The sequence below is a fragment of the Natribacillus halophilus genome (assembly GCF_900100185.1).
Classification (GTDB): domain Bacteria; phylum Bacillota; class Bacilli; order Bacillales; family Marinococcaceae; genus Natribacillus; species Natribacillus halophilus.
The window spans coordinates 1-49,286 of the sequence record NZ_FNEN01000017.1 but is presented as its reverse complement, the minus strand read 5'-3'; the positions used below and the strand labels follow the sequence as shown (position 1 = coordinate 49,286).

Genomic DNA, 49,286 nt, shown 5'->3' with positions numbered 1-49,286 from the left:
GTGCGTTTTTTCTTGGAATGCATCAACGGAAGAAAGACCAATTGTAACTGTTCATCATCATCTAGTGTTTCCTGATGGTAAACCTTATATGACAGTCTACGAAAAATATCATCCCCGTCATAATCCTTCATATAAATAGCGTTGGCACGGTATTGGATGGATCCGTGGTCAAGATGTTCATCGGCTTTCGTTATATCAGCGCCATAAATGACATACGTATAGATGTTTCGCCCTGTTTTCTCATATAAGGCTGTATCATACAATTTGAACCGTTTGAGATCGTTTATGCTGAAGGTTGTTTGAAACTCAAGGTGCAGGTAAGTGCCATCTTGTAATAAAAACACGAAATCCATGCGGCGTTCGTTGACGTCAATCACCGGTAAATCCGTTGGTTCCACACGAAGAATGGGGGCGGTATAGATCCCATAAAAGTTCAACGCTTTTTGGCCAAATTGTTCCGTCATAGCCTTAAAAATAATATCATAATTCTGTTCGGAGATCTTTTTCTTTGGCATGCCCTCACCTAACCTTACTTCCATTATACCATGGATATTAATTGTTGTGTCAGACTTATTCGTTGTGATTTTCTATCCTCTGAATGTCGCTCCATTCTCCAAGTTCCCAAATCCAGCCATGAGATTCATCATGCTATTCTTTAGGGCTGTAGTTCCTAATTTATTTAAGGTCGTCGAAGGCGAAATACGCCCGTATTGGATCGACATGACAACACGCATAAGATCGGGGCTCCCGCAGGATCGTGAGAAGCGATGGGTTCGTGGTAAACTTCGCATGCGGCTGATGACTCTTTGAGCTTTTTTCACCCAGCCGCCCTCACATGCACACCACGAACCCAAACAGCTGTCAAAGGCGGCGGATATGGCTAGCAATCTGATTTTTTATCCACTTTCACAGAAGACCAAATCCGCCATATTCAATCCATTTTTTCATGTGTGATAAGGGACTCCGCAATGACTGGTACATTCTCCTGCAAAAGGTGGTAAAAAAGACCGCACAAGTGGTAAAAATCGTCCGCCGTACTCAGCGAACGTATTCGTTCTGGGGACAGGAATAATCCGTTTGGTTCGCTGTCTCTTGTAACTCATTTCGGACCTGTGCAATAAATGCTGCTACATTGGAAAGTAGACCTGCCTGTCCCGTAAAACTTTCAATGTTTGCCTCATACTCCTCCTAGGAAATCAGTTGCTTCCGATAGTCGGCATATCGCTGGCTTCCTTCGATATAAAGGTATCCCGATTTTAACCCCCACATGATCTGAGAGAATACGCAAACTTCAAAATGTCGACGGTTTATTTGATCAGGAAATGATTTTCGTTTTTGATTAGGAGGAATGATCCATCTCCACCAGAGATCTGGTATCCAAGATAAATCAATCAAGGGAATGTCTTCTTTTTTCCAAGGCCCTTTTTCTCTTCATGGACGGTTGGAATCCACTCTGCTCTTGAGATGCTGAATTAAGAAATCAATGGCTTATTCGATTAATGTATCTTGTCTGGTGGTTTTCAGTGACATGGAACGAAGAATGCGAAAAAGGTGAGCCCGATACCTTCTATAGTGATAAAGAAAGGGACGATAATTTTCGCCTGCGTAAGCGAGGTGTTCTTCGCATGTATGTAATAACTCCGTTCCCCGATCTCCGAGAACTTCTTCCATCGATTTTAGCTTTTCTTCGGAATCACCTTCAGTTTGATAGGCAGTGAGAACATTTCAAAGGGTTTCGATCAGTTCATCCGTGCCCTTTTTGTTGGTCCTGATACGTTTTCAGTGCCTTTTTCCTTTTCTTATGAATGCTCATCATACGCATAACAACAAACATTTCTCCCAATATAGACCGTCGTTTCTTCAGCGTCGTCAATCTCAGCCGTGGCTCCTTCCATTCCATCCATATGATCGGCATCTAATGTGACTTCGGTTCCCGGTTCAAGCGTTTCCTCCCCGGCGTCTTCGATTTCTTCATGAACCACCCATTCATGATTTTCCACTCTTTCTCCGCCATTGGTTGGTGTATAAGAAACAATGTAGGCGGTCGTATCATAAGCCCCAACGATGGTCGTCTCGGCACCTTCCATTTCTTCCAGATGGCCACCTTCCACCATTGCTTGGCTTCCCTCTTCAAAAGTTGGATTCTCTTCTTTCTCTAAATTATCCGGGACTTCACCGGAGGTGGAATGATCCATGTCTTCGTGCATGTCATCGTCCATATCCATGCCATCCATATCATTGTGATCGGGCCGTCATCACCCTATTATTTTAATTCTGAATTATTTAATTAAAAGACCCGTTGCCCTTCCAATAGAACGTATCCTTCTCCCTGTTCCATTTAAAATATAAGTATTGGTGGAGACGACGGGAGTTTATTAAAGTGACAGTTTATAGTTTTAAAAACAAGCTAAAACATTGATATGTAAGTGTTTTATGTTTCTTGAAAAAATGCCTACGGATTATATTTTTAAGTACTTGTTCTAAATTTGTTCCAACATAGTCCACCGATTATCGGTTCATGAATTGGCTGCTTATGAACCCTAAAACAAGAACCCTATCCTTATATGATCATAGAGATTTTGGTTTTAACTACTTCATTAGCACGCATTTGCAATCAAATCACCAGAACCATTGATCGAGTATCCAATTCGTGATCAACCTGTACTCGTAGGGTAAGGTATCACTCAAAAAAGAGGAAGAGAGCAAGAAGAGGTGCTTTTTCACTTATTTTCGTAGGTTAATGATTCATAATGGACAGTATCTTTCACGCTCAGCTCATCCCCTCTTCGCACCCGAACATTCACATCATTCGCTTCATAACATCCATCAACTCTTCAATCGTTTCTTCTTTATTGCCTTTTTCGATCGCATTAACGACACAATGGTGTGTATGATCTTCCATTAACCCAACACTGACCTTTTTCATCGCTGATTGAATGGCCGAGATTTGGTGGAGAATATCAACACAGTATTTATCCTCATCAATCATTTTTTGCACGCCCCGCACTTGCCCCTCAATGCGCTTCAAACGATTGAGTAATTCTTGCTTGTTCGGCTGAACGGTACGTTTTTCATGTGTCGACATACGTATGTCCTCCTTTCTTCCACATTTGTTTTTTTGGATAGGGGTTGTGCATGCATGCACAACCCCATTTCTTTTAGGCTATATCATACCCTTGATCTTCAATCTCTTCCGTAATGGTTCCTAAATCTACTTTATCAGAATCAAAGGTGACGTCTACTCTTGCTTCATTTAAATGCACCTTCACATTGTCGACGCCATTGAGGTTTCCGACATTCCCTTCAATGGAACTCACGCAATGGCCACAAGACATCCCTTTAACATTTAACGTCGTTTCTTGCATGATGGTTGCTCCTTTCTTGATAATAATTTGTGTGTTCAATAAGTGCTTACAACTACATATCAATCCCCCCTTTACTTGATTTCGATAAAGGTAATGAATCTTTTCATCATGACGCACGTTTTTCAAGATCGCATCTTTTGAATCAATGATTTTATCTCAAATGCATTGCGCTCGAAGCCTGTAAAGACCAGTGGTTTTTTCATTTTTCCCAGCAGTGATTTTTTGTTGAAAACAAAACCTGGTACAACTTTTGATCCAGTTTGTTTTTTTAAATCATCTTCTTTTTCGGGTGCTATGCTTACGTCATACTCCGTGTAAGCCACATTTTGTTCGTTCAAGTACGCTTTACTTTCCTTGCAATCCGAGCAAAGAGGATGGGTATACAGTTCGAGTTCATACATTGATAATCCTCCTCTTATTCGTCTACTTGAAGGATAAACGGAAATGTGAGAACACCGGCATCTTTATATTTAAATTCTGCCCAAACTTTATACAGCCCTGGATGAGCAAAATGGGTTTCGAAGGTGGTTTTATAATCAGAAGTCGGGTGAACATGAATAAATGTCTCTGCATCTTCATCAAGAATAACCACATGGCCGAGCGCCCCTAAATAGGGCTCTGGCTCTTCGCCATGCAAATAAAAGTCCAGCGTCGTTGTATCATTGGTGCTCAAACCATCGGTTTCCAGGGTGACTGTCTTCCCATCGATGTCTTGGGTCCGATCTTTACTCGCTGAGAGGGAAGCCGAGGGGGTGACTTGATCCCCCTCACCTACCTGAAGATCATTAGGTTGGGCAACATAGTTTTGGACCTTCGGAACAATATCGACAAAAGCTTGGTAACTGCCACCCTTAAGTTCTTTCGACGCAGCATAGACCCCGTTTTCCACGCGTTTCGGATGGAGGTGAATGAAGGATTCCAGATCATTGGAGACGATGATCAAATGCATCTCTTTTTCGTGGTTTTTTTCTAGTTCAGGTACTGCTCCGTACACATCCTCCAGTTGAACGCGAACCTCACCATCGTTATAAGAAACGTTGGTATGAATTTCAGAATCTCCTTCCATGTTGTCATGCTGATGATCCATTTATTCGCCCTCCTCATTTTGCGCGAAAGAAACTTCATGGCTTTCCATTCTTTCTTCACCACTTCCGTGATCTTCATGCATATCATTGCTCTCTAACGGATTCTCACCAGTGATGACTGTGTAACCGCCTATAACAACCGCCACATACACCACCCCCGCGAGCGCCCAGTGTTTAACTTTCATGTTCGCTCCTCCTTTATCGGCTTAACTTCAAACGTTGCAAACGTAAGGCATTCGAGACGACGGACACCGAACTGAAAGCCATCGCAGCTCCGGCTACCCATGGGGCAAGCAGACCGGCTGCAGCAATCGGGATGGATGCCGTATTGTAAAAGAAGGCAAAGAACAGATTCTGCTTAATATTACGGTACGTTTTTGTACTGAGCTGAACACTATCAGCCACACTGTGCAAGTCGCCACGCATCAGTGTAATATCGGCGGCTTCAATCGCCACATCCGTCCCTGTTCCGATCGCCATCCCGATATCGGCAACGGCGAGTGCCGGTGCATCGTTAATGCCATCGCCAACCATTGCCACTTTTTTGCCTTGGCTTTGGATCTTTTTAATTTCTTCAGCTTTTTGTTCCGGGATCACTTCCGCAATCACACGGTCAATCCCGACTTGTTGGCCAATCGCTTCAGCCGTTTGCTGGTTGTCTCCGGTTAGCATCGCCACTTCCAACCCAAGGTCATGCATCCGTTTAATCGCATCTTTGGATGTTTCTTTCACCGTATCAGCAACCGCAATCATCCCGGCATATTGGCCGCCAATGGCTATGAGCATTGCTGTCTTTCCTTTTTTCTCAAAGGCGGACATCTCATCACCGGCAGATCCAATCGTGACCGATGATGTTTGCATGAGTTTGCGTGTCCCGATCAGGACTTCGTCTCCGTCGACAAAGGCACGGACGCCAAACCCCGGCAACGCTTCGAAATCATCAGCCTCTCTCAAAGCGATGCCTTTTTCCTCAATCCCTTTCACCATCGCTTCTGCGAGGGGGTGTTCCGAGTTTTTCTCTACCCCACCGACGATGGCAAGCACTGTTTCTTCATTGTAATCAGGCGCAACGACAACATCTGTCAATGCAGGTTCGCCCTTGGTCACCGTGCCCGTTTTGTCAAGCACGATCGTTTGGATCCCACGTGTGCTTTCCAAGTGCTCACCGCCCTTAAAGAGCACACCATTCTCAGCCGAACGACCTGTTCCCGCCATAATGGACGTTGGTGTTGCTAATCCAAGCGCACAGGGGCAAGCGATGACAAGGATTGTAATGAGGGGCACTAACGCTGAACGTAAATCCCCGGGGTTGATCACGAAATACCAAACAAGAAACGTCGCAATGGCAACCAATACAACGACGGGCACAAAGATTCCTGACACTTTATCAACCGTCCGTTGCACATTCGCCTTGCTTCCTTGCGCTTCTTCCACCACTTTCACAATTTGGGAGAGCGCTGTATCTTTCCCGACTTTCGTAGCTTCGATTTTGAGAAGCCCATTTTTATTGATCGTTGATCCGATGACCTCGTCCCCTTGTTTCTTGTCAATTGGAATGCTTTCGCCGGTGATCATCGATTCGTCCATGGCCGATTGTCCTTCATAAATCTTTCCGTCCACCGGCACTTTCTCTCCAGGGCGCACCATAACCGTGTCTCCCACAAGCACTTCTTCAATGGCGACTTCCATTTCCTCGCCATTACGAATGATGCGTGCCGTTTTGGCTTGCAAACCGAGCAACTTTTCAATCGCTTTGCTCGTGCGTCCTTTGGCGCGTACTTCAAACAGTTTCCCGAGAACCACGAGCGTAATAATGACGGCTGCCGTCTCAAAGTAAAGTTCCGGCATCCCTTGTTGGCCAGTGACGTACCATTCCCAGCCCAAAAAGAGACTGTAGAAAAAGGCCGCCGTCGTCCCAAGCGCAATCAATACGTCCATGTTTGCACTTTTGTTTTTCAAGGCCTTGTAGGAACCACTATAAAACTGGGCGCCAACAAAGAACTGTACAGGGGCCGCCAGAGCTAGCTGCACCCATGGATTCATGAACATATCTGGCATATAGAGGAAGGACGTAAACTCAAAGTGGGCCACCATCGTCCAAAGCAAAGGCAACGTTAAGATCGCCGCAAAAACAAATTTACCGGTTTGTTTGCGTATTTCATCGTCTTTTCTACTCACCGTTTCTTCCCTTGACTGTTGCGGTTTGAGGGTATATCCCAATTTGCGGATCCCTTCCATCATATCTCTGACGGTAACTTGACCTTCGTCGTATTCGACAGAGACATTCTCCATAGCAAAGTTAACTGTTGCCGAAGAGACCCCATCCATTTTCGAGAGCTTTTTTTCAATTTTTGTCGCACAAGCCGCACAGGTCATACCTGTAATATCAAAGGTTTGTTTTTCATGAATGACTTGATAACCAAGTTTATCTATTTTCGCTTCAAAATCTTGGACATCCGTTTGATCGGGATCATAAACAACATTGGTTTTTTCCATCGCAAAATTCACATTTGCTTCGTTAACCCCGTCGATTTTGGAAAGACCTTTCTCAATTTTGGTGGCACAAGCCGCACAGGTCATGCCCGCGATTTGAAGGGATGCTTCTTTTTGTTCCAATTTCCCCATCTCCTTTTCCCGTTAGAAAAGCTCTGATTGAAATCCCTTGCGTGCGTATGAATAAAGAAGAGGTTGCTTATACGGACGCTGGACACCGATGCTCTTCACGAGTGCTTTCCCAAGCGTTGGTGTCATACCACGGTACCAATACCCTAAAGGGTATAAAACAACAATGGGGCCATATTTGCATTGCCCATTACACAATGTTTTTGTCGTGTGGATCGTATCCGTCAAGCTTTGATCATGGATGTCTCTTCTTATCGCCTCGGTAATTGCTTCGGCACCGTTCCTTATGCAAGACTTTCCATTGCAAAGCAACAGATGGTGGCCAACGCCATGTAAATCCATCCACTCCCACCTCCCGTTAAGGCGATTGAACAACATACAAATCATCATAATAGCTTCTGAAAAGAATATACCATACCCCTATACGGTATGTAAAGTATAATTTTTTTTCTTCATCCAAACATAGATATACGTTCGGACACCTTCTTGGATGTATTTTTTCATGCATTGTAATGTAAGTTCCGATATACAAGTCATAAAAGGCATGATAATAACGAACCCTATATTGACAGGGTATCATAAGCGTGTTTTAATTATACCCATACGGGGTATGTTATATTTGTGAGGAGGAGATAAAATGTCCAAAAAAGATCATCGCGAGCATGACCATCATGCTCACCACAAAGAAGATGAAGAAGATCATCACGGCCATAATCATCATGACCATCACGAGCATCATGGCCATGATCATCACAATCACCATGAACACCATGACCATGACGATCATGACGATCACGGCGGCCATGGGGGGCACTCCGGGCATGGTCACCACGGACATGGCGATCATGGAGATATGATGGCCGACTTTAAAAAACGCTTTTTCGTCACGATTATACTGGCTATACCTATTATCATATTGTCCGATATGATCCAGATGTTCTTTAACTATACGGTTGCTTTCCCTGGCGATACGGCGGTTGAACTCATCCTGGCATCCATTGTTTTCTTCTACGGGGGTTGGCCATTTTTAACAGGGCTTGTGAGTGAGATCAAAGATAAAGCCCCGGGGATGATGACCCTCATCGGCTTTGCCATCGCCGTGGCTTATGTCTACAGTGCTGCTACGGTCTTTGGCCTTGAAGGGATGGACTTCTTCTGGGAGCTGGCCACACTGATTGCCATCATGCTTCTTGGACACTGGATTGAGATGAAATCCGTGATGAAAGCGTCCGATTCGCTTGAATCCCTTGTAGAACTCATGCCTCAAGAAGCCAATAAGCTCGATGAGAACGATCAAGTCACAACCGTCGCTGTTTCTGAACTTAAAAAGGGCGACCGCCTTCTGATTAAGCCCGGCGAGAAAATACCGGCGGACGGTCATATTTCACATGGAAAATCATCGATCAATGAATCGATGCTTACCGGGGAATCGGAGCCTGTTGAAAAAAGCAAAGGGGACGAAGTCATTGGCGGGGCGATCAACACCTCTGGATCTTTGACGATCGAAGTCTCCAAAACAAGCGATGAAGGCTATTTATCACAAGTGGTGCAACTGGTCAAAGAAGCACAGGAAAGCAAATCAAAAACCCAAATGCTTTCGGACCGCGCCGCCAGTCTTCTGTTCTACGTCGCTGTGGTTGCCGGCATCGTTACCTTCAGCACTTGGATGGCCCTTGGTGTCGATACAAACTTCGCGGTCACTCGGATGGTCACCGTGCTTGTTATTTCTTGTCCGCACGCCCTCGGTCTCGCGATTCCGTTAGTAGCCGCCCGTTCCACGGGCATTTCGGCTCAAAAAGGGTTATTCATTCGTAACCGCATCGGATTTGAAAGCGCCCGACGAGTCGACACAATGATTTTTGACAAGACCGGAACGTTAACGCACGGGGAATTCGGCGTAACGGACATCATCCCGGCCGAAAACAATATAACCGAGGAGGAGTTGCTGAGGCTTGCAGCCTCATTGGAGTCGCAATCAGAGCACCCGATTGCTGCCGGCGTTGTCGCGAAAGGAAAAGAAGAGAACATCGATATCCCCCAACCGGAAGCCTTTGATTCGATGACCGGGTCGGGCATTACCGGAAACGTTGACGGCAAAACCATTTCGGTCGTGAGTCCGGGGTACCTACAAAGGGAAGGCATCCCCTACGATGAAGAACGCTTTTCCGAACTCGCGGAAACAGGCAAAACCGTTGTTTTTGTCCTGCAAGAGCAAACCTTACTTGGAGCGATTGCCCTCGCTGATGTCGTGAAAGAATCCGCCAAAGAAGCCGTTGATCGTTTGCACGAAATGGGCATCGAAACCGTCATGCTCACCGGAGACAACGAAAAAGTGGCGCACGAAGTGGCCAAACAGATTGGCATTGATCAAGTCATTGCCGAAGTACTTCCGCATGAAAAGGCAGAAAAAGTGAAGGAATTGAAGAAAGACGGGAAACGTGTCGGCATGACCGGGGATGGCATTAATGATGCGCCCGCGCTCGCTAATGCTGATCTCGGCGTTGCCGTTGGCGCAGGCACAGACGTTGCCATGGAGACGGCCGATGTTGTGCTCGTCAACAGCGATCCACTCGATGTCGTATCCATTGTCGATTTGTCTAGGCTCACTTACCGAAAGATGATTCAAAACCTTTGGTGGGCGGCTGGCTACAACATTGTCGCGATTCCACTCGCGGCAGGTGTGCTCGCTGCATGGGGATTTGTGCTTGACCCCGCCGTAGGTGCGGTCCTTATGTCCCTCAGCACCGTTATTGTAGCGATCAATGCCCAGACGCTCAAAATGAAGTAATCACGTCTGGCATTACTTCACCAGGTAGAATATACCACCAAACATTTAGAAACCCCTTGCTATAACAGTGAGGGGTTTCTCTATCTATGCTTTTATTTTGTTATCGTTCTTACAGATTAAATTTAAGGACACGTATCCCTCATTCGCCCATTTTCTTTTATGCTTTCTTATGCTTTAGCCAATGATGATACATTAACCCGAATAACGCATGCGAGTCTTCATGAAGGACACCAAAAAACCCTTGACTCTGTATCATGGTACAGACTTTATCTTAATAACCGAGGAGGGAAAGGCTATGGACGGCCTAACAATAAGTCAAATAGCAAAAGGCTCAAACGTTAATATTGAAACAGTGAGGTACTACGAAAAACGGGGGCTTATTTCCGTGCCTCCTCGGTCAGAATCTGGCTACAGGATGTTTTCGAAAGAGGTGATACAGGACATTCAATTTATAAAGCGTGCCCAAGATATTGGATTTACGCTTGAAGAAATTAAAAAGCTGCTATTAGCTTCTCATAACGAAAACTTTCGTTCAGAAGATATGTACCAATTTGCAAATCATAAAATCCAAGAAATTGACTCGAAAATAAACAAGCTTATTCACATGAAATCATTATTAGAAGAGTTAGCAGCAAAGTGCCCAGGCTCAGGTGTTCCGAAAGACCAATGTCCAATCATTACAAACCTATCTAAAGGAGAGATTAAAGATGGCTAAAAAGTTAGTTGAAGTATTTACGGCCGGTTGCTCGATCTGTGAAAGGACTGTCAAACAAGTAAAAGACCTTACGCAATACAGTTCTGAGCATGACGTTGTTGTATATGACTTAAATAAGCAGTGTGATACGAACGAATGCGAAGATAAAGCTAAAGAGTACGGGGTGCAATCGGTTCCATCAGTGACCATTAACGGGAAATTAATGGATTGCTGCAGCCATAGAGGGGTTAATTTCGATACCCTACAAGCAGAAATATTAGGTCATTAATTCATCGGAAGCAAGATTATTCGTTATTTCAAGTACGAGAGGGCGCTATCCTTAATTTAAGAGTTGCGTCTTTTTTCTTCTGGTCAGGGCCTTTGAGCTTTGCATGAACTTATTTGATCTACAAAATAACAGATAACCTAATCGGTACGATAACCACACAGCTTAATTATCTAAGAAAGGAAGACCACAATTAGGTCTTCCTTTCATGTTTTCTTATTCTGTTGTTTCTTCTTCATTAGAACCCATGAAATTATGACAAGCATCCATCATCGCTTGTCCTTCTGGAGAATTCATCGCTTCCATCATTTGATTCATGTCCTCTTCGTTCACATACCATTCATCATACCGCCACCGTTTATCATACTCTCGTCGTCCATCATCCCATTCATCATGCCATCGTTACTATGATCGCCAGATGCAGATGTCACACCGATCGATCCTGCAACCAAAACAACAGCAATAGAAACAATAGCAAGTGATGGAATGAGTATACGTTTTTTTGTATTCATGCGTTAATCCCTCCTTCTTTTTATACTCAACTATACCCCAAAAATGTGGAGAAACTATGGAGAAGAAAAACTAAGGAGGAAAAATCGTTATACTCCTGGATAACGCGCCTCTTCTTTTTTCGAGAACATCTCCTAATTGATCATTATATGATGATCTTCCTCGTGTTGCGGGGGTTGCTGCATTTCCATATTCGAAAAGGGGTAGGTCCAGAATGTGAGTAGCATTATCAAACACGTTACAACTAGAAGCAAATAATCATATTTTTGAACGATGATTGGCAATGTTTCCTGAAGGACATGGCGCATACAAAACATCGTGGTACCAATTAACAATAACAAACTGATCAATAGGAGGACTGCCCCCTCTGAAATCGTGAGCATTTCTACGATCATTGCTCCCATCCTCCCTGCCATGAGATCTGAAAAAAGTCCTTCAATACTTGCTAATACATGTAAGCGTATACCGAGAATAAATCCGGTAATCCCAGCAAAGGTTATGCTGCCCAAGGTCGAATATAACAAATGTCCATGAAAAACGATTCCAAAGAAAAACCCTAATGACAAGCCAAATGCCATAGCCAAAGCCATGGTCATCGTCATATTGACCATGTGATTACCTTTGTATCTGGTAAAAAAATAAATAAAATAAATGAAACCCAGGCTAATAGAAAAGAAACTAATAAAATACATATACCCCGTAACCATTTCATCCATCCTTCTTGTCTTTTATCACTATTTTATGGGAAAAGTAACAACATATGAATAGCAATTAAATGCATTAGGGGGGTATTGTATATTAAATAATATAGATCCTTTATTTCCGATATTAGAGAAACTTCCAGCCAGTCAGTTAAATTAAATAAATTGTAATTATACAGTAATAGAAACTCCATATTTTCTACAAACTTTCTTGTTATTTTGATGTAAGAATTCAAAATTAGGGAGGAAGTTTACATGTCAAATGGAAAAACTAGAATGCTATTTTTATCTTCATCGCTTGTAACAGCCGTTATGTTTACGCCGATGTGGAGTGAAAACGTCTCCGCATATGCCCCAGACGAGGATGATCCTAACGCACAAGATTATACCGAGGAGGACATGGATAATTCCCAACCCTATCTCCTGAAACATGACCAAGGTAGTGACGTGGAACAATTACAGTCTGACTTAGGTGATCGAGGGTACAATGTTCAAGTCGATGGGATATTTGGTCCTGAGACAGAAAATGCTGTCAAAGCGTATCAAAGTGATCAAGGCCTTGATAGAGATGGCGTAGCAGGCTCAAATACATATCAGGCATTAGCATCGGACGAAACACTGGACGAAGAACCCGACACAGCAACGGATGAAGCACCGGACACTTCAAGGAATGGTGAACTGTCAAATGAAAATTTAGAAAACCAAGATTCATCCGCCTCAGAAATTGCGGCAACAGCTGAGAGTGTCTTAGGAACGCCTTATGTTTGGGGCGGAACAACACCTGATGGATTTGATAGCAGTGGCTTTATCAACTACGTGTTTGATCAAAATGGCATCGATGTTTCTCGAACTCATGCAGAGATGTGGGAAAACGACGGGGAACACGTAACCTCGATGAGCATTGGGGATGTCGTGTTTTTTGAAGGTACGTATGATACGACAGGAGCTTCACATAGTGGCATCTATATCGGGGATAACCAAATGATTCACGCAGGGAGTGAAGGGGTTGTTCAAGCGGACATCACCAGTGATTATTGGCAAGATCACTTTATCGGGTTCAAAACCATGCAATAACGCTTATAAGGATAATCTGTTGATATGATTTGTTCATACCAACAGCTTTTTTTGATCAACTGTCTTTGTTCCTCTAATAGCATCAGAACGGAGATTTAGGCAATATTGAATCGCAAAGGGGTGATAAACATAAGCGAGTGTTCAAAGCTTGTACAACTCCGGACAACAACACGAGAGAGACATTTGTCGAGGTGATTGAAGATCCATAGCGTCCTTTGCAGATCGGCTCCCATGCAGCCATTTTCCACTATTCATTCAAAGCGGTTTCCAGTGTTTCAATATTTTTCCTCATTATGCTGAAATAGTCTTCATTATTCTCCGTGTCTTCTTCTGAAATGGATTCCAAGTTTCGAAGCACCATGCTTTCTGCGCCGATTTCCTCCTGAATCACTTCGGTGACGGAACTGCTCACGTTATTTTCAAAAACGACGTAGCCGATATCTTTTTCTTCCGCGATTTCGACGATTTCGGCAAGTTCTGATTGGGACGGCTCTTCATTAGGGGAAAGACCTAGAGTTAGCAATAGGTAAGCGTTTGATGTTATCTCCGGCTTTTCCCCTGCTCCACATGGAGCATGCAGGATTTCCCCGCACTCCACGCTCCATCTAACGACATATACTAGATGATAAGTTCCTCGTTACCTTCACACAAGAGAAAAACTATTGCCCAAACAGAAAACTCTTGCCTGAAAGCTCGCACTGTGTAAAATCACACATTCCTACCCGATCGGTGCGATGCACGCTTGGAAAACCATCGTTCCATTCGCTAGACTTGGGGCTGTTCCTCCACTCCCATTACAGGAGATTCTTCGGTCATACCCCTACCCTCACAAAGATAAATGCTTTTCAACATATGTCTTATAGCAAACGTTTCGAGTGACAGCTCTTGTTCCAACGTTCCTTGCTTTCCAAGTCCCTTACAACGTAGCTATCGATACTGGACATAGGTGCTTCCTTTAAGCCTGTGAGCTGGATACCTCCGTCGTTTGGTATAGCGTGTCTCAGAGAGCGCATTTTTACTCCACGCCACTCACGTCATCGTTGGATGACTCATAAGTTTCCCTATGATCAATCTCTAGACCCTTACATTCGGAAGTTTGTCAGTTCTTTTCAGTAAGAACATTCTCACCATATCCAGTTTTTCAGCCGCGCGGCATATCCGTCGGCATACCTTCTCATTGAAAGTGGCTCCAGCCTTCGTTCTGCCGAATCACCTGTGCTTCACACCCTAAGACCTGTCAGTCTTAACGCATGCAGGATCTGTTGACGGGATGGTTTCGGGAAACATGGTTCCGTCATTCCCATCCTCCGTTGTAAAGTTGGAATTTACGTTAATTCCCCGCATGTTCACGCTTCAAAGCGTTTATAGCGGAACTTGTCGCGCGCGCTCTATTCTTGAACAGTCATTCTCACTTCGTTCGTATTATGAGTTTAACCAGTCATTTCTGGTTGAACTCATAATATAAAGGGCGTAATTGCGGAACATTCCTTCCCTAAAAAATACCCTTTGGAATCATCTTATCCAAAGGGTTAAACTTCGCAACTCATTCTTATTATTCTTCAAGTGTACCAACAGTTGGTAAATCTTCCAATGGATCAGTCCCATGTGGAGCTTCTTCAATTTCTTCTGTGTGGTCCTCACCAGCCTCTAATCCATCAGCGGGGGCGTGTTCTCCACCTTCCCATTCATCAATATCTGTAACGTCGTAAACGACGCCATCAACCGCTACATAAGCATCGTTTCCATCTTGCCCATCATACTCTCCAAGTTCTTCCAATGTAAATGCTTGATCTTCTTCCGTTTCATCTCCTTCATCCGCTGCTTCTTCTCCGCCACAAGCAGCAAGTAGCATGACTGAGCTACCAAGAATCATTACTAATTTATTCAAAAAATCTACTCCTTAAATTAAAATAGTTATTAATGGTGTTTCCATATCTATAATATAACATTTCGAATTTGGCTCTAAATAGGCATGTCACAGACTTGTCAGCTTTAAAAACCGTTTGTAAGGATATGGTTCCTCACCATTCCTATACAAGATGGACGACTCAGCGAAATCTTTATGGTGGTTGGTCATAAGAAAGGTTCGATTCTCTCTATGAGCATTTCTTCGGTCACTTCCCCCATAATGATATCAACGATAATGCCTTCGTCATTAATCAAATACGTGGTCGGGAGGCCAGCAACTTGATACTCATCAGCCATCACCCCATCCGTGTCGAAGAGGATAGGCATGGCAACTGGTCGATCATCTAAAAATTCCATCGCTTCATCCATCGTACGTTCAAACGATGACATATTGACTGCTAGCACATTAACCTCTTCGTCACTAAATTCCTGATGGACTTGATCAAGCAAGGGAAATTCTCGAATGCAAGGTTCACACCAAGAAGCCCAAAAATTCATAATGACAAACGTGCCACGTACATCGTTTAAACTCATACTTTCTCCTCCGGCTTGCGGCAATTCAATATCTGGGGCTTCTTCTCCCTGGTTGACCCCCATTGGAGGAGAAGAAGCAGAATTATAAATGATACCTCCCATCACCAACGTTGCAATCAGAAGAGCCCCTATGCTGCTTATTTTTCGAACCATTTATATTCCTCCATCGACCTGTTGTTTTCTAGGAAGAACAGCACTTTTTTTTCATCGCCAAGCCAGCTGGCATATCATTTTTAATTGATCATCATTATTCATACCATCATTGGGTTGTATCGTAGAGTGCTATCTTTAACGTTTATTTCCATTCAATAACCGAAGTAGCTGTGTAACTATCCACGTTTCTTATTTCCCATTTGTCTGCCTTGTAACAGGATTGTACTTTTCATTTGAAATACGGTGTCATGATTAGGTTTTTTACTTCTACTGGGTTGTTACGTGGATGTAGGGTCGACCATTTCCATAAAATCTTGGACGTGTTCTTCACTCATGCCACCTACGCGAATGTGAACAACCTCCCCGTTTTCATCAATCATATAGGTCGCCGGGAGTTGCCCGACACCATAATAATCCATCACATCGCTATTTTCATCCATGAGGATAGGGAAAGTTAACTGAAGACGATCAACAAATCGATCAATGGTCAACTCGGATTCCCCCACATTTACGGCAAGAATTTCAACATCATCATCCAAATACGCCTGATGTTGATCTTCCATATAAGGCATTTCTTCTTCACATGGTGGGCAATAGGTGCCCCAAAAGTTAAGAAATACGCCTTGCCCTTCATAATCGGCAAGTTCTACCCTTTCACCATCCATATTCATCAGCGTGAAATTAGGGGCTTGATCTCCTTCAGAAACCGCCTCCTCCGTGTGAACAAAATTGGTGTAAAACACGTAAGAAACAACGACAGCCAGCGTCATTAACACAGCCGTACGCATCCATAGACGCCGTCGTTTACGTTTAGCCCTTTCCTCTTTATCCATAGTCCACCTCACTATTGATAGATTGCCATTGATGGCGCTTTTCGGCATTTCCCAGACGTGTGTGTCCTCTCAGCACCTTGTCAAAGATGCTTTTGATTCTAAGCATAAGAGTGAAGACCTGCAATAACAAGGTTGACGAATATTAAATTAATCATGATAATCGCGAAACCGACCACAGCCAACCAAGCAGAAGGTTCCCCTTGCCAACTGCGGTTCAACCGTAAGTGCAGGTAAGCGGCATAGAAGAGGAAAGTAATTAGTGCCCACACTTCTTTCGGGTCCCACCCCCAAAACCTTGTCCAAGCAATTTGAGCCCAGATCATGGCAAAAACAAGCCCTCCTAATGCAAAAAGTGGGAACCCAATCGCTATGGCACGATAGCTTATTTCATCCATTAAGTCCGGATTGACCCTTTTCACGAATGGTTGTAAAAGAGTCCCTATACGTCTCCTCGTGATTAAACGAACCGCCCCAAATAAAACGAGACCAGAACCAAAAGCCCATGCTGTTGTGTTCAAGGAATCACTATCAATCCAATCGGGCATTTCGAACCAAGGCTCCATACGATCTGAAGAGAGCAACTCTCCCTCGTTCGGGCCAAATATCGGGGGAAGATCATAAATGATTTCGGCTGGTTCTTCAAATTCATTGACATAAGCAAATTGAGCTTCATAACCGAATGCGTTAAACGCGTTGGTCAAAACGATGAAGGCGAAAAGAGTCATAAAGGTGTACATAATAAACTCGACGCCAAACGTCCTTTTGGTCATTTTTTTTCCTTTTAAATCGATTGTCCGTAGAAGGTAAATGACCCCGGCCCCAAAACTAACGGCAAGAATTCCCTGAGCCAACCCTGTTGTTAACACGTGAATCTCAAGCCAATAGGTTTGTAAAGCCGGTTGTAGTGGTTGATAATCAGTTACAAATACTGTGGCATACCCAATCATGAGCATCACAACAGGCAATGTAATGACACCAAGGACGTTACTTCTATATATGCCATAGATGATCACAAAAGCGAGGCTTAACGTAATACCAAAAAATGTAAGATACTCGAACATATTACTAACCGGGGCAAACCCGACCGTGATCCATCTGGTCACGAAATACCCTAAGGCAAAAACGAGGCCACCAATGGCTGTTATATACCCGAAAAGACCCCAGTTATTTCCCGTTACCCGGCCTTCTTTATTCCTCCATTTTCGCCCTGTCACAGACACCGCGTATAAAACCGTCGCAACTAAATAGAAAAAGAATGCGATCGTGAGTAGGATCATGCTCAAACTCATCTTTATTTACCTCCTATACTCCCATTAAGAGTGAACCTTAGCTATCGTCCTTGTCCTCTCCCTTCTCGTATTCATCATCAATCTGATCCCGGGGCGTTGTAATCTTTGTCTCTTTCGTGATCGCATCGATGTCTTTTTTCAGGGGTGCCCAGTGTTTATTCGTGTGAGCAGCAAGCCAAACCTCTCCGTCGTTTCGTTGCAACCAAATGCGACGATGCGGCCAATAAGATCCTTGTACAAGACCGATAAGGAAAATGGCCCCTCCAACACTAAGATAGGGAATGGTGTTATCTTTTCGAACGGTAAGACCTGTTAAATCATTGGTATCAAAACCATCTAACGAAAACGCGTACCGATTCTCTTCTTGATCAGGGCTCACATTGTAATTCGCCTGAATACCGAGAAAAGTATGGTCTAATGCTTCTGTATCCGGGTTCACCATTTCAAAAATGAATGCCGGATTGTCCGGAACATCATTTTCCGTTGTTGGCATGCCTTCATCATTCATTTCGAAATTCGGGAAGTAGCTATGAATGCGAACCTCCTCCCCATTATTAAGGGCATACGTATCATCAGGGTCATTTAAATCTACGGCAAAGGAGCCCAACACCTCATCGGTTTCTGTGTCCTCAACTTCAAAACTCAGCTCTTTTAACTCATCCAATTTATAGTCCACTTGGTAAAGCGCATAATCATCGAAGTGGAAGGCGTCATTGACTTCTATCGGATGCCGATCGACTTCTTCGAGCTCTTGATCGACACCCAAAGGGCCTTCTGGGGTATATAATACGGCATCTGTCCGAAAGGTTTCTTCGAATTGAATGGCGGCACTTGCTTCCATGCCATCCGCAAAAATTTCATCATCTTCATCAAACTCTTCGTATGTGAATCCCTGATTCTCAACGTAATAATCACCGGATGTGCCAGGGACCACTTCGGTCTCGCCCTCACGCACCCACATATTTTCATCGACATACATGCCTGGGAAAAACCGAAGCGATGCCCCGATTAAAAATATAATCAACCCGATGTGATTCACATAAGGCCCCCACCGTGCCCAACGGTTTTTCTCCGCCAGTATATGGCCGTTTTCTTCCCGAATGTTGTATCGCTTCTTTTTCAATAGATCTTGAGCTTCCTGAAACGTGTGGTCGATATCTTCCACCCGAGTGGTCCCAAAAATACGCTGACGTTTCATAAAACTTTTGTGTCTGGTTACACGCTGCGATTTCAAAGCTTTATACAACGGAAAAAACCGATCGATACTAGCAACGATGATTGACACTCCCAGCGCAGCGATCAACAACATATACCACCAGGATCCATACATATTGTGCAACCCAAAAGCATAATAAACCTGGCCTAATCCTCCGTACTCCTCTTCATAATACACTTCCGGCGTTTCGCCGGGCGGCATAAACATCTCTTGCGGAAAAATGGTTCCGAGAGAAGAAGCTATAAGCGTCACAATAATAATGCCTATCCCGACCTTAACCGATGAAAAGAAATTCCAGATTTTATCGATAATAGATGTGCTATATATTTGGGAACGACGCGCAGCACCCTCGTAACGCATGTTGAGCAATCGGTTCGAATCAGGGTCTGCCAGTGGTTTGCCACATGATCCACATACTTCTGTCCCGTAAGGGTTGACTCGCCCACACTCGCATTTTTGATTCATCATGAGCCCCCCATTAATCTAGTTTCATAGATGATCAGTTTTCCCGAACAATCTTTCTTGGACGCCAATCGCTTTTCGAAAGAATGTCTCATAACCCCAACCATTTAAATCATCCAGGACGGGACATACTGCCCTAAATACATCGCGATCGTCTCGAAATAACCGGTGAAAAGAAGAATCCCCAGGATAATCATAATGATGCCACTCCCTTTTTGAATGGCCGGTAAAAAACGATTGATGGAGTTAAGCTTCTGGAAAGATTTCGCATAAAGGAGCGAAACCCCTATGAATGGTACCCCCAGTCCCATGGAATAAACAAAAAGCATGGTCGACCCTGTAAGCATGCTTCCAGATGCTCCCGCAAGCGTGAGGATGGAACCGAGGGTGATGCCAATACAAGGCGTCCATCCAGCTGCAAATACCAGTCCAAACAGCACCGAACCGGAAAAGCTTGAGGCTTTTTTGGGCGTTTTGGCTACTTTTTTCTCTGTCAGTAAGGCACGAATGGAAATAAGCCCACTCATTTGTAGCCCAAATAAAATAATGATTACACCGCCTAGTTGCATTACGACACTACTGTACTGATTAAACCATGACCCAAGCAGGGTTGAGGATAACCCCAACAGCAAGAAAATAATCGTAAAGCCAAGAATAAATCCGATGCTTCGGGTGAAAATCAGCCGCCGATCCGCATTGATGGCTCCCGATGAGACATCGGTGCCGGTCAGTTGAGCCAAATAAGCCGGAAGCAATGGAAAAATACAAGGGGAAAAGAAAGATATGAGGCCTGCCGCAAAAGCAAGGCCGAGCGACACATCATCCATATAACGAGTTCCTCCTCCAACATTGATGTATGATGACCGTCTTATATTTCAACGATCAAGATTCATGTAAACTAATGCCTTGCTCAGCTTGTTGTTCCCATGTTTCTCCGCCATTCTCTGTATAAAAGATGTCCCGTTCCATGGTTGTCACCATGATGGTGTTCTCAGCTTGTGGGTTCTGGGCCAGATAACTGATGGCGTCTTCTTCGATCGATGGAGCAGGGATCTCTCTAACTACTTCGCCGGAGGCGCCTATGGCTTTGAGGGTTGTTTCTTCTTCCACACCCTCAGCAACAAGCAATTCACCGGTGTGTGCATAGGTTAAAGCTGGTGCTGGCACACCACTAAGTACCTGCTCAAAGGAATCCCCGGCATCATTAGATTGAAAGACCCCTTCTTCTGTGCTAAGAGCCACCCTATTTTCCTCATCAGGATGAGCTGCGATCGCAATCACGCTTCCGTTTACCCCGTCCACATCACGTGGTTCCCATTCCTGCCCCTCGTCGAGGGTTCGATGCAGACCCAGCTCATCCATTTCTGAATTAGGCTCCGGATTCATAGCATAGATGGCGTCTGTGTTGTAACTGGCCGACATGACATGAAAATCAACCTCCCCTTCGAGTGCGAGCAACTCAAGCGTTTCGCCCCCATCCGTGCTTTTTACAAGGCCAAACGGATTTTTATAATCCGACTGCATATTTGGATGCCCACTGCTATAAAACCCTTCTGAAGTCATAGTGAACCCCATAAAGTCATGAAGCTCCCCCTCGCCATCCTCCACAGTCTTCCATGTTCCGTCCTCATAGACGCGCAACCCATCATGTGCTGGAATATATGCCTGCTCCCCATCTTCTGTGAAGCCAAGCCCATGTATATGTGTAAATTCAACCTCTTCTTGAGCTTCGGTTTGACACCCACTCATGAGTACTCCTACTGCTGATAAACTTGCAAGATACAACACTAACGATCTCATGTTTTTCTTCCTTTCCGTTTGCTTATGAATGAAATGATGATGTAGATCATTACACCTACTAATAATGGGATCCCCATCCAGAAACAGATTTGAAAAAGGAGTTGGAGATAAGAAGGAACATCGGCTGAAGCCGATATAATGCCGGACATCACCAAACAGTGCAAGCCGATGGCGATTAACAACGAAGCAATCCACCAATCCCTTCTAGTCATTCATCGCCCTCCTTTGCTTCTGGAAAACGTAGCGTAAATGTAGTCCCTTTTCCAGGAACACTTTTCACCTGAATGCTTCCATATTGGAGTTCCGTTAATTGTTTCACGATGGCAAGCCCTAAACCTGTCCCCCCAAAATCACGTGCTCTGGACTTTTCAGCCCGATAGAAACGCTCAAAAATGTAGGGGAGATCTTCAGGAGCGATACCCCTTCCCGTATCTGCAATTTTTACTTCGATGTCCCTGCCTTTCATGGATGCCTCGATCCAAACATGCCCATTTCCCGTATAACTCACCGCGTTTTGAAGCAAATTTGTGAAGATCTGTTCTAGACGGAAGCTATCAGCTACAATCATTGGAAGTTTTGCTTCCATATCAACCTTTATGGTATTGTTCTTTTTCTTAGCTTCGGTAACTATTTTTGCTTTTGCTCGTCTGATAACGTCTTCGATATGAACGAGCTCAAGGTTCAAGGGAAAACGTTCTTCTTCCATTCGGGATAATTCAAATAAATCATGGATCAGTCGATTCATGCGGTGGGCTTCTTCATGAATAATATCGACAAACTGTTGTCTTTCGGTTTCGTCCTGATAAAGCTCTCTTTTTAGTGCATCACAATACCCCTGGACATAAGACAGTGGCGTCCGTAATTCATGGGACACGTCCGAAAAAAAAGCTTGCCTGTTGCTCCGATATCTTTTTAGTTCACGCGCCAACTCATTCATGGAATGGGAGAGCGACCCCAACTCATCTTTTGTTTTCACTGGGACTTCCACATCTAAATCCCCCATGGCCATTTGGTTTGCCGCCCTTTCCATCTCCTGTAGAGGCGTTGAAAACTCTCTGGAGGCAATAAACGTAAAACCAAAGGCAAGAAGAAGGGCTCCAACCCCTGATAGAAGCAGCGCGTGCTGTACTTGAATGGCTGACTCATCCATGAGATCTGAAGGTGAAAAAATAAAGACCTCTCCAATATCGTCATTCTGCACTCGTTCGCCAGCATAAATATATTCTTGACGATCGTTTGGGTCTATAAATTTTCCTGCCTCTCCCTGCGATGTTGAATGATCAGAGGGATGAAACCCATGGATCCCGGAATCTTCTACAACATTTCCATTTGGATCAATAATGACCATCTTTCGTGCTGTCTCCCGATCCATCGATTGGACAAGAGGTTCGATGTCAGGATCATCGACCACAGCAAGGAGGGTGGCATATTGGGAAGCCATTTCCTCCGTTTCTTCGTACAAATGGACTTCATTATAATTGGTGAAAATTTGGATCATGACATACCCTAACGGAAGCAGGACGATGAGAAACAAAATCATAATTGATCCACTAAGCTTATAAAAAATCCTATTCATCGGCTATTTTCCTTCCGTTGTATTAAAAGTGTATCCCACTCCCCACACGGTCTTCATTGGATTAAATGTCAGACCAGCCTTTTTCAATTTGGTTCGGATATTTTTGATATGAGTGTCGATCGTGCGAGGATCGTGCCATTCACGATCCATTGTCCAAATCTGCTCGATGATATTTTCTCTTGTATACACGCGTTCCGGACGGGAAGCTAATAAATATAAAATGTTAAATTCTTTTGGGGTTAAATCAACGGATTGGCCCGCCACCTTAACCTCGAGCCGATCCGGTTGAATAAATAATGCCCCAGCTGTTATCCCTACTGGATCCTCGTTTACAGAGCTGGATTTACGCCGGAGCAATGCTTTTACACGTGCGACGAGTTCCTCTGGAGCGAACGGTTTTACAAGATAATCATCCGCCCCAAGATCAAGCCCCTTAACCCGATCTCCCACTTCTGTTCTCGCTGTTAACATCAGAATACCTATATTGGACTCTTCCATACGTAGGCGTTCACATACATCCCAACCGTCTGTCTGCGGCATCATAATATCCAAAATAATGGCATCGTAAGGTTGAGCGGTTGCCTTATGTATCGCTTCTATTCCGGAGCTTGCTTCCTCAAGTTCATAGCCTGCATTTGTCAGATAAAGTCCAATCAACTGTCGCATTTTTCGCTCGTCATCCACAATAAGTATACGTTCAGCCACTTTTGCTCCTCCCAAGAAGTGCTATATGTGAAGTTTATCTAGTAAATATGTAGTTGATGTGAAGAATGGGCATGTAAAATATGATCATTTTTTGACGAAAACACGGATGTAGAGTGTCCTATCTTCTCATAAAAAGAAACCCTGAAGGCGGATAAGAACCGCCTCAGGGCCGAAGAAATTATGCAGCCGCCATCTCTCGGCAAATTTTTGCGCACCGATGACAAGCTTCCGCGCAATCTTGGCAGTGCTGGGCGTGCTCATGCTTCGCACATTCATCGCCACAAGCCTGACAGATGTCAGCGCACAATTCACAGATCTGCTTAGCAAAACGGCTGTTTGTTTGCATGGCCTTAACGGCAAACGCACAGACATCGGCACATTCTCGGTTCAAACGAATGCACTCCGCCATCATTTGGACGTCGTCTTCTTTGAGGCAATCATCAAAACACCGATTGCACTGTTCCATGCATTCTAAACATGCTTGGATACACTCTTGATAATTCATTAACCTTGGCACTCCTTTCTTATGACACATAATTTGCATTCACTAGCTAGTGTGCGGTGTCCTTAATGGTTTATCCATTAAATATGTAGTTTTTATGAAGTTGAGAAAACTTTTTTTGCTTCTTTCTCATTGAAACGATAGTTACAAAAATGCCCTTATCGGATCAATGGACATGGAATGATGGGATAAGGGCTAATCAATATTGTTTTCTATTTTTCATCCATACATAATGACATTATATATCCTGTTCATTTGCAGGATATAGCTTATAACATCATCTGATATTTCTCCATTTACTAATCAGTTAGAAGGTAGCCATATTGACTTCTTTTATTCAACATCTGTTAGTTCATCTTCTGTGACCCATTTATGATTTTCAACTTCTTCTCCACCGTCCGTCGGTGTGTAATCAATCATATAGATCGTCGTTTCTTCAGCTTCATCAATCTCCGCTGTGGCTCCTTCCATGCCGTCCATATGATCGGCTTCTAATGTGACTTCTGTTCCCGGTTCAAATGTTTCCTCCTCGGCTTCTTCGATTTCTTCATGAACCACCCATTCATGATTTTCTACTCTTTCTCCGCCGGTGGTTGGGTCGTAAGAAACAATGTAGGCAGTCGTATCATAAGCCCCTACGATGGTAGCCTCAGCACCTTCCATTTCTTCCATATGACCGCCTTCCACCATTGCTTGACTTCCCACTTCAAAAGTTGGATTTTCTTCTTCCTCTAAATCATTCGGAACTTCACCAGAGCTGGAATGATCCATGTCTTCGTGCATGTTATCGTCCATTTCCATGCCATCCATATCGTCGTGATCGGGCATCTCTTCACCCATATCTTCCATACTGTTATCCGAACCGGAATCCATCCCTTCATCTGGCAATGGATCTTCATCACCATTGCCACATGCAGCTAATGCAAAAGCTGTTACCAGGGAAACGGACCCTATCATGATTTTTTTCTTCATTTTATAGTTCCTCCTTTTCCATAGTGGCAATGTACCAAGTAAATGTGTAGAAAATATGGAGACATGAAATCTATAGGGATAAAAATGCGGCATATCAAGTTTAAAAATGTGGTGAAAAACTTTTATCGCGCTTCGTTAATTGAACTGTTGTTAGGTTCAATTATCTATTTTATACGCTAGGTGATCTGCAATACTCATGAATAATCTGTGCTTTTATTTCTTCAATGGGAAACTTCTGTGGATAGGTAGATATCATCAGCGTGATGCCTTGAAGCACAGACGAAAAATATAGCGACCGTTTCCTCAACTCCTTTACCCCCATTCTTTCAAATATTTCACATTGCCGCTTCTTATTCACCTTTTTCGAGAAAGGTGAATAAGCCATATTTTTCCAAATGAGATGGCGTTCAACCTGCACAACAAGATAATTTTGACACATCCTTATCAATGGTCAAGGCTGCGAGTTTCAATCCTTCGGCCATGGTTAAATAAGGCGCAAAGCTATTCGTAAGGTCATCAATAGTCAATCCGAATTGCACCGCTAACGTCGCCGCAAAAATGACATCCTCGGCATTTTCACTGACGATATGAGCCCCGATCAATTTCCGAGTTCCGGCATCGACGACAAGTTTATATAACCCGGTTGTTTCGTGGTTGACCAATGCCCTCGGTACAGCGTCCAATGGTAGAGCTGAAGTTTTCACATTGTAACCCTTTTCCTTGGCTTGTTGTTCGGTTAGGCCGACTGTCGCAATCGACGGATTCGTAAATGTTACCCCGGGCACAAAGCGAAGATCGATTTTTCGTGTGGCCACACCCAGTGCGTTGCCCGCGGCCATACCCCCTTCGTAAGCCGCAACATACACGAATTGTGGGCCGAGTGTCACATCCCCTGCGGCATAAATGCGATCATTAGTCGTTTGCAAAAATTCGTTGGTCAGTACTTCCCCTTTTTTTCCTGTTTTCACACTGGCTGCTTCCAGTTTTAAGCCCTCTGTGTTTGGCTTTCTGCCTGTTGCTACCAATACCTGATCGGCTTCGATGACTTGTTGCTCGCCGTTCACTTCAATCGTCACGCTTTTGGTATCACCATTTTGCTCGACTTTTTGATAAGTGACGCCAGTGATCAGGTTGAGCCCCTGCTCCGTTAAGGCTTCATCGATGGCGTCGGAAACCTCCGGATCATACGTTTTGAACAAACGCTCACTCCTTTGCATAAGGGTCACTTCTGTTCCGAGATTGTGAAACATTTGGCCCAATTCCGCGGCGATATAACCGGAACCGATTACGGCAAGACGTTTGGGCACGCCTTTCAACTCAAGGGCTGTCGTGCTCGTTAAATAATCGATGTCTTTCAATCCCGGAATATCTGGAACGGCCGGATTTGCCCCTGTTGCAATTAAAAAGCTTTTGGCTGTGATGTGCTCTCCATTCACTTGTACCGTTTTTTCGTCGATAAACGAGGCTTCACCCCGAATCAGATCAAACCCATATTCGTCGATCAGGTCGATATATTTTTCCTGACGCATTTGACTGATCAATTTATCTTTTTGTGCAGTCAATTCGGCAAGGTCTGCATCCCCGGTGCTTGTTTGTAACCCGGTAAATGGATTGCTCTTTGCCAATCCGTTGATTTTACCGGCACGAAGCATGGTTTTCGACGGGACACAACCGATATTGACACAGGTTCCTCCGACGGTTCTGCGTTCTACCATGGCCACTTTCGCACCGTTTTCACTGGCTGTGATCGCGGCTGAAAAGGCAGCACCACCTGAACCAATAATCAGAAGATCATAATCGTCTACCCGGTTGAAGGCCACACAATCTTCAGCGGTTTGAATTTCTTCTTCACCGGGGTAATAGCCGGTTTGTACAATATTTTGTTTAGCCTCATCGATTCGATCTTCGCTTAGTTCAAAAACCGCTTCGTCTCCCCGAAAATCAGCTGACACATTTTTGGCTCCAGCTTGTTTTAGCGCCTTCGTTACATGTTCCTCACAATCCATGCAAGTCATGCCTTGAACGGATAATTTATATTTATTGACGGTCATTTTAATCCCTCTTTCTATTTAGAAATGTAAAGTTCGTTCGGAATGAACTTCTTCCGCATAGGTTTGCCGTGTTTATTGATCACTCCATCAATGTTAATCCATGAATAATCATTACGATAACTCGTTGCCCAAATAATTGATGATACTTTCTTTGGAGACGATTGACCCTCAAAGTTTACTTGACCGTCATTTACATGTTACCCGCCCATAAATCCTTACATACTTCTTAACAACCTTATAATCATCCCCTATAATTGGATCTCTTTTTTGAAGAAACTTCCCCAGATTTGATTCAGACTTTACTTTAGACAGCCTTAAAAACTCAAACCACCAAAATAAAACTTTTTCCTGCAATGCTTTGAGGTAATTTAATCGGTTTACTTTTCGCAAGCAAAACAGTATGGGTTTTACTTAGTTCTGCAGCAATTTGAACACCTGTGTTTCCTGCACCCATTGCTAACCCCGATTGGCCTCCGCCAACTATAAATGACATCGTATAGCATAGAAATCCTCCAACCAATAAAGAATTAGTACTTTATAAAAAGGAAATTAAAGTGTTAATTGTGCCATTCGCATACATAATATATAAACCTAACCCTATAAACACGATCGGAACAATCCAACGTTCATACTTCTCAATTTTCTCCGATACATAGTTCATAGAAGCTAAGCGATAGCTGATATAACATAAGACACCAACCATGCTAAGGAAAACAAGTAGTACAACTGGTATTTCAATTGCATTTAATGTTGTGAAATAGGGGATATAAATGGAAAAATCATCTGCACTAGAAGCCAATACAATAAAGGTGACCGTTAAATACAGTTGTTTAAATCGATCGGAAGATAAAATAGATAAGATATTACCTTCATCTTCATCATCTTCCCCCTTGATCCATACTCTAGCCCCTAAATAAATTGGTAAAAGCCCAAGTAAGCCTACAATCCATTGTTGAGGAATGAGATTGACGCCATAAGCTGCTAACAGACTCACCAATAAGATAATTACCGTGCCTAAATATTGCCCAATCCAAATATGTTTCATTTGACCTTTCTTTATTTGCGAAAATAGAAGAATTAATATAATCAAGTAATCAATACCTGTGGCTATATAAACTGCAATAGCCGTTAATATCGTTGGAATCATTTTATCGTCTCCAATCTCTTTTTGTTACATAAAATAAGGCTTCCTGAGAATGGGAAGCCCATATTTTGAATACGTAAAATCAACCAGCTTTTTCGCATCGCAAGGCTCACAAGTGCATGTTTCGTCCGTACAATGATTTCCATTTGCGCAGTATTCACAGCAATATACTTTTCCCTCAACTATTGTTTTGTTATCACCAGCAAGACAGTTACAGCTAGGGCGTGCACATTTTTCCATTATGAATCTACTCCCTAAATGAAATTAGCTAATTAAACAATTACATTGTATAGTGTAATTGTTTAATTTTCAAAGATACTTTAACAAACTTAAAGTACCCTTTAGTTTGGTAAGTCTTCGGTTAAGCACCATCCGCGATCTAAAAGAATAATTACACAGGTATCAACAATTTGATAATGAATGAAGTTTCCTTCACGTAATGGACGTACAACCCCTTTATCAACCAAGCGTTGAAGCTGATTAGATATTGCTTGGGGTTTCATACCTACTTGTTCCGACAGCTCTGTTACAGACGTATTTGGGTTTCGAACCAATGCATGAAGTATTCGAAGTCGGGTTGCATTAGCAAGTATTTTAAAAGTATCGCTCAATCCTTCTGCCTCTTCACCTTCTAGTAACGGGCGATCGGTTAATTGAGGTTTGGGTGTACAAGTGTTTTTAATATCTGTTTCCACTTTTTCACCTCCGATTCACAACTACATAATATCGTGTAATTGTGAACATTGTCAACGAATTATTTCAACAAGAATTCTTATACATAAGCCGGGCAATATTCCACTTTTCTCTCCAGTTCTTTAATAAGCCAAGATCTCCTATTGCCCAGTATTGTTGAATAACCTAAGCTTTTTATCATGTTGTTTTCGCAAATTGTTGAATGCGTTGACCAATCTCATCACGTACCCGTTGAAATGCACGCCACTTCTCTTCGGCCGATCCTTCAGCTTTCGTCGGATCATTAAAACCCCAATGTTCACGGCGAATACGCGGCGGTGTCATCGGACAACGATCCGCCGCATCACCGCAAAGGGTCACAATCATATCAACGTCGTTCCATAAGTTCGTATCAATCACATCTGATGTTTGATTAGAAATATCTATATTGACCTCGCTCATTGCTTTTATTGCATTTTCGTTTAAACCATGAGCTTCGACACCTGAACTATACACATTCCATTCCTTACCTAAATAATGTTTGGCCCATCCTTCGGCCATTTGGCTGCGGCATGAGTTCCCTGTACAAATAAAATAGATCGTTTTTTTCGACATGATGGGTTCTCTCCTTTTCTTTAACTAATGAGCATTAACCAGAGATAGAGGCCGAGTAAGGTAATAAATAAGACGGGTAATGTAATGACAATGCCTGTCTTAAAGTACGTCCACCAGGAAATCTTGACGCCTTTTTGCGTAAGGACGTGTAACCACAATAACGTTGCCAACGAACCAATGGGCGTAATTTTTGGCCCGAGATCTGAACCGACCACATTTGCATAAACCATTGCTTCTTTCATCAATCCAGTTGCAGCTGTCGTATCAATCGCTATGGCATTGATCATGACCGTTGGCATATTGTTCATAATCGACGACAAAATAGCTGCTAAAAAGCCCATGCCCATTGTTGCCGCAAAAACACCTTGCTCAGCAACATATTCAAGTCCTGAAGCTAGAACATCCGTTAATCCGACATTTTGCAGACCAAACACGACAACATACATCCCAACCGAGAAAAAGACAATGTTCCATGGTGCACCTTTGAGGACGGAGCGTGTAGCGACAGCAGGGCTCTTGCTGGCAATCCCCAAAAAGATAAGGGCAATCATTCCCGCAACAATGGATACAGGAATATGTAGGAACTCACTAACGAGATAACCAATTAATAATACTGCTAAAACAAGCCACGAAATCCGAAACATTTTTTCATCTTTAATGGCTGTGACAGGCTTTTGCAGTTTTTCATAATCGTATCGTTTTGGAATGCTCTTTCTAAAGTATAGATACAAAACAAGAATACTGGCCACTAATGAAAAGAAGTTAGGAACAATCATTCGTGTAGCATATTCAATAAATCCGATCCCGAAGAAGTCCGCCGAAACAATGTTGACTAAGTTACTCACAATGAGCGGTAACGAGGTGGCGTCGGCAATAAAACCACTCGCTATAATAAATGGAAACACCATCGTTTCGTTAAAATTCAAAGAGCGAACCATGGCTAAAACGATAGGCGTTAGAATTAAAGCCGCACCGTCATTGGCGAAAAATGCAGCGACAATTGAACCTAAAATACAAACATAGACAAACATGAGAACGGCATTACCTTTGGCTGTACGAGTCATATGTAATGCCGACCATTCGAAAAAGCCTATCTCATCTAAAATCAAAGAAATAATGATAACAGCAACAAACGTTAAGGTGGCATTCCAAACAATGCTTGTAACTTCAAGGACATCGCCAAACGAAACAACACCGAGAAGTAGTGCAACAATGGCACCACCACAAGCAGACCAACCAATATCAAGGTTTTTAGGTTGCCATATGACCAAGACGAGCGTAATGATAAATATAGCAGATGCTAAAATGATTGAAATCAACGTATGCGTTCTCCCTTACGATATCAAGTGTTTCTTTCTCGAAAAGTATAGTATATACCCTATTAAAGGCAGCCAGTGGCCGCCTTCATGATTAATTAAAAGTGCATGGAATACTAACCTGCGCAACATGCATCTTTATTTTCTTCTACATCATTTTTTGTATAAAAATATTCCCACTCGTTCCCATCAGGATCCGTTACCCAAAACTTATCTTGAACGGCGTAGCAACATGTTGTATCCATTTCTTCGCGGGCAAAGAACCCAACTTTTTCAAGCCTTTCTTTATGTTTGGTCACTTCATCTTTGCTCTCCAATTGTACGCCTAAATGGTTAATATGATTTCCTTCCACTTGTTCTGTTGGTGTTAAAGTTAAGTTCAAATTTGGATCAGCCGTTAGGAACTTAATATAATCGTGTTTTTCCTTTGCAGGCGTAATCCCAAGCATATTTTCATAAAAGGCTTTACTCTTCTCTAAATCTTTCACGTTTAACCCGATGTGCACGTTGGTCATACATACATCTCCTCTATCATCAATTTTTTTTGGTATATTGGATTCAAAAAGTTACTAACACTTATTGAATCCAGGTTTAAACACACAACATAATTCATCTGAGAGTACCCGATCCATTTCACCTTCATTAATCTCATAATAACTCCATGTCCCTTTGGTTTCCCTCACTAAAAGGTTAGCATCCATCAGTATTTTTAGATGGTATGACAGCTTCGATTGGCTCATATCCAACTCTTCCGTAAGGTGGCAGACACATGTCTTTCCTCTTCTGCTCAACAGATGAAGTAAATGCAATCGTTTTTTATCAGCTAAAGCCTTGAACGTATGTTCATACTTCTCTAAAGTATTGATGGAGAGATCATCAACGTGTGATACTACCTTCAAAATCATCCACTCCTTTCATTAAAAATTGTTGATTAATGAAATAGTATCATAAGTGCTTGCAATAGATCAAGTTAATTTGATTTATTCCCTTTTCTTCAAAAATCGTGTATTAGCGAGATATTTCTATTTAGCAAATGCCCGATTGCGGTATAAACTTATTTTACTTTTACCATAAGAAACCCCTTTAGACAATCAAAGCCAAAGGCGTAAAGCAAAGCTTCGCAACTTTTTTATAAACAGCAGACTTTATTTTAAACATCGCATCTTTTTTACAAACGTCGCGACTTTTTTTCAACTACACAGTAACAGCTGGTTTCTGTATAGAAATTTATTTCAAAGTAAATAAACTTTCACCCAGTGAAGAACTAAATTATCAATAAACATTGGCGGCACAGATTTGGCACCAAAACATTCGAAACTGGATCATTTTTTGGCACAATACGATTTTTATTGATTTTAAGAGGCCCAAAAATATCCCCTTATATCAAGGGTTAATGCTTCTTTTATAGTGATACGGTAAAATGTTCAAAAACGATTTTAAACCCCTTCCCATCAATGGTAAGGATGAGGTCACCGGTTCGAGTCCGGTAGGAAGCTCCAGTTAAAAACTTACATGATGCGGGTTCCGGCGATAGCTGGAACCCGCTTTGTATTGAGATGCGCTCAAATGGCAACGGAAATTGTTAAATTGGTTGACTATAACATCATTGAGCACTCAAAACCACGTATGTATCTGCTCGAGGAAAAATAAACTATGTAAATATTAGGTGACCCCGGCGTCGCTACAGCGATCCTATCGAATATTACATCGAGCAGCAATCATTAATTTTAGAGAGGATGAAAGCTATCGAATTAAGCGACTTTTTTTCGTACTTAGCTCGTTATTTTAAAATCCAAAATTCACCATAACCAAAGTATCACCAACAAATAAAATTGCACCAAAATGTAAAAAAACGACGAATAAACCAAATTAAACTTTAATCCATTTTTCCACAATGCCAACTGATTGGCTTGACTTAAGACGATTACCGGCAAGATAGACGGAGATAAAAAGACCGTAATCGCACTTCCCAGCGTCAAGCTGAGCACAATTAATTCGGGGGGATAAGGTAAGGCAATACCCTGAAAGATACCACCGACAAGAACCATAACCGTTAATGGGCCAAGTCCGATAAATCCTAAAAAAATGACTAGGAATGGTAGCAGCCAGAACATATGGAGAAAGGTCGATTCCGATATATTAATAATCATATCAACGGCCCATATCCCACCTCCAGAGGCATGAACGACGTTAATCAACATACCGGCCGAGAGCATAATCCCCAGTTCCTGTGATTTCTGGGAGATCCCCATTTTCAAATATTGACTAAAATGATTCCTTACACGACGCCACTTCTTTTTTATTAAATAATAAAAACAAGACCAAACGAGAACACACATGGAAATAATCATCAATAATCCCCAGTCCAGAAAATGGTTGATTACTAATACTGGACCGAAAAGAGTGAAGAACAATAACGCAAATTCACGCGTTAAGATATGATGGTAATTCGTTTCATCCACGGGCATTTTTTTGTGCAGCTCTTGCAGAATACCTCCTGTATAATCCAATCCACTTCTTTTTTCATGGATGGTCATAAACAAGAGCGACAACAAAATCCCACAAATGGATATAAAAAAACCTTGCATTAATGTAAAACCTAATGATGCGCCTGTACTTTCAATAATGAACACGACGCTGGGAATACTGATCACCCAAATCGTGCTAAGCCCGAAACCTCGCAATAAAGCGGTACCTTTAAAATACTCCCAGTCTTCTCCTTTTTTGTTGCTCAACAATACCTGAATAAATTGAAAGAGTACTGGAATGGCACTAAACAAAAGAAAATAGGCAACAAATTGGGTGATAAACATTAAACCGGTGTAGAACCGCCTGCTCGTTTTTAAAAGATTTTTGGCAGAACCGATTAAAGCTTCAATATAATTTTCTTCATGGAGCACCCAACTAATCATCGGGATAATGAGGAGCAGCAATATGATACTGCTCATCTCCCGTACACCTTCCCATAGTTGCAGCCACAACTCGTTGCCTAATGTGATATAACCGATAAATATTGAAGCGATAGTCAAAAAATAAGGAACCGGGCTATTCTTGGGTTTTAGCAGGAACAGGACGAAGAGCAACGCCATCATTCCGCTCATGGACATCAGCTGCAACATCCATCCCTTACCTATAAAAAAAGACAAGAGATACAATATCGCATAGCAAAGAACGCTAGTCGTACAACCATATCTAAGCATTAAGTTCATCTTGTCGTTCCCCTTGTTGTTCCGAGACGATTAATTCTAAAGATCGTTTGCATTTCTTTTTTAAAATGTATACATCCTTTTCTGTGTAAATAATTTATCGTACAAGGTTCACCTTAAGATTACCTTCTTGAATAAATGTTAATTTTTCTAAAAATACATTGCCAAATGAAGGATTTCCGTCAACCTATTTCAAATGCATCGAGTAGATCATCAAACGGTTTCAGAGAAGAGGTGACGACTTCCTCTCCCCCTGCCACCAAATGATCGAGATCATCTTCAAGATCATCACATGATACAACATCTGCAGTTTTTGATGTAATCGAAACGCTTGGACTAATGTTGGAGAGAAACAGATCCCCAATGTTTCAAATGCCCCTGTTGCTCCTCAGTTAAATCTTCACGGTTTAAGCGAACAACCCTTTATCTTTTAACCCAGATTTCGCGGGGGCGACATCCGATTCCTCATTACTGGCTATTGATTTCGGCAACTTTTGAGGTTATCGGTGTCGTATACACGCTCCGATCCATTCCTAACAAACCGAGGATTCGGTCCAACTGTGGCTCTTGGTTGTCCGGAAACAACCGTCGGCGTTGACCGCCGATCTCCATGTGAACAATATCGACGGTATCCAGCAGTTCCAAGACAGCTTCGCCTGTCGGGCGAAGGCTTCTACGGCCACCGCCTCCCATCAAGTTCAAGGGCTCGTCTTCCGTTTCCATGCTTTGGCGAATGAGGTATTCGAACAGGGCATAGATCATCATACCCATCATCATGACATAAGCAAAAGCTTCGACGCGGTGGGGCTTTTCCAGGAAAAGCCGCCGGACAAAAAAGGGGTCTTTGAGAAACCGGAAGCGATTTTCCACGGTTTGCTGGCCTTTATAGCCTTTCAATAGATCCACGTCAGAGGCCGTGTCGTTCCCTGCATTGGTGACTAGGATAAAGATGGACGCTTCTTTGCGAAGCTGTCTGAGGGTGTCTTCCGACGGTGATTGCAGCTTTAATTGGACGCGATAGACAGTGACCGGCGGAGACGGCACTTCCCCTTTTTTGGGGCGCCCGCGTTTCTCGCGTTTGTCCGGCATCTCTTCACGAATAACGGTGCCTTCAAACGTATGATAACCTTTGCGATGGTGCTTGAGAAAGTCGGCAAGTGCAGTCTCGGCATCGGCCTCACAAGCAAAATCCCGGCTTTCCAGCTCTTTTTGCTCTTTTTACCATCGCTGCTTTTCGCCTTCGATTGTCGATCTTCTTTTTCTGCCGACCATCCATTTCATCGGATTGAACAACCAGAAACCGGTAGGTTTTTCCATGTAGTTTCTCTTTGGCGGGATAGATGTGATAAGACGCAGCCCCTTTGCGGTTGACAAAGCGACCAATATCTTCCCATTCATCGTTCTCCAAGGCTTTTTCCTTCAGTGTTTGGACCACTTTAAAATTTTCCGGCAATCGGGATATAAATTGAAACGCCGGTTGCTCCTCGTTGCCTTGGACGGTTTTTAAATTGTCTTCGGTAACCAATGCGCTGTCCGCGATAAAAATCGCTTGCTCCAACTGATCCGGCTCGTACCAGCGTCTCAGAGCTTTCATGACTTTCGCGTTCCATATTTTATCATCCTGATTGCCGTTTAAGACATCGGCATAGATGGGGGCGCCCTCCGGTGATGTGGCCAACCCGAATTTAATCTGCGGGACATCCGGGCGGTGGTCTTTGGTGTGGCCACGGACGATTTTTAATAAATCATCATCGGGGTCGTTTTTGGGCGCGCCTGTATACACAAAGGAAGTGGTATCCGCGTGAATCCCTTCCCATGAGAGATTCATGCAGGCTTGCACCCCTTGGATGCTGTGCATACAAACCTTTTCAAGCCCGGCGTGATAGAGGGCGTCTAAGGCTCGTCCCAGCGCATCATCATTGAAATCACGCGCGGTGACGCCTGGGCCGAACAGCAATTCAACATCTTGTTTTTCATAGAACTCTTCGACCTTGAAAAGGGGTTTACGATCGGACAATTGGTTGATGATCAAAGCAGCGATCCGTGTGCCCACGGGCACATTGCAGTCTTCCTTTTTGACAGGAGAACGTTTATCAATGTGTTCAATGATCCCCGTTTCTTCAATCAATTGACGAATCACCGGGGTGGAGCCGAGGCGCACCGATTGAAAGGCCGGTATGTCTTCCATGGATTCAGTCACAGGGATCACCTCAAAATTTGGCTTCCTTATGCACTTTGATACAAGATGGCCAAATTCCTGCTAAAAAATAAAATTGGGCGCTTGAACGGGCGCGAAATATGGGGCCCATGACTGTCAAAGCTGAGTTGAACAGTATGCAAGGATGAGGGAACAATCCAATGTTAAGAAAACAACATTTTATAAGCTTGTCAAAAACTCGAAGAGAATTCCTCATTAATAGATGGGGACCAAAGATAAGGATTTGATTCTGCGAGGTCTACCATTTATAACCGAATTATTAGGAGCAACAGTTCGAACCGCTCGAATAGGTAGAGAATAATAGCTATAAACCACCGATGATATAAATCATCGGTGGTGATTTACCTGTTATCCATTGTGTTTAATCGCGCATGTCTTTGTTTCACTGTAGAATTCCAATGCCGCCTGACCTTGTTCCCTTGTATGAGAACTGGACATTTTCATACCTCCGAAAGGCGCTTGAAATTCAACGCCCGCTGTTTCGAGGTTGACCCGAACCATCCCGGCCTCCGAACGCTCAAGGAATTGATGAGAACGGCTCAAATCATTGGTGAAAATGGAGGCACTCAAGCCGTAATCCGTGTGGTTAGCGATATCAATAGCTTCATCAAAATCTTCCGCTTCCAAAAGAACCGCAAAGGGTCCGAACACTTCCTCCTGAGCTAACGTGTGGTTTGCGTCCACGCCTTCTACGATAAGCGGTTGGATATAATAGCCTTCTTGATCACTTGCGATGGTCTCCGTTTCTGCCACAACATTGGCTTCTTTTTTGGCTAATGAAATGTAGCCGTTGACCTTTTCATATTGGTCTTTGGAAGACACCGGTCCAAGGAAATTTTGCTCATCAAGCGCTTCTCCAACGCGTAGCTCCGCTACGGCTGTCTTCAGTTTATCTTTTAAGGCCGGCATAATGGTTTTCTCCGCCACGATTCGACTGCTGGCCGTGCATTTTTGACCGGCGGATGTGAAGGTTCCACTGAGGATAGCCGAGACGGTTTTATCGAGATCCGCATCGTCAAGGACAACGGCCACATTTTTGCCGCCCATTTCGGTTTGATATTTAATGTTGCGAGAGGCACAAATCGCCGCTGCATGCAGACCCGTCGCTGTCGATCCGGTAAAGCTCAAGGCATCAATGGTCGCTTTTTCGAGGAGTGTATTCCCTAGTTGGCTGCCTGAACCAATCAGCATATTGATCAGTCCGGCGGGTAACACCTCTTGGAAAACATCCATGATTTTGGATGCTGTAAGGGCTGCTTGTTTGGCCGGTTTCCAAACAACAGCATTCCCACAAATCAAAGCAGGTGCTATTTTCCAGATAGGGATTGCAACAGGAAAATTCCAAGGGGTAATCACCCCTACGACACCGAGGGGCACTCGTTTGGAATACTGGTGGACTTGAGGATCCGCAGCAGGGATAACATCCCCATCCGAACGACTCCCTTCAGCGGCGTAATAGCGTAACAATTGGACGCCCCTGGCCACTTCGCCTTTCATTTCCTTGATCGGTTTCCCCATTTCAGAGCTGGCCAAGGTAGCGATATCCTCTTTGTTTTCTTCTAATTTTACAGCCAAATTTTCTAACGTGGCCCCTTTTTTCAATCCGGACAGGGAAGCCCATGCTTGTTGAGCGTGTTTAGCTGCTTCCGTCGCTTCTTCGACGACAGGACTAGAAACATCATGAAGAATACCGACATGTTCGGATAGATTTGAAGGATTGTAAATCGTTGTTGCTCCTCCATCTTGCTGCTTCCCGTTAATGACACTGTAGGCTTCGTAAACATTAGTCATATGCATATCTACTCCCTTATTATTCAAAATTACTAAAGTTATCGAGTGTAAATAATTTTTAAAGATCAAACCTCTGTTTACATTTGGTAAAGTTTACATTTAAGTTAACCTTTCCATGTTATTGTTCTATTTTTATTTATTCAGTTCAGGAATTACACCTAAACCACCTCCTTGGGGAATTAATATCTGATTGTCTTTCCATTGATGAGGTAATGTAATGAATTCTTCAGTGTACATTTTTGGGCCAACTAAATCAGAAGGCCATGTAAGTAAATCACTATTAGCTCCAAGTTGCAATTGCGCCGCTGTCCCCAATCCAGTTTCTATTGTGCTACCAAGTAGGCACGGCACTCCTTCTCCTTCAGCAATTGTCATTATTTTCTTTGATTTCCAAATCCCTCCCGATCCAACCGTTGATAAATTAAATACATCTACCGCCCGATGAGACACCAAATCAAAGGCAAAAGACAGATCATGGGCATGCTCAATGATGGGAATATCTATTTGCTTTCTCAATTTAGCCTTTCCTTCTACATCTAAATAAGCAATGGGCGTTTCCACTCCATCAGGGTTATATTTCTTAAGTCTTTTTAAATTTTGAACGGCTTGATCATAAGTCCAACCAGAGTTAGCGTCTAATTTAATAGTAGCTTGATCACCAGCAACTTCCCTAATAATACGTAAGCGTTCCTCATCATCATGTTCATCAAGCCCTACCTTTAATTTGAAGGCCTTAAACCCTTCATAAACTTTTTTACGAATTTCATCTTCCAATAATGAAATATCTCGAATATATACAACCCAAGATACAGGCACTGATTCCCTTTTCTTGCCTCCTAATAAATTATAGACAGGTGTTTTTAATTTTTTTCCTAATAGATCCAGTAATGCGTTGTCAATTCCACACCCTAAAATATCATACACTGTACCATCTGTTCTCTTGTCCACTGTCTCTTTATGCGGGAAATGAGAAAGTATTTCCTCAAAGTTCCAAACATTCATCCCCATAAACTGATTAGATAAATACTTCTCTAGTGACTTGGCATTTAAATGGGCTTTTTTAGGTAGAGTCATGTAGTCAGGTACATCAGATACTTCACCATATCCTTTATACCCTTCATTTGTCGTCATTTCTACAAGATAAAAATTAGAAACATCTATGCCATTCTTGTCTTTGGGTACCCCACCTAAATCTGCTGTGATCGTTTTATATACCCTATGAGCTTGATATGGGAATACTTTAATCTCTTCGATTATCATGTTTTGGTCTCCTAACTATGTATATTTAATTACTTCGAATGAGTGTATTGATTATTTATATTTAAACTCAATTCATTACTCTTTTATACACTGATTGTTGAATAGTTTAATAGAGTGACAAACATCTTTTACAATAATTTCAAGGAATTGTTCGCCTTTATCTTTAGAGGCTTGGCTTGCATCATCACTAATCCCTTCCTTCCCAACACTTTGACCTGGCTTTTGAATAAACAATCGTTTTGACGTTTGCTTTTGGGAGGGGGGAATTTCATGTTTCCATTTATCCGGAAGATTGTCTAATTGAACTTCCTCAGGAGCAAGAGCAAGCATTAAGGAGGTTTCAAAACCCCCGGCATGTCCAGGCACTCTACCGCTGTACAATGCCTCTGCATTTGCTAATGAATCCCAAGAAAGACTCCAATAGGATGCTGCACCAATACAAATTTGCTCTTCTCTGCTAATGTCTCTTGTTGCTATTCTCAGAGCTTCGTCGTTACCTCCGTGAGAATTAAGAATCATGATTTTTTGAAAACCAGTAATTGCCAGTGACCTTAGTAAATCTTTCAAAACCTGTAATACTGTTTCACTCGAAAGTGATAAGGCAGGATAAGGCAAGTGGTGATGCGAATTTCCATAATTAATAACTGGTGCTGAATATATTTGAAGTTCATTTTTTAATTGTAAACATGCTCTTTTAGCAACTTCAGTTATTATTAAATTATCTACAGATAACGGTAAGTGTGGCCCATGCTGTTCCGTAGCCCCAATTGGTAGAACAACAATAGAATCCCGAGTAATCTCATTGATCTGTTGACGAGTTAATTTATCAAGCCTAATATTGCTCATACGTTTTATTCCCCCCCATTGATATAGAATATATAACTTTAAGTTAATTTTTCTTCCTCTTCGTCTGTGTCTTCTTTATTTCTTGAATAAATGTAATTAATAAAACGGACACAGTTAATATAAGAAAAATGGCAGATAAAGGGCTTGTTAGGAAACCTACAGGAGTCTCCATATCCATCAGGGCTCTTCTAAAATAGTCTTCAAATAACGGTCCTAAAACAAAACCTAACACTAAAGGAGCCAGTGGATATTTTGCTTTCATCAAAATGTAGCCTATTATGCCGAAAACAATCATTACCCAAACATCAAACATACGGTGATTCATAGCGAAAGTCCCTACTACTGTCATGACCAGTAAAAAAGAAAAGAGGTATTGTTTTGGCATGAGCAACACTCTCGGAAATATACGTAACCCTAACAATTGTAATACAAAAACTAAAAGAATAGAGAAAAAGAACCCCCAATAAACCACATTTACAATTTCAGGATTTTCTGCCATTAATAATGGCCCAGGCTGAATCCCATGTATTATCAATCCCCCTAAAAGCAACGCAGTTACAGCGTCACCTGGGATGCCCAATGTTAACATCGGGATTAACGCCCCCCCAAGTGCTGAGTTATTCGAGGATTCAGCAGAGTAGATGCCCTCTGGAACCCCTTTCCCAAATTTTTCAGGACTTCTTGAATATTGCTTGGTTTGTGCGTAAGCAATTAGATTAGAGGCTCCACTCCCCATACCTGGGAGTATTCCTAAACCTACACCGATTAAAGTTGATCGCAGTAAGTTAAATTTATTTTTAACAACTTCCTTTAAAGAAACAGCCATTCCCTTCACTTTCAAGTTAATATCTTCTATGACTTGATCATTCTGTACTTCCGAATGAATAATGGCTACCGCAAAAAGACCCATAATAAGCGGTAGGATTTCTACTCCTGCTTGCATTTGTATTGAGCCAAAAGTGAGACGAGCTGTACCATCAATAGGTGCAAAGCCAACCAATGATACCCCTACTCCTAGAACTCCAGCAGTGATACCTTTGATCATATTATCCGCTGATAAAACCGCTATTAATGACAGTGATAGTAAGATCAATGAAGCAAAATCAGCAGGAGTGAGTTGTACTGCAAATTGCGCAATAATAGGGGACAAAAAGATAAGAAAAATGAAACCAACAGTACCGCCAATGACCGATGCCCCTATTCCTATCCCCATTGCTCTCACGGGCTCTCCATTTTTCGACATAGGATATGCATCAAAAGTTGTGGCAATTGATGAAGGTGTACCCGGAATCCCTAACAAAGTAGCAGCCACCAACCCACCAGAAATTCCTCCTACATACATCCCCATCAATAAGATTAAACCATGGGTCGGTTCTAGAGCGAATGTAAATGGTAAAATAAGGGCTAAACCCATCGTTGCTGTTAATCCTGGAATAACCCCAAATAAAATCCCTACCACACACCCGACCAACAAAAACAATAGTGAATGTAAGGTCAAAACTTCACCAAGCGCTTCAAATATTTCCACCATAATTCATCCTTTCTATATTTTTAAAATAAGACGCCTGATGGTAATGAAACGGCAAGAATATCTTGAAATACATAATAGATTGCAAAGCATGTTACAACTGAATATATTGGAGTAACAAAATAAAATGTTCTAGTTCTTTCCACGGAAATGAGCCAGGCGGAAATCATTAAAAAAAGGAGAGTGGCCACAATAAACCCTAATATGTCCAATAAGAAAACGTATGCAATAAAGGCTAGAAATAACATGAACATTGTAAGTGTTCTTTTTCTTGTAAAAACTTGATCACTGGATTTATCCTTCTCTTCTTCGCTATCATCTTTTTTAGTTTTAGGGAAAAGCAAGAGTCCAAATGAACAAATGATAAGTAAAACCCCTACGACATTCAACATTAATGTTGGACCCGGATCATTATTAAAGGTAGGATGTTCCATTGTCATTGCTACATATACTGCTATACCTCCTATAAAAAGTAAGACAAGACCTATATAACGATCTGCTATACTCATCGTTCCCACTCCTTTATGGGAGAGGCGAAAATAAGGAAACCCTTATTCCGCCTCAATTTAAGCAATTAATATAAAATTTTATTCTGTTATACCAAGCTCATTTGCAATTTGTTCAAATTCTTCTAAATCCTCCTCTACCATCTGCACTGTTTCTTCATGACTTTGAGGTGCTGGAGTATGTCCAATGTCTTCTAATTGGGAGATAATATCTTCATCCTCTAGCATTTCGTTAACTGCCTCATCAACAGCATCCACTGCGTAATCTGGCATATCTGGAGGACCAAACAACGTTTGAACAGCAGAGAATTCAATATCGTACCCTTGCTCAACAGTGGTTGGCATATCAGGAGCTAATTCATCTGGTTCTTCAGATAAAACACCCAATGCTGCAAAATCTCCGGATTCCACATATTCTATGGCATTACCGACACCAGTTACTACCATATCCATTTGTCCTCCAAGTAATGCGCTCATACGCTCTGATTCATCTCCAGACTCTTGGATATCAAGATCAATATCTGCTTCTAATTCAAGCATAGCAGCCATGAAGTGAGTTGTACCTCCCATTTCTGCCCCAAATTGCAATTCCCCTGGATTTTCACTAGCATCTTCTACAAATTCTTCAAGTGTTTCCCATGGAGAATCTGCGCTTACCACATAAACTTGACCTAATTCATCAAAAGTTGTAATAGGTGTTAGTTCCGTAGCGGGGCTTTCAAACTGATCAGTCACATATCCAGAATGTACAGCTTGATGCCAATAAAATAATTCATGTCCCTCTTGCTCTGAGGTATGAACATTGTTAAAAGCCAATGTTCCACCTCCTCCATCTTCATTAATAACTGTGATATCTTCATCTTCCTCAAGATATTCCGGGAGATGCTGCGAAAGTAGACGAGCTCCGTTATCCGTTCCACCGCCAGGGCTAGCCGGAATGTTAATTTCTACCGGCTCTTGAGGATAGCTATCAACTTCTTCTGTATCTCCTGCAGTTCCCTCACCACAAGCTACTAATAATGGCAACAGCAATACTCCAATGGCCTTCATTGCTTTCATTTTAAAACCCCCTTGTAATATAATGATGGTTTAATTGTCCGAAATTTTTATCATAAATTAAGATTTAAGATTGACTCTCAGTTGGTAATTCAAAACCTCCAAGATCAACGTCTTTATTCATCAAATTCATACCAAGTTGAGTTAAATTAAAAATAACTACTATCGTATTATCAATATGAGCAATTGGCGAATGGAGCAACCCATTTGGTATAACCGTGAAATCTCCTTTTTTTAACTCTATATCACCTCCTTCAGTAGTAATAGACATATGCCCGTCCCATACTAACCACCCTTCATCTCCATGAGGATGTGAATGCCATGGAAAACGTCCATGGATTTTGGCTACTCTAACAGCGTATTTCCCCTCGTCAAGTTTGATGATGTTAAAATTTTCTCGTGGTTTTTTATTTCTCAATAGATCTTCTAAGTTTATACTTTCTAATTGATCATGCATCAAATATTTTCACTCCCTTTATTGAACAACTACACCAGAATGTGAACCTTTTTCTTCCCATTCATTGAGAGGACTCTTAATTGCGTTGAGTTTTTCATTATCCAGCTTAACCCCTAATCCTGGGCCTTCAGGCAAATACATAGTAGCACCTTTATATATCACACGTTCTTTTGTAACATCTTGTTTATATAGCACTGGTCCAATGGCATCACCAGCATAATGTAATTCAGGTATAACTGATCCCATATGAGCTGTAGCCGCAGTACCAATACTCATTTCTTGAGTTGTACTCAATAAACATTTCAATCCTGCTGCTTCAGCTAAATTATAAAACTTGATTGCTGTTTGAATACCACCAATTTGAATTGAAACATTAAAAATATCTATGGCCCCTCTTTCTATCATACGGAGCGCATTGGCATAACTAGAAATATGCTCACTCACCGGAATGTCCGTCCTTTTCCTGATCTCATTCATACCTTCATAATCCTCACCAAATGTCACACTTTCTACAATCTCAAATTCAAATGGTTTAAACCTTTCGATCCAGTAAAGCGTATCTTTCCAATACATCTTTCTTTGGAAATCAACCGATTTCAATGAAATTTTTTTACCGAATCGATCTCGAAATTCTTGGAGAAATCTTTCATCTGCTTTTAAATCTTCCCCAACATAATAACGCATTCGATTCCAACCCTGATCATATAACTCTTGCACATAATCCAGTCGTTCTGGAATATCTTCGGGATTTTTACAAGAGAATAAAGGATAAGTCACTTCGAAAGTATCTCTTACTTTGCCACCTAATAAATTGTAAATGGGCGTGTTGAGGTATTTCCCTGTGATATCATACATTGCCATTTCCATTGCTGTTACGAGTTGAGAATCTAGAGTATACGGAGGATAAATAGGCATAGAATGGTGGCCATAATATTTCAACACTTTGCTTACTTTATTATGAAAGGATACAATCTTAGTAGGATCTTCTCCTACCATAAGTTTATTTACAGCCACTTTTAAATTCTCTACATCAGGCATCATATATCGATAAATGCCCAGATCTGAAAATTCTCCAATCCCTACTATATCCTCGTCTGTATACACTTTCAGTACAACGTGTCTACTTATCGCACCTGAACGTCTTTCTGTCTTGCATGGAACCAAATCTACTTGAGTAATTTTCATAAAATTCATCCTTTCAGTTGTTAAAATAAACATATATATTTAAATATTTAATACAAATCTATTGATACTAAGTGGATGTTCGGTCCTGCAATTGATCGACAGTCACATCCCCCCAAGATAAGTTTTCAATACCATTATCATCGATGCGCTTTTTATCAACATTTACACCTACACCAGATAAGGAATGGTCAGGTACAATAAGATAACCGTTCTCATATTGAACTGGCTCAGTTGTCACGTCTGAAGTGTAAAGAGCTGGCCCAGTAGGGTCAGAAATATAATCTAAGTTTTGAATACTACTTCCTATTTGTGAAATAGCTGCAGTGGCTAACGACATTTCTTGAGTTGTTCCCAAGAGGACACTTTTCCGAGCTATTTGAGAGGCCGAAATAATCTTTTTGGTGTGATTCAAACCACCAATAAAACTGGGACAAACATTAAAAATATCTACAGAGTCATGCTTAATCATTTCAGATTGCTGGTGTAAACTCCAGACATGCTCACTAACTGGTCTTTTTATTTTCATCTTGTAATGATGAAGCCCCTGAAAATCATTACGAAAAGCTGGACTTTCTATCAAATCAAAATTAAATCTCTCTAAATGTTCAGTGAACCGAAGGGCCTCTTTCCAATCCAACAAATGACTGAAGTCAATAGATTTAATATGAACTTTATCACCAAACTCCTGATCGATGCGTTCAAACAATAACACATCTGCTTCCAAATTTTTCCCAACATAAATTCTATATGTGTCAAATCCTCGTTTTAATTGTTCTTCAATCACTTGAAGATTTGTTTCTATCTCTTCTTGAAAGCGCTGCCTAAATATCGGATAACAAACTTTAATTTTCTCCCTAATACGCCCTCCCAATAAACTGGATAGAGGTATATCTAACGACTTAGCACATACATCATGTAGAGCTTGGTCCACGCCATTACGAATAAAGCTCCCTTTTTCGTAGTAATACATAGCCTCTGGAAAATTTTCAGAAAGAGTAGCATTTATTTTTTCAATGTTGAAAGGATCCTCCCCGACAAGAAGATCATTTAAAACATATTCCAAATCCTTCACATTTACAGAATACCTTGGTAGATGTGAAAAATCGGACATTTCTCCATAACCATTTATGGCTTCATTCGTCACCACCTCTACGACTACATGTTGATTTTTAAACCCAGTATTCCTAGGAATAGCAACCGGATACAACGAGATTGATTTTATTTGCATAATTGGCCTACTTTCTATATATACTCAATAACTACATGTTGATACTTATCATCTAAAAAATATTCAAGAACGAGTACTTACTGTAGAAGCCCAATTTTCTAAAATCTTGTTAACTTCACTTTTGTTGTCTTTCGTCAGTTCATTTATCGGAGGTCTCACGGTCCCCGGGTTCATCCCTTTTAACTTCATCGCTTCCTTGACAACGCTTACATTATAACTACTATTTCTTCCATTACGCATGTCCTCAAAAGGCTTGATTTTGTACCAAAGATCAAGGACATGATCACGATCATTGTCATTTAATGCTTTTAATAGATTACGAGACAACTCTGGTTCAACATTAACCAGACCTGAGGTAAACCCTTTTGCACCAGCCGCATAATAGAAAGGTGCCCACGCTTCCGCGCTACCACAAACCCATACAGCATCCCAATCGTTAAATGTTTTTACCAATTCTCCGAATTTTTGAAGGTCGGTGTAAGCATGCTTCACCCCTACAATGTTTTCATATTTCTTTAATTGATTAATCTCTTGCCCACTCAATAACGGTTGCCTTAAGTATAAAACCACCCCAATATTTACCGATTGTGCAATAGAACCATAATAATCAACTAAGCCTTCCCCTGAAATATATGGATGAGGGGGTTGGTGTATCATCACACCATCTGCTCCTAATGCTTCAGCACTTTGAGCCATATTAATAGCAGTTTGTTCATCATAACCCACCCCAGCCACAACTTGGCACTGGCCTTGAACCTCATCTATTACTATGCTGTTTACTTTGTGAGACTCCTCTAATGTCAACGAATAAAATTCCCCTGTGTTTCCATTGGGCACGATGACATTCATATTATGGTCTTTTAAAAATTGGATATTCTCCCTTAATAGATCTTCCCGCACTTTTAGAGTATCGTGAGCGAATGGTGTAATATTAATCGCCGAGATACCTTGCAAAGCACGCTTAAGTGTTGCAAAGCTCATTTTTTACCTCCTATTGAAATATGATATCTGATATATCAATATAATACATTAACCATTTTTTGATGTCAATATATTTAAACTGCTTTTTTTAATTTACTTCGGCATGGACATATCTTGAATTTCAATGAAATATCTTTTAAAAACAAATTACACTCATATTTTCCAGGTTGGAAAGAACATTCTCATGCTACATTCTCATTCAAATCTACAAATTTAATCTCTAATATTAGAGAACGTTTGGTATATTCGGTTTCCCATTTTGTGTATTTATTCATTCTGAAAGGAATAATCTTTCTCTTCTAGTATTCTTAATACATTTTGGGCAGTACGCTCTATGTGATTTTTCATCAACAATTCAACCTTCTCTTGATCCCTTTCTTTAAGTGCTTCCAAAATTTGTTTGTGCTCTTCATATCCAGTATTTATCTCTTCAGTATGTTTTAAAGCACGCCTACGAAATGCTCTATCGAAATACAGTACGTTGTTCAACAATGTATGAAGCATAGGGTTTTTGGCACCATAGCGAATTTTTTCGTGAAAAACGGTGTTTATTTCCTCAATTCGTTCATAATCTTCACTTTTTATAGATTTTTCAGCTTCAGTGATCATGTGTTCAAGCTCATACAGTTCATTATCGTTAAATTTTAAAGTAGCAAACCTAGCACACAAACCATCAAGATTTGCACGAGTTAAAAGAACTTCTTCTATTGATACATTTGCTATGGAAGACACAAAGGAGCCCTTTCTTGGCACCGTTTCGACTAAACCTTCTGAGCTTAATATTTTCAATGCTTCTTTAATAGGCGTTGTGCTGATGTTTAACAACTTGGATAATTCTCGTTCCTTCAGATGATCTCCAGGCTTAAAAAAACCACTTACAATCGCTTCCCTTAATTTATCTAAAGTAAGTTCACTCAAAGATTTGTACGAATTTATATCAATAGATAAGTCAAAGTTTTCTTCATTAGGCATAAATAACACTCCTTATTGATATATCATATTTCAAATACGTTTATAAATCAACACCTTGAATATTATTAACAACGAATGTTTTTGGTATTTTTTCTTCAACTCATTTTTACACTATAATTGCCGGTATGCATGTATCTAAAGCTTTCTCAAAATCTATGTACCTTATACCACCGTTTTTGATATAACATTATTGTAACTGATCACATTATTTCCGAACAAAAGCCCACTATATTTTCAAATTATTTCAGCTGTTTAACTCAACTTTCGGAGCTAAAAATCACAGGTAAACCCTTATAAAATCAGGATTTGTGGCAGATTTTTTATCCAAAAAAGCAAAAAACACCCTGTTCTTTGGTAAAATAAAGGTACCACACCAAAACCAAAGAAAGGATGTTTTCTGTGGTTTCAATGATACCAAATTCTGACCAAGGTAACCAGCAACAATCTCGCGTGACGAACTTTTTCAAACAGGCTAAAATTGGTACGTTTTTGCACCAATCCAATATCCATAAAGAAAAAGGGTTTTCTGCACTCGTTCTTGTGCAATTTATCTTTTCCCCCGTGTTGCAAGGGAAAAATCTTTATCGAACGCCCGATTCCGGCATCTTCCGGATGCGCCGGATAAAGATTCGGTGTACGACTTGATGAAACGCGCGACGTACAACTGGCGGAAATTTCTCGTCTTGATTAGCGTTCATCTCATTGAGACCTACCTTCAACCGTTAACCAATTGCGATAATGTGTTAATCGTCGATGACTTGAGCTATGACCGTAATCGAAGCAAAGCTGTCGAACTCCTCGCTCGTGTCAAAGACCATACCACAGGCGCCTTCTTTAACTCGTCTTCGACAGTCATGGGCACATTTTGTGCTCTTTTTTTATGCAGAATCCTGATATATCAAACGTTTATCCCCTGTGGACAGAGTAAAAATCCCACTTATTAATAGGCACACATTTGTGGATAATTAATCTTTACTTTCAGGTATATACGTGCTATGATATAGGCATGTACTTACGAAAAGTGAAACGCACAAATAAAGATGGTAGCCAAGTCACGTACCTGCAACTGGCGCACAACGAATGGGATCCGAAGGCCAAATATGCGAAAGCGAAGGTGATTTACTCGTTTGGGCGGACCGACCAAGTCGACGCCGCCTCCCTGGAACGTCTGGCCAAAAG

The 49,286-nt window shown here is 41.9% G+C and carries 47 protein-coding genes, 1 tRNA gene and 4 pseudogenes; 6 read left to right on the top strand and 46 right to left on the bottom strand.

The features are described from left to right. The 9 genes and pseudogenes from BLS58_RS14420 to BLS58_RS14370 form a co-directional block, all read right to left on the bottom strand. Nucleotides 1-515, bottom strand: a pseudogene (locus tag BLS58_RS14420) (hypothetical protein); the annotation flags it as partial. A 1,284-nt stretch (nucleotides 516-1,799) separates the two neighbouring features. Next, on the bottom strand, nucleotides 1,800-2,219 hold the full coding sequence (locus tag BLS58_RS14405) for a YdhK family protein (RefSeq protein WP_342705777.1): 420 nt from the start codon (nucleotides 2,217-2,219) through the stop codon (nucleotides 1,800-1,802). A 581-nt stretch (nucleotides 2,220-2,800) separates the two neighbouring features. Beyond that, nucleotides 2,801-3,085 (bottom strand): metal-sensitive transcriptional regulator, encoded by a 285-nt coding sequence (locus BLS58_RS14400; protein WP_090399497.1) that lies wholly within the window; start codon nucleotides 3,083-3,085, stop codon nucleotides 2,801-2,803. A gap of 73 nt (nucleotides 3,086-3,158) precedes the next feature. Then, nucleotides 3,159-3,365, bottom strand: coding sequence for a copper chaperone CopZ (gene copZ, locus BLS58_RS14395; protein WP_090399496.1), 207 nt, complete (start codon nucleotides 3,363-3,365; stop codon nucleotides 3,159-3,161). A gap of 122 nt (nucleotides 3,366-3,487) precedes the next feature. Then, nucleotides 3,488-3,766, bottom strand: coding sequence for a glutaredoxin family protein (locus BLS58_RS14390; RefSeq protein ID WP_090399495.1), 279 nt, complete (start codon nucleotides 3,764-3,766; stop codon nucleotides 3,488-3,490). A gap of 14 nt (nucleotides 3,767-3,780) precedes the next feature. After that, a complete protein-coding gene (locus tag BLS58_RS14385) occupies nucleotides 3,781-4,452 on the bottom strand; it encodes a hypothetical protein (protein ID WP_090399494.1) in 672 nt (223 codons plus the stop codon). Beyond that, a complete protein-coding gene (locus tag BLS58_RS14380; RefSeq protein WP_090399493.1) occupies nucleotides 4,453-4,635 on the bottom strand; it encodes a hypothetical protein in 183 nt (60 codons plus the stop codon). 13 nt (nucleotides 4,636-4,648) lie between these two features. Continuing rightward, complete coding sequence (locus BLS58_RS14375; protein ID WP_090399492.1) at nucleotides 4,649-7,066, bottom strand: heavy metal translocating P-type ATPase; 2,418 nt, start codon at nucleotides 7,064-7,066, stop codon at nucleotides 4,649-4,651. A 21-nt stretch (nucleotides 7,067-7,087) separates the two neighbouring features. Beyond that, complete coding sequence (locus BLS58_RS14370) at nucleotides 7,088-7,414, bottom strand: (2Fe-2S) ferredoxin domain-containing protein (RefSeq protein ID WP_090399491.1); 327 nt, start codon at nucleotides 7,412-7,414, stop codon at nucleotides 7,088-7,090. Nucleotides 7,415-7,709: 295 nt separating this feature from the next. On the opposite strand from BLS58_RS14370, the gene BLS58_RS14365 reads away from it, so the two are divergent. From BLS58_RS14365 to BLS58_RS14355, 3 genes are all read left to right on the top strand, one after another. Further along, nucleotides 7,710-9,860, top strand: a complete 2,151-nt coding sequence (locus BLS58_RS14365) for a copper-translocating P-type ATPase (RefSeq protein ID WP_090399490.1) — start codon at nucleotides 7,710-7,712, stop codon at nucleotides 9,858-9,860. A 295-nt stretch (nucleotides 9,861-10,155) separates the two neighbouring features. Then, nucleotides 10,156-10,575, top strand: coding sequence for a MerR family transcriptional regulator (locus tag BLS58_RS14360; protein ID WP_090399489.1), 420 nt, complete (start codon nucleotides 10,156-10,158; stop codon nucleotides 10,573-10,575). Beyond that, a complete protein-coding gene (locus BLS58_RS14355; RefSeq protein WP_090399488.1) occupies nucleotides 10,568-10,843 on the top strand; it encodes a thioredoxin family protein in 276 nt (91 codons plus the stop codon). Before BLS58_RS14360 ends, BLS58_RS14355 begins: the two co-directional genes overlap by 8 nt. 326 nt (nucleotides 10,844-11,169) lie before the next feature. On the opposite strand, the gene BLS58_RS14350 is transcribed toward BLS58_RS14355, so the two are convergent. Both BLS58_RS14350 and BLS58_RS14345 read right to left on the bottom strand, forming a co-directional pair. Further along, nucleotides 11,170-11,352 (bottom strand): hypothetical protein, encoded by a 183-nt coding sequence (locus tag BLS58_RS14350; RefSeq protein WP_090399487.1) that lies wholly within the window; start codon nucleotides 11,350-11,352, stop codon nucleotides 11,170-11,172. 132 nt (nucleotides 11,353-11,484) lie between these two features. Beyond that, nucleotides 11,485-12,057 carry a hypothetical protein gene (locus BLS58_RS14345; RefSeq protein ID WP_090399486.1) on the bottom strand — a complete coding sequence of 191 codons (573 nt, stop codon included), beginning with the start codon at nucleotides 12,055-12,057 and terminating at the stop codon, nucleotides 11,485-11,487. Between the two features lie 249 nt (nucleotides 12,058-12,306). Here BLS58_RS14345 and BLS58_RS14340 point away from each other — a divergent pair, with 249 nt between their 5' ends. Next, the gene (locus BLS58_RS14340; protein ID WP_090399485.1) at nucleotides 12,307-13,125 is read left to right on the top strand and encodes a C40 family peptidase; all 819 of its coding nucleotides are present in this window, start codon (nucleotides 12,307-12,309) and stop codon (nucleotides 13,123-13,125) included. Between the two features lie 247 nt (nucleotides 13,126-13,372). Here BLS58_RS14340 and BLS58_RS14335 read toward each other — a convergent pair whose 3' ends face one another. From BLS58_RS14335 to BLS58_RS14230, 22 genes and pseudogenes are all read right to left on the bottom strand, one after another. Further along, a complete protein-coding gene (locus BLS58_RS14335; protein ID WP_090399484.1) occupies nucleotides 13,373-13,723 on the bottom strand; it encodes a metal ABC transporter solute-binding protein, Zn/Mn family in 351 nt (116 codons plus the stop codon). Nucleotides 13,724-14,677: 954 nt separating this feature from the next. Further along, on the bottom strand, nucleotides 14,678-15,013 hold the full coding sequence (locus tag BLS58_RS14330; RefSeq protein WP_245723189.1) for a cytochrome b5 domain-containing protein: 336 nt from the start codon (nucleotides 15,011-15,013) through the stop codon (nucleotides 14,678-14,680). A gap of 185 nt (nucleotides 15,014-15,198) precedes the next feature. Continuing rightward, a complete protein-coding gene (locus BLS58_RS14325; protein ID WP_090399483.1) occupies nucleotides 15,199-15,720 on the bottom strand; it encodes a TlpA family protein disulfide reductase in 522 nt (173 codons plus the stop codon). Nucleotides 15,721-15,998: 278 nt separating this feature from the next. Then, a complete protein-coding gene (resA, locus tag BLS58_RS14320; protein WP_090399482.1) occupies nucleotides 15,999-16,553 on the bottom strand; it encodes a thiol-disulfide oxidoreductase ResA in 555 nt (184 codons plus the stop codon). A 98-nt stretch (nucleotides 16,554-16,651) separates the two neighbouring features. Continuing rightward, complete coding sequence (gene ccsB, locus BLS58_RS14315) at nucleotides 16,652-17,842, bottom strand: c-type cytochrome biogenesis protein CcsB (RefSeq protein ID WP_090399481.1); 1,191 nt, start codon at nucleotides 17,840-17,842, stop codon at nucleotides 16,652-16,654. A 37-nt stretch (nucleotides 17,843-17,879) separates the two neighbouring features. Beyond that, a complete protein-coding gene (gene resB, locus BLS58_RS14310; protein WP_342705776.1) occupies nucleotides 17,880-19,523 on the bottom strand; it encodes a cytochrome c biogenesis protein ResB in 1,644 nt (547 codons plus the stop codon). Nucleotides 19,524-19,627: 104 nt separating this feature from the next. After that, nucleotides 19,628-20,347 (bottom strand): cytochrome c biogenesis CcdA family protein, encoded by a 720-nt coding sequence (locus BLS58_RS14305; RefSeq protein WP_090399479.1) that lies wholly within the window; start codon nucleotides 20,345-20,347, stop codon nucleotides 19,628-19,630. Between the two features lie 55 nt (nucleotides 20,348-20,402). Then, complete coding sequence (locus tag BLS58_RS14300) at nucleotides 20,403-21,320, bottom strand: F510_1955 family glycosylhydrolase (RefSeq protein ID WP_143018926.1); 918 nt, start codon at nucleotides 21,318-21,320, stop codon at nucleotides 20,403-20,405. Further along, nucleotides 21,317-21,532: a hypothetical protein gene (locus tag BLS58_RS14295; protein ID WP_090399477.1), complete on the bottom strand. Its 216-nt coding sequence runs from the start codon at nucleotides 21,530-21,532 to the stop codon at nucleotides 21,317-21,319. The genes BLS58_RS14300 and BLS58_RS14295 overlap by 4 nt, the downstream gene beginning before the upstream one ends. Continuing rightward, the gene (locus BLS58_RS14290) at nucleotides 21,529-22,896 is read right to left on the bottom strand and encodes a sensor histidine kinase (RefSeq protein WP_090399476.1); all 1,368 of its coding nucleotides are present in this window, start codon (nucleotides 22,894-22,896) and stop codon (nucleotides 21,529-21,531) included. Before BLS58_RS14290 ends, BLS58_RS14295 begins: the two co-directional genes overlap by 4 nt. A 3-nt stretch (nucleotides 22,897-22,899) precedes the next feature. Continuing rightward, nucleotides 22,900-23,601, bottom strand: a complete 702-nt coding sequence (locus BLS58_RS14285; protein WP_176764771.1) for a response regulator transcription factor — start codon at nucleotides 23,599-23,601, stop codon at nucleotides 22,900-22,902. A 178-nt stretch (nucleotides 23,602-23,779) separates the two neighbouring features. Then, nucleotides 23,780-24,106, bottom strand: coding sequence for a four-helix bundle copper-binding protein (locus tag BLS58_RS18080; protein WP_090399474.1), 327 nt, complete (start codon nucleotides 24,104-24,106; stop codon nucleotides 23,780-23,782). Nucleotides 24,107-24,436: 330 nt separating this feature from the next. Next, nucleotides 24,437-25,075, bottom strand: coding sequence for a YdhK family protein (locus BLS58_RS14275; RefSeq protein WP_090399473.1), 639 nt, complete (start codon nucleotides 25,073-25,075; stop codon nucleotides 24,437-24,439). A gap of 169 nt (nucleotides 25,076-25,244) precedes the next feature. Beyond that, a pseudogene (locus tag BLS58_RS18075) lies at nucleotides 25,245-25,418 on the bottom strand (TetR/AcrR family transcriptional regulator); the annotation flags it as partial. 64 nt (nucleotides 25,419-25,482) lie between these two features. Next, nucleotides 25,483-27,126: a mercury(II) reductase gene (gene merA / locus BLS58_RS14265; protein ID WP_090399472.1), complete on the bottom strand. Its 1,644-nt coding sequence runs from the start codon at nucleotides 27,124-27,126 to the stop codon at nucleotides 25,483-25,485. A 322-nt stretch (nucleotides 27,127-27,448) separates the two neighbouring features. Beyond that, complete coding sequence (locus BLS58_RS17860) at nucleotides 27,449-27,619, bottom strand: hypothetical protein (RefSeq protein WP_218126238.1); 171 nt, start codon at nucleotides 27,617-27,619, stop codon at nucleotides 27,449-27,451. A 42-nt stretch (nucleotides 27,620-27,661) separates the two neighbouring features. Further along, entirely contained in the window at nucleotides 27,662-28,273 is a 612-nt protein-coding gene (locus BLS58_RS14260) for a CadD family cadmium resistance transporter (RefSeq protein ID WP_090399471.1), read from the bottom strand. 338 nt (nucleotides 28,274-28,611) lie between these two features. Then, nucleotides 28,612-28,965: an ArsR/SmtB family transcription factor gene (locus BLS58_RS14250; RefSeq protein ID WP_090399469.1), complete on the bottom strand. Its 354-nt coding sequence runs from the start codon at nucleotides 28,963-28,965 to the stop codon at nucleotides 28,612-28,614. Between the two features lie 175 nt (nucleotides 28,966-29,140). Next, nucleotides 29,141-29,557: an arsenate reductase (thioredoxin) gene (gene arsC / locus BLS58_RS14245; protein ID WP_090399468.1), complete on the bottom strand. Its 417-nt coding sequence runs from the start codon at nucleotides 29,555-29,557 to the stop codon at nucleotides 29,141-29,143. Nucleotides 29,558-29,577: 20 nt separating this feature from the next. Then, a complete protein-coding gene (locus tag BLS58_RS14240) occupies nucleotides 29,578-30,876 on the bottom strand; it encodes an arsenic transporter (protein ID WP_090399467.1) in 1,299 nt (432 codons plus the stop codon). 113 nt (nucleotides 30,877-30,989) lie between these two features. Then, entirely contained in the window at nucleotides 30,990-31,388 is a 399-nt protein-coding gene (locus BLS58_RS14235; protein WP_090399466.1) for an ArsI/CadI family heavy metal resistance metalloenzyme, read from the bottom strand. Nucleotides 31,389-31,442: 54 nt separating this feature from the next. Next, entirely contained in the window at nucleotides 31,443-31,772 is a 330-nt protein-coding gene (locus BLS58_RS14230) for an ArsR/SmtB family transcription factor (protein WP_281241018.1), read from the bottom strand. A 496-nt stretch (nucleotides 31,773-32,268) separates the two neighbouring features. Between BLS58_RS14230 and BLS58_RS17640 the strand changes: the two genes are divergently transcribed. Further along, a tRNA-OTHER gene (locus tag BLS58_RS17640) sits at nucleotides 32,269-32,372 on the top strand. Nucleotides 32,373-32,672: 300 nt separating this feature from the next. On the opposite strand, the gene BLS58_RS14225 is transcribed toward BLS58_RS17640, so the two are convergent. The 13 genes and pseudogenes from BLS58_RS14225 to BLS58_RS14160 form a co-directional block, all read right to left on the bottom strand. Then, nucleotides 32,673-33,992, bottom strand: coding sequence for a hypothetical protein (locus tag BLS58_RS14225; protein WP_218126236.1), 1,320 nt, complete (start codon nucleotides 33,990-33,992; stop codon nucleotides 32,673-32,675). Nucleotides 33,993-34,547: 555 nt separating this feature from the next. Next, nucleotides 34,548-36,279: pseudogene (locus tag BLS58_RS18435) on the bottom strand (IS1634 family transposase). Between the two features lie 366 nt (nucleotides 36,280-36,645). After that, nucleotides 36,646-38,088, bottom strand: coding sequence for an aldehyde dehydrogenase family protein (locus BLS58_RS14210; RefSeq protein ID WP_245723188.1), 1,443 nt, complete (start codon nucleotides 38,086-38,088; stop codon nucleotides 36,646-36,648). A 132-nt stretch (nucleotides 38,089-38,220) separates the two neighbouring features. Continuing rightward, nucleotides 38,221-39,348, bottom strand: a complete 1,128-nt coding sequence (locus tag BLS58_RS14205) for a mandelate racemase/muconate lactonizing enzyme family protein (RefSeq protein ID WP_090399460.1) — start codon at nucleotides 39,346-39,348, stop codon at nucleotides 38,221-38,223. A gap of 75 nt (nucleotides 39,349-39,423) precedes the next feature. Further along, a complete protein-coding gene (locus BLS58_RS14200) occupies nucleotides 39,424-40,194 on the bottom strand; it encodes a creatininase family protein (protein ID WP_090399459.1) in 771 nt (256 codons plus the stop codon). 43 nt (nucleotides 40,195-40,237) lie between these two features. Beyond that, a complete protein-coding gene (locus BLS58_RS14195; protein ID WP_425433698.1) occupies nucleotides 40,238-41,722 on the bottom strand; it encodes a tripartite tricarboxylate transporter permease in 1,485 nt (494 codons plus the stop codon). 23 nt (nucleotides 41,723-41,745) lie between these two features. Beyond that, nucleotides 41,746-42,231: a tripartite tricarboxylate transporter TctB family protein gene (locus BLS58_RS14190; RefSeq protein WP_090399457.1), complete on the bottom strand. Its 486-nt coding sequence runs from the start codon at nucleotides 42,229-42,231 to the stop codon at nucleotides 41,746-41,748. A gap of 78 nt (nucleotides 42,232-42,309) precedes the next feature. Then, a complete protein-coding gene (locus BLS58_RS14185) occupies nucleotides 42,310-43,287 on the bottom strand; it encodes a tripartite tricarboxylate transporter substrate binding protein (protein WP_090399456.1) in 978 nt (325 codons plus the stop codon). 64 nt (nucleotides 43,288-43,351) lie between these two features. Then, nucleotides 43,352-43,741: a cupin domain-containing protein gene (locus BLS58_RS14180; RefSeq protein ID WP_090399455.1), complete on the bottom strand. Its 390-nt coding sequence runs from the start codon at nucleotides 43,739-43,741 to the stop codon at nucleotides 43,352-43,354. 18 nt (nucleotides 43,742-43,759) lie between these two features. Beyond that, a complete protein-coding gene (locus BLS58_RS14175; RefSeq protein ID WP_176764768.1) occupies nucleotides 43,760-44,926 on the bottom strand; it encodes a mandelate racemase/muconate lactonizing enzyme family protein in 1,167 nt (388 codons plus the stop codon). Nucleotides 44,927-44,993: 67 nt separating this feature from the next. Continuing rightward, the gene (locus BLS58_RS14170; protein WP_090399453.1) at nucleotides 44,994-46,154 is read right to left on the bottom strand and encodes a mandelate racemase/muconate lactonizing enzyme family protein; all 1,161 of its coding nucleotides are present in this window, start codon (nucleotides 46,152-46,154) and stop codon (nucleotides 44,994-44,996) included. 63 nt (nucleotides 46,155-46,217) lie between these two features. Then, entirely contained in the window at nucleotides 46,218-47,135 is a 918-nt protein-coding gene (locus BLS58_RS14165; protein WP_090399452.1) for a dihydrodipicolinate synthase family protein, read from the bottom strand. A gap of 267 nt (nucleotides 47,136-47,402) precedes the next feature. Continuing rightward, nucleotides 47,403-48,107 (bottom strand): GntR family transcriptional regulator, encoded by a 705-nt coding sequence (locus BLS58_RS14160; protein WP_090399451.1) that lies wholly within the window; start codon nucleotides 48,105-48,107, stop codon nucleotides 47,403-47,405. A gap of 1,006 nt (nucleotides 48,108-49,113) precedes the next feature. On the opposite strand from BLS58_RS14160, the pseudogene BLS58_RS18065 reads away from it, so the two are divergent. Next, nucleotides 49,114-49,286: pseudogene (locus BLS58_RS18065) on the top strand (IS1634 family transposase); the annotation flags it as partial.

Excerpts from the sequence above, each read along its gene's own strand:
- BLS58_RS14405 (WP_342705777.1), bottom strand. The coding sequence starts at position 2,219 with ATGGACGATGACATGCACGAAGACATGGATCATTCCACCTCCGGTGAA.
- BLS58_RS14400 (WP_090399497.1), bottom strand. The coding sequence starts at position 3,085 with ATGTCGACACATGAAAAACGTACCGTTCAGCCGAACAAGCAAGAATTA.
- copZ (WP_090399496.1), bottom strand. The coding sequence starts at position 3,365 with ATGCAAGAAACGACGTTAAATGTTAAAGGGATGTCTTGTGGCCATTGC.
- BLS58_RS14390 (WP_090399495.1), bottom strand. The coding sequence starts at position 3,766 with ATGTATGAACTCGAACTGTATACCCATCCTCTTTGCTCGGATTGCAAG.
- BLS58_RS14385 (WP_090399494.1), bottom strand. The coding sequence starts at position 4,452 with ATGGATCATCAGCATGACAACATGGAAGGAGATTCTGAAATTCATACC.
- BLS58_RS14380 (WP_090399493.1), bottom strand. The coding sequence starts at position 4,635 with ATGAAAGTTAAACACTGGGCGCTCGCGGGGGTGGTGTATGTGGCGGTT.
- BLS58_RS14370 (WP_090399491.1), bottom strand. The coding sequence starts at position 7,414 with ATGGATTTACATGGCGTTGGCCACCATCTGTTGCTTTGCAATGGAAAG.
- BLS58_RS14365 (WP_090399490.1), top strand. The coding sequence starts at position 7,710 with ATGTCCAAAAAAGATCATCGCGAGCATGACCATCATGCTCACCACAAA.
- BLS58_RS14360 (WP_090399489.1), top strand. The coding sequence starts at position 10,156 with ATGGACGGCCTAACAATAAGTCAAATAGCAAAAGGCTCAAACGTTAAT.
- BLS58_RS14355 (WP_090399488.1), top strand. The coding sequence starts at position 10,568 with ATGGCTAAAAAGTTAGTTGAAGTATTTACGGCCGGTTGCTCGATCTGT.
- BLS58_RS14350 (WP_090399487.1), bottom strand. The coding sequence starts at position 11,352 with ATGAATACAAAAAAACGTATACTCATTCCATCACTTGCTATTGTTTCT.
- BLS58_RS14345 (WP_090399486.1), bottom strand. The coding sequence starts at position 12,057 with ATGGTTACGGGGTATATGTATTTTATTAGTTTCTTTTCTATTAGCCTG.
- BLS58_RS14340 (WP_090399485.1), top strand. The coding sequence starts at position 12,307 with ATGTCAAATGGAAAAACTAGAATGCTATTTTTATCTTCATCGCTTGTA.
- BLS58_RS14325 (WP_090399483.1), bottom strand. The coding sequence starts at position 15,720 with ATGGTTCGAAAAATAAGCAGCATAGGGGCTCTTCTGATTGCAACGTTG.
- resA (WP_090399482.1), bottom strand. The coding sequence starts at position 16,553 with ATGGATAAAGAGGAAAGGGCTAAACGTAAACGACGGCGTCTATGGATG.
- ccsB (WP_090399481.1), bottom strand. The coding sequence starts at position 17,842 with ATGAGTTTGAGCATGATCCTACTCACGATCGCATTCTTTTTCTATTTA.
- resB (WP_342705776.1), bottom strand. The coding sequence starts at position 19,523 with ATGAATCAAAAATGCGAGTGTGGGCGAGTCAACCCTTACGGGACAGAA.
- BLS58_RS14305 (WP_090399479.1), bottom strand. The coding sequence starts at position 20,347 with ATGGATGATGTGTCGCTCGGCCTTGCTTTTGCGGCAGGCCTCATATCT.
- BLS58_RS14300 (WP_143018926.1), bottom strand. The coding sequence starts at position 21,320 with ATGAGATCGTTAGTGTTGTATCTTGCAAGTTTATCAGCAGTAGGAGTA.
- BLS58_RS14295 (WP_090399477.1), bottom strand. The coding sequence starts at position 21,532 with ATGACTAGAAGGGATTGGTGGATTGCTTCGTTGTTAATCGCCATCGGC.
- BLS58_RS14290 (WP_090399476.1), bottom strand. The coding sequence starts at position 22,896 with ATGAATAGGATTTTTTATAAGCTTAGTGGATCAATTATGATTTTGTTT.
- BLS58_RS18080 (WP_090399474.1), bottom strand. The coding sequence starts at position 24,106 with ATGAATTATCAAGAGTGTATCCAAGCATGTTTAGAATGCATGGAACAG.
- BLS58_RS14275 (WP_090399473.1), bottom strand. The coding sequence starts at position 25,075 with ATGAAGAAAAAAATCATGATAGGGTCCGTTTCCCTGGTAACAGCTTTT.
- merA (WP_090399472.1), bottom strand. The coding sequence starts at position 27,126 with ATGACCGTCAATAAATATAAATTATCCGTTCAAGGCATGACTTGCATG.
- BLS58_RS17860 (WP_218126238.1), bottom strand. The coding sequence starts at position 27,619 with ATGTCATTTATAGTTGGCGGAGGCCAATCGGGGTTAGCAATGGGTGCA.
- BLS58_RS14260 (WP_090399471.1), bottom strand. The coding sequence starts at position 28,273 with ATGATTCCAACGATATTAACGGCTATTGCAGTTTATATAGCCACAGGT.
- arsC (WP_090399468.1), bottom strand. The coding sequence starts at position 29,557 with ATGTCGAAAAAAACGATCTATTTTATTTGTACAGGGAACTCATGCCGC.
- BLS58_RS14235 (WP_090399466.1), bottom strand. The coding sequence starts at position 31,388 with ATGACCAACGTGCACATCGGGTTAAACGTGAAAGATTTAGAGAAGAGT.
- BLS58_RS14225 (WP_218126236.1), bottom strand. The coding sequence starts at position 33,992 with ATGTTGCAGCTGATGTCCATGAGCGGAATGATGGCGTTGCTCTTCGTC.
- BLS58_RS14210 (WP_245723188.1), bottom strand. The coding sequence starts at position 38,088 with ATGACTAATGTTTACGAAGCCTACAGTGTCATTAACGGGAAGCAGCAA.
- BLS58_RS14205 (WP_090399460.1), bottom strand. The coding sequence starts at position 39,348 with ATGATAATCGAAGAGATTAAAGTATTCCCATATCAAGCTCATAGGGTA.
- BLS58_RS14200 (WP_090399459.1), bottom strand. The coding sequence starts at position 40,194 with ATGAGCAATATTAGGCTTGATAAATTAACTCGTCAACAGATCAATGAG.
- BLS58_RS14190 (WP_090399457.1), bottom strand. The coding sequence starts at position 42,231 with ATGAGTATAGCAGATCGTTATATAGGTCTTGTCTTACTTTTTATAGGA.
- BLS58_RS14185 (WP_090399456.1), bottom strand. The coding sequence starts at position 43,287 with ATGAAAGCAATGAAGGCCATTGGAGTATTGCTGTTGCCATTATTAGTA.
- BLS58_RS14180 (WP_090399455.1), bottom strand. The coding sequence starts at position 43,741 with ATGCATGATCAATTAGAAAGTATAAACTTAGAAGATCTATTGAGAAAT.
- BLS58_RS14175 (WP_176764768.1), bottom strand. The coding sequence starts at position 44,926 with ATGAAAATTACTCAAGTAGATTTGGTTCCATGCAAGACAGAAAGACGT.
- BLS58_RS14170 (WP_090399453.1), bottom strand. The coding sequence starts at position 46,154 with ATGCAAATAAAATCAATCTCGTTGTATCCGGTTGCTATTCCTAGGAAT.
- BLS58_RS14165 (WP_090399452.1), bottom strand. The coding sequence starts at position 47,135 with ATGAGCTTTGCAACACTTAAGCGTGCTTTGCAAGGTATCTCGGCGATT.
- BLS58_RS14160 (WP_090399451.1), bottom strand. The coding sequence starts at position 48,107 with ATGCCTAATGAAGAAAACTTTGACTTATCTATTGATATAAATTCGTAC.